The sequence below is a fragment of the Pseudomonas sp. Irchel s3h14 genome, assembly GCF_900187425.1.
GTDB lineage: Bacteria > Pseudomonadota > Gammaproteobacteria > Pseudomonadales > Pseudomonadaceae > Aquipseudomonas.
The window spans coordinates 56,815-112,293 of the sequence record NZ_FYDJ01000013.1 but is presented as its reverse complement, the minus strand read 5'-3'; the positions used below and the strand labels follow the sequence as shown (position 1 = coordinate 112,293).

The following is a 55,479-nucleotide window of genomic DNA, read 5'->3' as shown; positions in this document are numbered from 1 at the left end:
CCTCAGGTGACAGCTCTTCTCCAAGGCCGCTGGCCGTACTGCCCATGACAAAACTAAATCAACAGCTTTGGGAGTGCTCCATGATCAAGTCCTTGCTGAACTGCATCACTCATCCACTGGCGGTCACCGCCATCGCCGCGACGGTCGCCACCAGCGCCCAGGCCGGCACCCTCTCTATCGGCCACACCACGTGGGTCGGTTACGGCACGCTCTACCTGGCTCAGGACCTGGGCTATTTCAAGGAAAACGGTTTGACCGTCGAATTACCCGTCGTCGAAGAGGCCTCGATGTACATGGCCGCGCAAGCCTCGGGCGAGTTGTCGGGCTCGGCGTCGACCATCGACGAAGTGCTCAAGTACCGCCCGCAATTCTGTTTCAAGGCTGTAGCTGCACTGGATGACAGCCATGGTGGCGACGGTGTTTTGGTCGGCAAGGACGTCAAGAGTCTGCAGGAGCTGAAAGGCAAAGCCGTGGCGGTGAACGAAGGGTCGACTTCGCAGTTCTGGCTGTCTTACCTGCTGAAAAAACACGGCATGAAAATGAGCGACATCACTGTGCAAAACATGACAGCTGACGATGCCGCCACCGCCTTCATCGCCGGTCGCGTACCCGCCGCCGTGACCTGGGAACCGCACCTGTCGATGGTCCGCAGCAAGCAACAAGGCAAGGTGCTGATCGACAGCAGTAGCACGCCGGGAGTGATTGTCGACGTGGTCGCGCTCAACTGCACGGTCATCGAGAAGCAGCCGGAAGACGTCAAGGCATTGGTGGCCGGTCTGTACAAGGCGGTCCAGTACACCAAGGATCATCCGGAGCAAGCCTACAAAATCATGGCCAAAGGCGTCGGCGGTTATCTCGCCGATCCGAAGGAATTGGCCGCTGCCGCGCAAGGCGTGCGCTTCTACGATCAGGCCATGAGTGAAAAACTCCTCGGCTCGCCGGGCAAACCGGGCGACAGCGAACGGCTGATCAAACTGGCCAACGAGACCGCCAGTGAATTGCAGGGCAAACCCTACAACGTCAGCAATGACGACTTGATCGATAACCGCTTCGTCAGCCCGCTCTAGGAGGTTTGCATGTTCAAGCGCAATTCATGGCTGAGCCGCTGCATCACGCCCAAGACCGGCCTGCCGGTTTCAGTGATCTGGAGCGCGAGCGGTCTGGCCTGGGTGTTGTTGGTCGGCCTGTGGGCCGGGTTGTCTTACGGTGGCGTGGTGCCGGGCATGTTCTTGCCGACACCGGGCGCGGTGGTCGAGGCCGCCGTGCGCCTGAGCCGCGACGGCACACTCGGTCTGCATGTGTGGGCCAGCCTCGAAGTGGTGATGGTCGGTTTCATCGTGTCGTCGCTGGTGGCGGTGCCGTTGGGGCTGCTGATGGGCAGTTTTCGCATCGTTCAGGCGTTCCTTGAACCGATGGTGAACTTCATCCGTTACCTCCCGGTAACTTCGTTCGTACCGCTGTTCATTCTGTGGATCGGCATCGGTCTGGAGCAGCGGGTTTCGGTGATCATCTTCGGCGTGTTCTTCCAGCAACTGGTGATGATCGCGGACGTGTCCAAAGGCATCTCCAAAGACCTGATCAACGCCTCTTACACGTTGGGTTCGAACCGTCGCGATGCGGTGCTGCATGTGATCGCCCCGGCGTCGTTGCCGGGTGTGCTCGACACCTTGCGCGTAACCATGGGCTGGGCCTGGACTTACCTGGTGGTCGCCGAGCTGGTCGCGGCCTCCAGCGGTCTGGGTTACTTGAGCCTTAAAGCCATGCGCGGCTTTCAGGTGGATGTGATTTTCCTGGCCATCGCGATCATCGGCCTGCTGGGCCTGGTCACCGATCAACTATTCCGTTTTCTCCGTCTGAGGATCGCCGCATGGGCTCAGTAAGCGCCGTCAACCCTCGTTTCGTCACGCCACAGGCCGCCCCGGTGCACGCCGCGCCACGGCTGCAAGTGGACAAGGTCAGCCTTCGCTATCAAAAGCCCGACGGTGGCGTGTTTACCGCGCTGGATCAGGTGTCGTTCGAAGTGCCGGATCAGCAATTCGCCGTGCTGGTGGGGCCTTCGGGGTGCGGCAAGTCGAGTTTGCTGTACCTCACCGCCGGATTGAATGAGCCCACGGAAGGCGAGATCTACGTCGGTGGCCAACAAGTTCAGGGGCCGGGTGCGGATCGCGGCATGGTGTTCCAGAGCTACACGTTGTTTCCGTGGCTGACCGTGCGGCAGAACGTCGAGTTCGGTCTCAAACGTCGCGGTATGGCCGCCGCCAAGCGCAAGGAGATCGTCGATTACTACGTCAATGAAGTCGGCCTGACCGGGTTCGCCGACAACTACGCCAAGCAGCTGTCCGGCGGCATGATGCAGCGCGTCGCCATCGCTCGAGCGCTGGCCAACGATCCGCAAATCTTGCTGATGGACGAGCCATTTGGTGCACTCGACAGTCAGACGCGTCTGCAAATGCAGCAACTGTTGTTGCGGGTCTGGGGCAACAGCAAGAAGACCGTGTTGTTCGTGACCCACGATATCGACGAGGCGATTCTGCTGGGCGACCGGGTCTACGTGATGGGCGCTCGGCCGGGTCGGATCAAGCAGATTCTGGACGTGCCGATCGAACGCCCACGGACCCTGGACATGGTCATGGAGCGCTCGTTCATCGACATGAAACGCAAGATCTTCGGGCTATTGCACGATGAGCTGGAGGAGGAGCATTGATCCAGCCCTAAGGCGCTGCAGGCAAGAGGAAACGGGCGATCACCGGCAAGTGATCGGAGATCCGCAAGGTGTCGTCCTGCCTCACCGTCGCTTCGACCCGTTTGATCCGCGGACTGTAGAACAGGTAGTCGACAGTCCGGTCCGGGCCGTTCAAGCCCGGATCATTCGGGTAATGGGTCAGCCACCGCGCCCGGTCGATGCCGCTGGCTTCGTTGTTGGTCGGGATCATCGGGTATTTGTCCCACAGCACATGCAGCGCGCTGTCGGCGGAGTAGGGCGTGCGTTGCTCGTCGGGCAGGCGTCGAAATTGCCCCAGCGGCAACAGGTTGAAGTCCCCACCGATCAACCACGGCGTGCCGCGGCTTTCGAACTTGTCGAGGACTTTGACCGTGGCCGTCACCTGAGATTGCAGCGTTTCGTCTGGCGGGATAACGCGGTCCAGATGGGTGTTGAGCACCGCTATCTGACCGCCGCCGCTCAACGGCAGATACGTGACCAGCAAGGCGTTTTTCGGTTTGAACTGGCGGGTGATGAAATTGGCTGGTGCGACCGGTAATTGCAGGCGTTCGGCATGTTCGATCTGGTAGCGGCTGAGGGTGGCCAGCTGCCGGCCGACGCTGCCAAAGATGTGCGGCTCAGGTACGAAGTCGGCTTTCCAGTCGAAGGCGTGAGTGCTGCACGGATACAAGTCCGCGACCCGCTCCTGAAGCAGCTTGAACTGGTTTTGGTAAGCGCTGGTCTTGGCGCCTTCATCGAGCTCCTGCAACAGCACGACATCCGGTTGCTCGTCGCGGATCACCCGCGCCACTTCATCGAGGCTGAACGCCATGTCTTCGGACGTGGGTTTTTCGTCATTGCCGGCCGCCAGGTCATTCCAGAACACGTAGCGTTTTCCCGCCAGGTACTGGACGTTCCAGGTCATCACCTTCAGCGCCTGACCGGGCACCAGCGTCGGTGCCTGGGCGTTGCAACTGACCGGTAAGGCTTCCTTGGCTTCGGGGCGCCAGGTCAGGTTGTAGATCAGGGCAATCAGGCCGGTCACGATCAACAGGCCCAGCAGGGTGTAGCGCAGTAGACGGGTCATGGCTCGGCTTATAGCGTTACAAAAGTTGACCCCGAGCATAACCGAGCGTCGGGTTTAATCCCAAGAGTGAAACGGCCTGCGCATCAATTGGCCGAAACACGTTCCCTTTGTAGCAGCTGGCGAAGCCTGCGTTCGGCTGCGCAGCAGTCGTAAATTCGGTGCATACGGTTTTCCTGATGCACCGTGAGCAATGATTTTACGACTGCTTCGCAGCCGAACGCAGGCTTCGCCAGCTGCTACAAGGGGGTGGGTTGTCGGTCAGAGCGGGCCGTCAATTTTCTCGGGCACATCGTCGATCAGCATGAACAAGCGGAACAGCACAACGCTGACGAACAATTGCAGGAAGCTCTGAGCGCTGTCGATCAGCAGCGAAATCACCGGGTTCTGCGGTTCCGGGTAAACCGCCAGGGTTGCGCCCTTGAGCACCCACAACGGGCCCATCACACAGAGAATGCACACCAGAATGCGCAGGAAGTTGCCGCGGGTCAGGCGCAGGCTTTCCTTCATCGCCGCCAGCGGGGCGAAGCCGCGCAGCACCAGCAGGTACTCGCCAAACGCCAGGGTCACCATCAGCCAGATGCCCGGCAGGAAATACAGCGACAGGCCGATCAGGATCAGCAAGGTATTGAGCGCAGTGAGCAGGGCGAAGCGCGGCCACAGGTAGGCGGCCCTCGACAGCAGGTCACGGTTGCGCGGGGATTCACCCCGGCTGCGCGCATCGAGAAACAGGATCAGCGCGGCGGTGTACAGCGGATAAACCAGCAAGCCGACCATCACGCTGATACCGGGAAAGCTGTCCGGCTCGGTGGAGTGGTCGACCACTTGTTGCAGCAGCGCCTCGAAGATCACCAGCGGCAGGCACAGCCGCACGATCTGGCCCAGATTGCGCTTGAAGAAATACAGTGAGTCACGCAGCACATCTAACGAATTCATCAGTCGGTATCGCAGGTTGGAAGCAGTGGCCCACTTTAACCGATGAAGCGCTTTGGGGCGCAAACGTAAACGTTCGGTAAAGACCATTGAAACATCCTGTATCAGCCTCCATTACGGATGAGCACCTTATCCACAGTGGATTAGGGCGACGATATTCCCGGCAATCTACGAGGTCGCCATGAACAGCGAAGAACAAACCCTGATCGATGGACTGTTTTCCCGGCTGCAACAGGCCGAAACGGACTCAGCCCCGCGCGACGCCCAGGCCGAGGCGCGGATCAAGGAACACCTGACTCGCCAGCCCGCGGCGGGCTATTTCATGACCCAGGCGATTCTGGTGCAAGAGGCCGCCATCAAAAGCCTCGACGAACAGAACAAACAACTCGCCCAGCAAGTCCAGCAATTGCAGGCCGAACTGCAATCGGCCAAGGCTCAACCGGCGGCTGCGGCACCGAGCAGCGGTGGCTTCTTGTCGAGCATCTTCGGTGGCGGTTCCCGTGATCCGCAGCCAGCGCCGACCCAAAGCCCACCCCCATCGAGCGGTGGCGGCTGGCGTGAACCGGCGCGGCCGTCGTTCAACTCGCAGCCGCCACAACAGAACTTTGGTGCGGCGCCGCCTCAGCAGAATTACGCCCCGCAACAGCCGGCTGGCAGCAGTTTCCTCGGTGGTGCGCTGAAAACCGCCGCCGGTGTGGCCGGTGGTGTGATGCTGGCGCAAGGCATCAGCAGCCTGTTCCATCAAAATCAGCAGCCGGAAGTAGCTGAAGTCATCAAGGAAGAACCGGCTCAGGTCAACGATCAGAGCGGTGACAACGGCTCGGGCGAAGATCAGCGCGTGGCTGACAACTCCTATGATCAGGGCGGTTCTACCGACGCCGACTACAGCGATGACAGCTCATCGTTCTTCGGTGGCGACGACGATTCCTTCGTCTGATACGCCATTCGTCCGGAGCGCTGCGGCGCTCCGGGCCGATTATTCGCGGAACAATCCTTCAGGCTGGCATACTGGGCAACTTTTCGGGCCTGGTGCCTGATCCTGCCCGCGCTCCGGCGCGCCAACGAGGATGACCGGTGAAAAAAATCGCAGTGTTCGCCGATGTCCAGAACCTCTATTACACCGTGCGTCAGGCTTATGGTTGCCACTTCAACTATGCCGCGCTGTGGGCTGATATCAGCAAACAGGGCGATATCGTCGAGGCCTATGCCTACGCCATCGATCGCGGCGACAGCAAACAGCAGCAATTCCAGCAGATCCTGCGCAACCTCGGCTTCGTCGTGAAGCTCAAGCCCTACATCCAGCGCAGCGATGGCTCGGCCAAGGGTGACTGGGACGTGGGCATCACCCTCGACATCATGGACGCCGCCGATCATGTCGACGAAGTGGTGCTGGCCTCCGGTGACGGTGATTTCGACATGTTGCTGGAGCGCATCATCACCAAGCACGGGGTGCAAGCCGTGGCCTACGGCGTGCCGGGCCTGACGGCCAACTCGCTGATCCGCGCCGCCAGCCGCTACGTGCCGATCGAAGGCGCGTTGCTGCTCAAGAATTGATTTTTACGGAGTTGAAACAGGTTTGGAACGCATAGCAGTCATCGACTTTGAAACCACCGGGATCTCCCCGAGCAGCAGCTGCCGGGCCACGGAAATTGCCGTGGTGATCCTTGAACAGGGGCGCATCGTCGAGCGTTACCAAAGCCTGATGAATGCCGGCGTGCGCGTCCCGGCCTTCATCGAACAACTCACCGGCATCAGCAACGCCATGTTGCGCACCGCGCCATCGGCCGAGCAGGTGATGAACGAAGTCAACGAATTCGTCGGCATCACACCGCTGCTGGCCCACAACGCCGCGTTCGACCAGAAGTTCTGGGACTTTGAGCTCGGTCGCATCAAACGCACACGCTTGCAGAACTTTGCCTGCTCGCTGCTACTCGCCCGCCGTTTGATGCCCGCCGCGCCGAACCACAAACTCGGCACGCTTACCACGTTCGCCAACCTGCCTCACACCGGTAAAGCTCACCGGGCCATGGCCGATGCGGAAATGGCCGCCAACCTGACGGCGCATTTGGCTCAGGAGTTGCGGCAGAAGCATGGGTTGCGCGAGTTGTCCCATGATCTGCTGGTGAGCTTGCAGAAAGTGCCGGCGGCGAAGATCAATGAGCATCTCAAGCGCCATCGCGGTTTTTAAGATGATCGTTCCCACGCTCTGCGTGGGAATGCAGCCCGGGACGCTCCGCGTCCCAAAGCGGACGCAGAGCGTCCATTGAGGCATTCCCACGCGGAGCGTGGGAACGATCTAGTCAGGCCTTTCCTTCCAGTTGCCCTAGCGGCACGCGCTTTTCGATGGCGCTCGACAGCACAATCGACGTCTTGCTGAACCCGAACTTGGCGATACGGTTGATCAACTCTTCCAGCTCCGGCATCGAACCCACCGCCGCTTGCATGATCACGCACGGATCCCCCGTCACCCGATGGCATTCGGTCAGTTGTGGGATTTTGATCAGGTCGTCGTAGGCCTTCTGATTACCGTGCTGGTTCAAGCGCAGTTCGATGACGCACTGGATCGGCAAGCCAAGCTTTGCCATGTCGACTTTCGCCTGGTAACCCGTGATGACCCCGCAGGCTTCCAGTTTGGCCACGCGCTCGGCTACGGCCGGAGCGGACAGGTTCACTTTGCGCGCCAGGTCGGCGTAGGACGCACGACCGTTTTCCAACAGGGCGCTGAGGAGCATGCGGTCGTATTTATCCATCGTGGTACTCCTGAAAATGACTGACTTTCGAAAACACGGTTTATAGCGGTGATCTCCGTGTTTTGAAAAGTGTACCGGCGCTATAAACAGGTTTTGTAACTTATTTTACGCCGCTGGCCTTTCTAGAATAGCTGTTCACTTGTCTTGCCTACGAGCTGCCCCATGCCTGGCTTACGTCGTTTTCCCTTACCGTTGATCGCTGCCTTTTTCGCGTTGTACGTGATTTGGGGTTCGACTTACCTGGTGATCCGCATCGGCGTGGAGTATTGGCCGCCGTTGCTGCTCGCCGGTATCCGCTTCGTGATCGCCGGGACGTTGATGTACGCGTTCCTGCGTTGGCGCGGGGCGCCGGCACCGACCTGGGCGCAGTGGAAAGCCGCCGGGATCATCGGGATTTTGCTGCTGGCGTGCGGTAACGGCGGGGTGAGCGTGGCCGAACACATGGGTGTCGCCTCGGGTGTGGCTGCGTTGGCGGTGGCGACGGTGCCGCTGTTTACCTTGCTCTGCGGATATTTCTGGGGCGCGCGTAATACCCGTCTCGAATGGGCCGGGATTGTGCTCGGGTTGATCGGCATCGCCATGCTCAATCTCGGTTCCAACCTGCAATCGAGCCCGTTGGGTGCCGCGTTGCTGATATTCGCCGCAGCCTCCTGGGCATTCGGTTCGGTGTGGAGCAAACACTTGCCGCTGCCTCAGGGCGCGATGGCCAGTGCCGTGGAAATGCTGGTCGGCGGTGTAGCGCTGCTGATCGGCAGTGCGCTGAGTGGTGAGCATCTGGACGCCATGCCGCCGATCGAAGGCTGGGCGGCCCTGGCCTATCTGACCTTCTTTGGTTCGATCATCGCCTTCAACGCTTATATGTATCTGTTGAAAAACGTGCGTCCGGCGGCGGCCACCAGTTATGCCTACGTCAACCCGGCCGTGGCGGTGTTGCTGGGGATCGTGTTTGTCGGCGAGACCATCGGAATCGAAGAAGCGCTGGCCATGCTGGTGATCATCAGCGCCGTGGTGTTGATCGGGTTGCCGCAGTGGCGTCGAACTCCCGTTCAACCTGCCGTAGCGGTGCCGACAGAATCCCGTGTGAATTAGGGTAAACTGCGCGCCATTGCACACCCGCGCTGATTTTTCCTACGGTAATCCCATGACTTTCGCCTCCCTTGGCCTGATCGAACCCTTGCTGCGCTCTCTCGAGACGCTCGGCTACCAGACCCCGACGCCGGTTCAGGCGCAAGCCATTCCGGCGGTGCTGGCCGGTCGCGACCTGATGGCCGCCGCCCAGACCGGGACGGGCAAGACCGCCGGCTTCGCGCTGCCGCTCCTGCAATTGCTGGCCATGGAAGGGCCGAAAGTGGCGTCTAACTCGGTTCGCGCACTGATCCTGGTGCCGACCCGCGAATTGGCCGAACAGGTTCACGAAGCCGTGCGTCAGTACGCCGAGAACCTGCCGTTGAGCACTTACGCGGTGTACGGCGGCGTCAGCATCAACCCGCAAATGATGAAGCTGCGCAAGGGTGTTGACGTGCTGGTGGCGACGCCGGGTCGTTTGCTCGACCTGTATCGCCAGAAGGCCCTCAAGTTCAATCAGCTGCAAACCCTGATTCTGGACGAAGCCGATCGCATGCTTGATCTGGGTTTCTCCGAGGAACTGGGGAATATCTACCGCGTGCTGCCGAAGCAACGTCAGACGCTGTTGTTCTCCGCGACGTTCTCCGACGCGATCCGCTTGCTGGCTGGACAAATGCTCAACGATCCACTGAGCATCGAAGTCAGCCCGCGCAACGTGGCTGCCAACACCGTCAAGCAATGGGTGGTGACGGTGGACAAGAAGCGCAAGCCGGAGCTGTTCATCCATTTGCTGCGCAAGGGCAAGTGGAAGCAGGTGCTGGTGTTCGCCAAGACCCGTAATGGCGTGGACGCGCTGGTGGAAAAACTCCAGGGTCTGGGCGTCAATGCCGATGGCATCCACGGCGACAAACCTCAGGCAACCCGTCAGCGTGCGCTGGACCGTTTCAAGGCCAGTGAAGTGCAGATTCTTGTGGCCACCGACGTTGCGGCCCGTGGTCTGGATATCGAAGATTTGCCATTGGTGGTCAACTTCGACCTGCCGATCGTGGCGGAGGACTACATCCACCGGATCGGTCGTACCGGTCGCGCGGGTGCAACCGGGCAGGCGATTTCGCTGGTCTGCGCTGATGAAGTGAATCTGCTGTCGGCCATCGAGACGTTGACCCGTCAGACATTGCCTCGCCAGATGGAGCATGACTTCGAGCCTGAGCACCGGGTGCCGGATACCGATGCCAGCGGTCAGGTGGTCAAGAAGCCGAAAAAACCTAAGAAGCCGAAGACCTCCGGTGGCGGTAAACGCAATCTGGGCAAGTGGGTTGAGAGTGGGGATGCTTCGGCGCCGGAGCCTTCGATCAAGCCTGTGCGAAAAGTGCCGGTGTTTAATACTGGACCGCGTAAGAAGAAGCCTTGATCACCCAATGATCGTTCCCACGCTCCGCGTGGGAATGCCTCTTCGGACGCTCCGCGTTCGGCTTTGAAGGGACGCGGAGCGTCCCGGGCTGCATTCCCACGCAGAGCGTGGGAACGATCAGTCAACGATCAGCATCGTTGTTTCAACCACTCCACCATCCCCAACCCTGCCGCTCGCCCACTGGCGAAACACGCGGTCAGCAGATAGCCGCCGGTCGGCGCTTCCCAATCCAGCATTTCCCCCGCGCAGAACATGCCAGGCAGTTGCTTGAGCATCAAACGTTCATCCATCGATTCGAACATCACGCCACCGGCGCTGCTGATGGCCTCGTCCAGTGGGCGGGTTTTCACCAGTGTCAGTGGCAGCGCTTTGATCGCTTTGGCCAGCTGCGCCGGATCGGTGAAGCATTCGGCCGGAGTGAGTTCGCGCAGCAACGCCGCTTTCACGCCATCGATCCCGAGCTGACTGTGCAGGTGTTTAGCCATGGAGCGTGAACCGCGCGGTTTGCTCAGCGCAGCCTGAACTTTATCCACAGGCTTGCCCGGTAACAGGTCGAGGTGAATGGTTGCCGAGCCGTGCTGATTGATAGCTTCGCGGATCGGCGCCGACAAGGCGTAGATCAAACTGCCTTCAATCCCGGTTGCCGTGATCACACATTCTCCGAGCCGCGGCACGTCGTCATTGAGGCCAATGGCGATGTTTTTCAGCGGTGCGCCGGCGAATTTGCTGACCATCAACTCGCTCCAGGCCTGCACCTCAAAGCCGCAATTACTCGGTTGCAGCGGTGCGAGTCCTACGCCGCGTTGTTCCAGTGGCAGCATCCAGGCGCCGTCCGAGCCGAGGCGCGACCAGCTGCCGCCGCCGAGGGCCAGCAAGGTTGCGTCAGGTTTGACGGTTTTTTCGCCCTCGGGGCTGTCGATACGCAATCCACCGCTGTCATCCCAGCCGAGCCAGCGGTGACGGGTGTGGATAACGACGCCGCTGTCTCGCAGACGTTTGAGCCATGCGCGTAACAGGGGGGCGGCTTTCATGTCTGTAGGAAAGACTCGCCCGGAGCTGCCGACAAAGGTTTCGATGCCCAGGTCATGAATCCATTGGCACAGCGCATCAGCGCCAAATGACCGCAACAACGGCGCAATTTGCGGCGCGCGTTCGGCGTAGCGTGAGAGAAATGCCGGGTAGGCTTCGGAATGGGTGATGTTCATGCCACCCACGCCGGCCAGCAGGAATTTTCGCCCCACCGAAGGCATGCCGTCGTACAGGTCGACCTTGATCCCGGCCTGGCTCAGCACTTCGGCCGCCATCAAACCGGCGGGGCCGCCGCCGATGATGGCAACGTGAGAAGAGGAGGAGGGCGAGGGCTGGGTCATGGCGAGAGCTGCGGCGTGGCGGAATAAGCCGCGCATTCTACCAGCACAGATCCATGTGGGAGCGGGCTTGCTCGCGAAAGCGGTGTATCAGTCGACATCAATGTTGAATGTTAAATCGCTTTCGCGAGCAAGCCCGCTCCCACATTGGAACTGTGTCGTTTCAAATGGCTGATCAAAAAACAACCACCACTTTGCAGGCTATATGCAGCATGGCCTGTAGGGCCTTTCACTCAGGTTATCCACAGGCAGTTCCACAGGCATTGTGGGTAAAGACCCACACCTCAATGACAGCCTGATGACTGCCAGACCCGTTGCGCACTGTGATGCAGGATCCCATGACGGCGCGCCAACGCCTTGCGGTCCTTGCTGTAGCCGCCGCCTATCACCCCGACCACTGGAATATCCCGGCCCAGGCAATGACGCATCACGCTTTCATCGCGAGCGGCGACGCCTTCGTCTGTCAGCTTCAGATAGCCGAGCGCGTCATCTTTATGCACATCGACGCCGGCGTCGTACAACACCAGGTCAGGTTGGTAGAGCGGCAGCAAATAATTGAGCGCATCGTCCACCACCTTCAGGTAATCGGCATCGCCCATGCCCTTGGGCAGTGGAATGTCCCAGTCACTTTCGGCTTTGCGTGCAGGAAAGTTCTTCTCACAGTGCAGGGAAACGGTCACCGCTTCCGGGGTGTTGTGCAGAATCCGTGCAGTCCCGTCGCCCTGATGCACATCGCAGTCGAAGATCAGCACCCGATTCACCCGACCGCTTTCCAGCAGGAAATGGCTGATCACGGCCAGGTCGTTGAAGATGCAGAACCCGGCAGGATGGTCGTAATGCGCGTGATGGGTGCCTCCGGCCAAGTGACAGGCCAAACCATGTTCCAGCGCCTGCTCGGCCGCCAGCAGCGAGCCGCCGACCGCACGTACTGTGCGCCGGGCCAGCGCTTCGCTCCACGGCAGGCCGAGGCGCCGCTGGTCTTCGCGGGACAACTCACCGCCCATGTAGCGTTCGATATACGCAGGGTCATGTGCGAGCGCGAGAATCTCTGGCGGGCAGAGCTCGGGGCGCAGGAGGTCGGCGTCGCGAGTCAGTCCGCTGTCCACCAGGTGATCGCGCAGCAGGCGAAACTTGTCCATGGGGAAGCGGTGATCCGCCGGGAACTCGGGACTGTAGTCTTCGTGGTAGATCAGGGGCAGGGGCATGGCTGATTTATACAGGACGGTGGGTAGGAATGAGTGAAGGATCCTACCAGCGATGTAGACTTGCGGCATGGGAACGGGGGGCATGATGGAACCGATACTGGAACTCGAGAGCGCGCGACTGCTGTTGCGACAGTGGCGCGATGAGGATTTGCCGGAGTTTGCGGCGATGTGCGCCGATCCACAGGTGATGCGATATTTCCCGGCGCCTTTAAGTCGTCTGGAAAGTGCCTCGCTGATCGGACGGATTCGTGGCCATTTCGCCGAGCATGGCTTCGGTCTCTGGGCGCTGGAACGCAAGGACTCCGGGGCATTTATCGGTTTTACCGGGCTCGCAGAGGTCGGCTTCGACGCGCGTTTTACCCCGGCCACCGAAATCGGCTGGCGCCTGGCCCGAGAGCACTGGGGGCTTGGCTATGCCAGTGAAGCGGCGTGGACCGCTCTGCGCTGCGGGTTTGACCGGTTGACGCTGAAAGAGGTCGTGTCCTTCACCACCGAAACCAACACGCCGTCGCAGAAAGTCATGCAGGCTATCGGCATGCACCATGATTCAGCCGATGATTTCGACCACCCGATGCTCGCGGCCGATCATCCCCTGCGTCACCATGCGCTGTACCGCATCACCCGTGAACAATGGCTGCAAACCTTGCATGGATAAGCCGGCACGGACGTTTACAATGGCTCCCATGGGCCCTGGCCAGAAATTGAATCGACCGTCGCAGCCAAGACTGCGCGGCATGCGTTGTGTGAGGAGAGTCTGAATGAGCCAAGTGTTGGATGATCTGGTTGACCTGCTGACCCTGGAACCGATTGAAGAAAACCTGTTCCGTGGCCGCAGCCAGGACCTGGGTTTTCGTCAGCTGTTCGGTGGTCAGGTGATCGGTCAGTCCCTGTCGGCGGCCAGTCAGACGGTCGAAGAAGCGCGCCACGTGCATTCGATGCACGGCTATTTCCTGCGTCCGGGCGATTCTGCGTTGCCTGTGGTTTATCAGGTTGACCGGGTGCGCGACGGTGGCAGTTTCAGCACGCGCCGGGTGACGGCGATCCAGAAGGGCAACCCGATTTTCACCTGCAGTGCGTCGTTCCAGTACGACGAAGAAGGCTTCCAGCATCAGGCCGAGATGCCGGTTGTGGTCGGCCCGGAAAACCTGCCGTCGGAGCTGGAACTCACTCAGCAGCGCCAGCACCTGATCCCCGAGCACATGCGCGAAAAATTTCTGTGCCCGAAACCGATCGAGTTCCGACCGATCACCGAGAAAGATCCGTACAACCCGCAACCGTCCGATCCGATCAAATACGTCTGGTTTCGCGCCGACGGTGCCTTGGCCGATTCTCCGGCGCTGCATAAATACCTGCTGGCCTACGCCTCGGATTTCGGTCTGTTGACCACGTCGATGCAGCCCCATGGCAAATCGGTCTGGCAGAAAGACATGCAGGTCGCCAGCCTCGATCACGCGCTGTGGTTCCATCAGGATCTGCGTGCCGACGATTGGTTGCTGTATGCGATGGACAGCCCGTGGGCCGGCAATTCCCGTGGTTTCTCCCGTGGCAGCGTGTTCAATCGTGCCGGGCAACTGGTGGCGTCGGTCACTCAGGAAGGCCTGATTCGCCACCGCAAGGATTGGGCATGAGCCTGGCCGAGGTGCGGCACTGGGTGTTCGACATGGACGGCACCCTGACGGTGGCCGTGCATGACTTCGCGGCGATCCGCGTGGCGTTGGCGATTCCTGCCGAAGACGACATCCTGACCCACCTCGCCGCGCTGCCGGCTGATGAAGCCGCAGCCAAACATGCGTGGTTGCTGGAACACGAACGAGACTTGGCGCTGGGTTCGAAAGCGGCGCCGGGCGCGGTAGAGCTGGTGCGTGAGCTGGCCGGGCGCGGTTATCGCCTGGGCATTCTCACGCGCAATGCTCGCGAACTGGCGCACGTCACGCTGGAGGCGATCGGCCTGGCCGACTGCTTCGCGGTGGAGGATGTGCTGGGCCGTGATGAAGCACCACCAAAACCGCATCCCGGTGGTTTGTTGAAGTTGGCCCAGGCCTGGAATGTCCCGGCCAGTGAGATGGTGATGGTCGGTGACTACCGCTTTGATCTGGATTGCGGTCGGGCGGCAGGGGCGCGGACGGTGTTGGTGAACCTGCCGGATAATCCCTGGCCTGAGTTGGCGGATTGGCATGCCGCCGATTGCGTGGTGTTGCGGCAGATGCTTTCGGCTTGAGGGGTTGGTTGTCTGGTTAATCGCTTTCGCGAGCAAGCCCGCTCCCACATTGGAATACGGTCAAATGTGGGAGCGGCGGTGCGACGATTCGACTTGCTCGCGAAGGCGTCAGATCAGGCACCACAAAAACTCACTGACCGAACAACGCCTTCTGCCCCTGCGGCGAGTTAAACATCCCATCCTCGTCATGCCCGACCCCGGGTACTTCAATCAGTTGCTGACTCAAACCTTGAGGATGCAGCCGCTTCAGATAAGCAAAATAATTGCGCCCGCGAGCCAGTCGATTGGCTCCTTGAGCTTGGGCCTCACAGCTTTTATCCAGCGCCGGCTGCTTCGGGTCGGTGTCCTGCTGCCCGAGTAGGTAAACGACATCGCGTTTGACGTAGTTTTCCTTCAACTGCTTGGCGGTTTGCCCTTTGGCATAGGCGGGTAAATCCGCCAGTCCATATTTCCAGCGATTGAAATTCGGGCATCCGGCGTGGCTGAACGCCACTGGCCGTCGTTCATCGAAGTACGCATAAGACGACGGGTTGGCAATGACGTAACGCACCTGTATGTCGGCCGCCTTGAGCGCTGGCTGATCGTGGCCCAGCAACGCGTATCGCTGCACCACCTGAGCGCCGCCGGAGTGACCGGCGATGACAATCTGCTTCACGTCTGGAAACTGTTTCCGATCGCCGATTCGGGCGATGATTTCGTCGAGCGCCGCGTAGGAACTCATGGAAAACGGAGCGGTGGATGAACCGCCCGCCATCCAGTCATCGCCCTGCCAGCGCAATACGCTGTCAGCCACGGGATTGGTCGCGACGTCGGTGTCATTGAGAAATTGCGGGGCGAGCACCAAGGTGCTCGCGCTTTGCCCTGCCTGTTCGGCCGCGCGCACGGCGCTCTGGCGATAGGTACCGGCATTGCGCAATCGACCATGGATGATGATCAGCACACGTTCGATTTTCGTCGGCGCCGGGCCGATGCCCACCGCGATTTCACCTGAAGTCAACAGCAGGCGTCCGGTGCTGACCTCCTTGACCGCATGCTCGGCAGCCTGGGCGCTTGCGCAGGTGATCAGTAGAGCTAACAGCCACTTATTCATTTATAGGTTTTTCGCTGCAAAGGTATCGCACTGGCCGACCTGGCCTTGTGCGAATCCGGTTTTGAACCAGCGCACCCTTTGCGCCGACGTACCATGAGTAAATGAATCCGGGACCACGCGCCCCTGACCTTGCTGCTGCAAACGGTCATCGCCGATGGCATTGGCGGCGTTCAAGGCTTCTTCGATGTCACCGGGTTCCAGCCAGTTCAGCCGTTTCTGCGCATTGTTGGCCCAGACTCCGGCCAGGCAATCGGCCTGCAGTTCCTGGCGTACCAGCAAACCACCGTCGCCTTCCATCTGACGGCCCTGTTGGCGGGCGGTCTGAATCTTCGCGGAAACACCGAGCAAGGTCTGCACATGGTGTCCGATTTCGTGAGCGATCACGTAGGCCTGAGCGAAGTCGCCTGCGGCGGAAAAACGTTGGGACATTTCCTGGAAGAAACTCATGTCCAGGTAGACCTTCTGGTCCGCCGGGCAATAGAACGGACCGGTCGCCGATGTCGCCAGGCCACAGGCCGAGTTGACGCGGTTGCTGAACAGCACCAGGGTCGGTTCCTTATATTGACGACCGGCCTGCTGGAAAATCTGACCCCAGGTGTCTTCGGTATCGCCGAGGATCGAACGCACGAACTCGGCTCCTTCATCAGTGGCCGGCGGTGCCTTGCGGGTTTGAGTCGGGGCCGGTGCCGACTGCTCGCTCATCTGACCGGTCAGTTGCCCGAGGATTTGCAGCGGGTCCTGGCCGGTCATCCAGCCGATCCCGACGATCAAGATAATCGCCGTCAGGCTCAGGCCCTTGCCGCCACCGAAGCGCATCCCGCCACCGCCACCGCCGACATCATCTCCACGGGCATCGACCACGTTGTCGCTGCGTCGGCCTTTTTTCCATAGCATGTGGGAATCCTCTGATTGTCCGTGGGGATGAGTGTTGCTGCTGAGTGGGAGCGGCGCCAGTCCGGTCGTCCATCTTTTGTTGCGCACAGCAGCCTTCCCGGCAACCTGTGGTGGGTGGCCGGGAGTCTTCCAGACTCGTATTGAACACGGACAACCCATCTAATTCCTTCAGACGACGGGTTTTTATCGAGCAGGCGACCGCCTGCTTCGAGGGAATCACCGGTCGAACGCATCCCACACTGGCGAAAAGTCTGGATTGACCTGGCGTTCGCGTTTGGACAAACCGGCGATCAACGCACGGTCTTCGTCATCCAGATTGACCTCGAGCGCCGCCAGGTTGGCCAGTTGATTGGCCTGGCTGCTGGCTTTTGGAATGGCGGCCACGTTCGGTTGATCAAGCAGCCACTTGAGTGCCACTTGCGTTGGCAGGACTCCGTGTTTGGCGGCGATCTGCTGAATGTGCGGGATGTCCGAGACCTTGTTGCGGGCCAGTGGCGTGTAGGCCGTCAGCGCCAGGTCATGTTGACGGGCGTAGTCCAGCAGAGCGTTTTGTCCGAGCAGTACGTGGTACTCGACCTGGATGGCTGACAGCGGCGTACCCAGTTCCTCGACGACTTTGCGCAACAACGGCAGTGGAAAATTCGCCACACCGATGTTGCGCGCCAGTCCTTGTTCCTTGAACGACACCAGGGTCTCGATCGTGCGCGACAGGTCCCAGTCGCTGGTCGGCCAATGGATCATGAACAGGTCAACATAATCGCTGCGCAAGGCCTTGAGGCTGCGGTCCATGGAATGGCGCATGGCATCGGGTTGAAGCTGATCCCACCAGACTTTGGTGGTGACGTGGATTTGATCGCGAGGGGTAGGACTGTTCACCAGCGCTTGGCCGACGGCGTCTTCATTGTTGTAGGCCGCGGCGGTGTCGATGTGCCGATAACCCAATGCCAAGGCCTGTTCCACGGCGCGTGTGCATTCTTCGCCGAGCATCGGCCAGGTGCCGAGGCCGAGTTTGGGCATGTTCAAACCCTGTGCGTTAACGATGCGCTGCATAGTCGATCTCCTGTTCGTAAGCGGTAATTCCTGCGATATGTCTCGCGGCGATGTAGCCGAAGGTCAGCGCCGGGCCCAGATTGATGCCGCCGGCGGGGTAGTGGCCGCCCATGATGCTGGCCATGTCACCGCCCGCCGCGTACAGCCCGGCGATGGCCTCGCCCGATTCGCCGAGAACCTGGGCGTGTTGATTGACCTTGAGGCCGGCGAAGGTGCCGAAGCAGCCGGGCTGGACCTTCACGGCATAGAACGGACCTTGTTCGATCGGGGCGACGCATGGGTTGGGTTGCTGCAACGCATCACCCTGTTTGCGGTTGTAAGGCGTCGAACCGCGACCGAACAGCGGGTCTTCACCATGGCGCGCGTGCCGGTTGTATTCGGACACAGTGCTGCGCAGGCCGTTCGGGTCGATGCCACAGGCCTCGGCCAATTCCTCAATCGTGTTACCGGTTTTCAGATAGCCGCTGCGGAGAAAGGATGACAGCGGCAGCGGAAACGGCCGAGAGATACCCAAGCCATAACGCCGCTGAAAGCCATGCGTGCAGACCAGCCAGGAGGCGACTGCTTCGCCTTTCGGCGCGGCGGCGACCATGGCTGTCACATAGTCGTAGTAGCCGTTGGCTTCGTTGACGAAGCGCTGGCCGTTGCTCAACACGCCGATGATCCCCGGTTTGCCGCGCTCGATGATGTGCGGGAAGTGGCCGATGCTGCCGTCCTTGTGTGGCACTTGCGAAACCGGTGCCCAGGCGACGGGCGAGGCCAGATCGGTGTTCACCCGCGCGCCAGCGCTTTCGCCCAGTCGCAGGCCATCGCCGCAGACGCCGAGGGGTGGCAACGCCAAATGTTCATGCCCGGTTGGCGTACGAGGAAACAATGCCTTGCGCCGCTCGATGTCATTGGCAAAACCGCCGGCCGCCAGCACCACGGCCTTGCGCGTACGGATGCGGACCTTGCCTTTGGCGGTGTTGACCACCGCGCCTCGGACCTGATCGTTTTCGCGCAGCAGCTCGGTAACGGGCGCCGATTCCCAGAGCAATACGCCGAGGTCTTCGGCGGATTTTGCCAACCGAGCCACCAGCGCGACACCGTTGACCAGTTGCATCGCCCGACCATGAACAGTGAGGTCGAGCAGGTGCCGCGAAAAGCGCCGGGTCACATGCCAGGCCGCCGACAGCGAGCGCGTCAGATTGAGAAATGCCGAGAGGTCCGCGCCTGCCATGATTGGCATGCCCATGAACGACGTTTCCCGCAGGGTCTTGCGAAGACGCTTGAGTAGCTTGCCGACTTTTCGCCCGTCATAAGGCGCTGCGATGACCGAACGTCCTCTCGTGCCGGCGCCCGGTGTATCGCCATGGATATCGGCAATGGCGTTGCCGTCGGCAAACTGCAGCGAGGTGTGCTGCTCAAAGAACGCCACCATCCGCGGCCCGGCTTCGAGGAAAGCATCGATCATGGCCGGCTCGTAACGCTCGCCCAATTCGTGTTTCAGGTAAGTGCGCGGTTGCTCGACATCTTCGACGATCCCGGCGCGCCGGGCCAAGGGGTTGCACGGCACCCAGGCCCAGCCACCGGACCACGCCGTGGCGCCGCCGAACACCGGGTCCTTTTCGACCACGATGACTTTTAGGCCGTGCCACGCGGCTGTTACAGCAGTCGATAGCCCGGCCGCACCGGAGCCGACGATCAGCACGTCGCAATCGATATCCGGGAGATTTTTTGATTCGGCAGGCATCGTCTGAAGCTCCAGCGGTTCGTATTTTTTAGAATTTGATTCCAGAAAATATAGGAGCGTAATCGGGCTCGGCAACCTTTCGCCGGGTAAAGCGGGCGGTAATCGGACAGGGGGTTCCGGATTTCGCATTCGGTCGGTTGTCTTCTAGAATCGGACAAATTTTGTGTGGAACCTCCCATGGCCGGCAGTCAGATCGAACGTGTATTCAGCGTGCTTGAAAGCCTCACCAGTGACCCTCGTGGCCTGCCGATGCAGACGCTGGCGGAGCAACTGGATATTCCCAAAAGCGCGACTCACCGGTTACTCGCCGAGCTGATTCGGCTGGGTTACGTGCGACAGAATCCGGAGAACCTGCGGTATCACCTGTCGACCAAACTGGTGGCCATGGGTTTCCGATACTTGTCGGGCAGCGGCGCGGATATTGTGCAGCCGGTGCTTGATCGCCTCGCTCAGGAAACCGGCGAGCTGGTGCGGCTTGGGGTGATTGAAGGTGAGCGGCAAATCTGGATCGCCAAATCCCAGGGCGCCCGTTCCGGCCTGCGCTACGACCCGGACATGGGCCGCGATGCGCCCTTGTTTTACACCGCGTCGGGGCATGCGTGGCTGGCATGCATGAGCGATGCCGAGGCGCTGTCCCTGGTTGAACGGCAGGGTGGCGAACGGCCGAAGGATCTCGGGCCGAATGCACCGCGTTCCAACATCGAACTGCTGGAACGCCTGCGTATGGCGCGGGAGCAGGGTTATGCCTGGGTCGAGGAAAGTTCGGCGGTGGGCACCTCGGCGATTGCTGCGGTGGTGCGACATCCGAGTGATGGTCGAGTTATCGGTGTGCTGAGCATCGCCGGGCCCAGCGCGCGGATGCCGGGGGCGCGACTGCATGAGTTGGCGCCGCTGTTGTTGACGTTTACCGAGGAGCTGTCCGCTGCCAGTCTGGCTTCAGAATTGTTCAGCTGACCACTTCCCCTGTAGGAGCAAAGCTTGCTCGCGATGAACGATGACGCGGTCTGTCTGAAACACTGCGGTGTCTGCATCGCGAGCAAGCTTTGCTCCTACAGAAGCCGTGCGTTGTTCGCACACTTTTTCGGTTTGCTTGTGTAAGAATCTGGAACCAGGTTCTAAATTATTGGAATTCGCTCTTCCAACAATAATCACAAGAGGACCGCACGATGAGTTCACCCCTGCGTATTGCCCTGATCGGGGCTGGCAACATGGGCCAGCAGCACTACCAGCATCTGAAGTCGCTGACGGAGGCGACCTTGTGCGCAGTGGCCGATCCGGGCCCGCAAGCAGCGGGCCTGGCGGCGGAATGGGGCGTGGCGTATTTCGCTGATCACCGTCAGATGTTGGAGCAGGTCAAGCCAGACGCGGTGATCGTCGCCAACCCGAATACGCTGCACGTCAGCACCGCACTCGATTGCCTCGCTGTCGGCGTGTCGGTCCTGCTGGAAAAACCGGTGGGCGTGCACAGGGATGAAGTCCGCGAGTTGATCGCCGCTTCGAAAGCCACGGGCGTTCCGGTGCTGGTCGGTCATCATCGCCGGCACAACCCACTGATCGTCCGCGCCCATGAACTGGTGCAAAGCGGCGCGTTGGGCCGGCTGACGACGGTGACCGCGCTCTGGCAGTTGCGCAAACCCGACAGCTATTTCGAGACGCCCTGGCGCCGTGAACCCGGCGCGGGAATGCTGCTGACCAACCTGATTCACGACCTCGATTTGCTTCGGCATTTGTGTGGCGAAGTGCGGCAGGTTCAGGCGATCACCAGCAATGCGGTGCGCGGGTTTGCCAACGAAGATTGCGCGGCGGTGTTGCTGCAATTCGACAGCGGCGCGCTGGGTAGCCTGACCGGTTCGGATGCGGTCGCGGCACCCTGGAGCTGGGAGCTGGATTCCGGGGAAAACCCGGTGTACCCACGTCAGGCCGATCAGCCGTGTTATCTGCTGGCCGGGACCGGTGGTGCGTTGAGCATTCCGCAGCTCAAGCGTTGGCACTACGCCGACACCGATGGGGGATGGCATCAACCGTTGCTGCCGGTGCAGGAAAACTTCAGCGCCGATGAAGCGCTGCGTTTGCAGTTGCAGCATTTCGTACGCGTGGCGCGTCGGGAAGTCGAGCCGTTGGTGAGCGTCGCCGATGCCGCCCGCACGTTGGCGCTGATTGAAGCGATTCGCGAGGCTGCCGAAACCGGCCGTGCCTGCGCACCGACCTTGATCGAGGGTTGAACATGAACAGGAACGATCGGGTCTTTTCCCTGGCCAGCCTGACGGTGCTGGAATTGTCACCACCGGAGATGGTCGAAGTGGCAGCACAGGCTGGTTACAGTCATGTCGGATTACGGTTGGAGCCTGCGACGCCTGAAGAACACCACTTTGCGCTGGTCGCCGATATCGGGTTACGGCGCAGGACGTTGGCGCAACTGCGCGATACCGGCATTCGTGTGTTGGATGTCGAAATCCTGCGTCTTAAACCGGAAACCGTCGTCGCCGATTTCGAGAAGATTCTGGCGGTCGGTGCCGAATTCGGTGCCAGTGAATTGCTGGTGGCCGGTAACGATTCTGACGAACAGCGGCTCACCGATAACTTCGCTCGGCTGTGTGATCTGGCGGCACCTTACGGGCTTCATCCGCATTTGGAATTCATGCCGTGGACCGATGCGCGCAATCTCGAACAGGCGGTGCGCATCGTCGAAAACGCGGGGCGTGAAAACGGCGCGGTGTTGGTGGATGCGTTTCACTTCGACCGTTCGGGTTCACGGCTGGAAGCTCTGGCCACAGTTGCCCCGTCACGGTTACGGTATGCCCAGCTGTGCGACGTTGCCGGGCCACGGCCGACGGACATGGCGGAGGTTCTGCGCCAGGCCCGTAACGAGCGGCGTTTCCCGGGCGATGGCGATTGTGATCTGGCGGGGTTGCTGCAGTGTTTACCGGCCGATATTCCGTTGAGCCTGGAGATCCCCACCGTGAAGTTGCTTGAGCAGGGCGTGAGCGGGTTGCAGCGAGCGCGGATGGCGTTGAGTAAAACCCATGAGTTGTTAGCTCGGCTGTAAGGGATGCTTTTAAATTGTTGCTGCAAAACACAAGGGATACCGAATGACCGTCAGCACTCCGCTCTCCGGCGTAAACCAACCCTTCAAAGGGATTCTGCTGATCGTCGTTGCGACCTTCCTGTTTTCCAGTCACGACGCCTTGTCGAAATACCTCTCGGGCTTCTACCCGATCGTCATGGTGGTTTGGGCCCGGTATGTGGTTCACACCTTACTGATGGCCGGGATTTTTCTACCGCAATCCGGGCTGGGTGTCCTACGAACCAAACGGCCGTTACTTCAGCTGTTGCGGGCGTTGTGCCTGTTGGGCACCAGTCTGTTTTTCACCACCGGATTGCAGTACATCCCCTTGGCCGAAGCCACGGCGGTCAACTTTCTCGCGCCGGTTCTGGTGACTGCGCTGTCGGTGCCACTGCTGCGCGAGCACGTCACGCGTGGTCAGTGGATTGCGGTGATTTGCGGATTCATCGGCGTGTTGATCATCGTCCATCCCGGTGGAGAACTCTTTACCCCGGCGGTGTTGCTGCCGCTCTGCTCGGCGCTGTTTTTCTGCTTCTATCAGTTGCTCACCCGCAAGCTCAGTGAAATCGACAGCCCGACCACCAGCAACTTCTTCGCCGGCCTGTGCAACACCCTGGTGATGAGCGCGCTGGTGCCATTCTTCTGGCAAGTCCCCAGCCTGGGCCATGGATTCATGATGGTGGCGCTGGGCGCCTGCGGGATGACGGCTCACCTGTTTCTGACGCAAGCCTTCCGCCACGCCGCCCCTGCGTTGTTGGCGCCGTTCGGTTATTGCCAGATTGTCTTTGCCGGTTTGCTGGGCTGGTTGCTGTTTTCTCACACGCCGACCCTGACCACCGTGGTCGGAATCGCGGTGATTTGTTGCAGCGGGTTGGCAGCAGCCTGGCAGCAGAGTCGTCGGTGAGAGCAGCAGGGCAGGCCTGGAATCAGGCCTGCCGGGGGAGGGGGTTTACGGGGTGACGGTCGGAATCTTGCGCGGTGCCATGAAGTACATCCAGATCAGCGCGATGAAGTACATCGCCGGAATCATGGTGAACAGCACGGTGTAGTTGTTGTTGGTGATCGTCAGAATGTGGCCGACCAACTGGGTCATGAACATCCCGCCGATGGCCGCACACATGCCACCGAAGCCGAACACGGTACTCATCATGTGTTTAGGCGTGTAGTCCATCACCAGGCTCCAGATGTTCGCGGTCCAGGCCTGGTGCGCACCGATGGCCAGGGAGATGGCGAACACGGCGACCCACAGGTTGCTTGAGCCGGCAGCCATGATCACGCCGATGATGCAACAGGCGAACAGGAACATGGACATCAGTCGCGCCTTGATCGGGTTGACCCCTCGGCCGATCAGGAACGAGGACAGGATCCCGCCGCCGACGCTGCCGAAATCGGCAGTGAGGTAGATGATGATCAGCGGGATACCCATCTGGGTCACGTTGATTCCCAGGTTGTATTGCTGATTGAGGAACGGCGGCAGCCAGTAGAGGTAGAACCAGAACACCGGCGCGGTGATCGAGTAAGCCAGGGCGAAGGCCCAGGTGCCACGCATGCGCAGGATTTTCGAGAACGGTACGCGGGATTGTTCCGGCTCTACTTCCTTCTGGATGTAATCCAGTTCCGATTGTTTAACGCTCGGGTGATCTTCCGGGTTGAAGTACTTCAAGCCCCAGAACAGCAACCAGATCCCGCCCAGTGACGCCATGCACAGGAACGCGGCCTGCCAGCCCCAGACATGCAGGATCAGCGGCAACAACATAGGGGTGAACATCGCACCGACGTTGGTCCCGGCGTTGAAGATGCCGGTGGCCACGGCGCGTTCGCCGGCCGGGAACCACAGCCGGGTGGTCTTCACGCACGCCGGGTAGTTGGCGGCTTCCGTCAGACCCAGAATGAATCGGCAGACCATGAAGCCGACGGCCGACGTGGCCAGGCCATGGGCGCCGGTCGCCAGGCTCCAGAGCAGCACGGCGAAGAAGAACACGCGCTTGACGCCGACCCGGTCGATCAACCGGCCTTGCAGCACGAAACCGATGGCGTAGCCGACCTGGAACCAGAAGTTGATGTTGGCGTAGTCCATCGCCGTCCAGCTCATTTCCTTGGCGAGGATAGGCTGCATGACGCCCAGTGCGGCGCGGTCAATGTAGTTCAGGGTGGTGGCGAAGAACACCAGCGCCAGCATGCCCCAACGGGTTTTGCCGACCGCCATGGCGCCGCGGATCTTGTCGCCGATGCCGCCAGTGGCAGGAGTCATGGAGGAACGCTCCACGGGAGAGCTTTGAGAAGGAGTCATGTAGGCCACCGATTATTTTTATGTGGTGTTCTGGGTCTTTGGTAACCGGGTCCTGTTGTTCACGGCCGGACCCGATGTGGTGTTGATGTTGCGCAGTGGACGAAAAATCGTCAATTCGCCAAGGGCCATTGTGTTCGATAATCGCACGCAAAACTAACCGGGTAGTACACTTTGAATTGCTGTGCGGGGTCTTGCAGCCAATAATTCACTTCAACAAAAACGCGGTCCCTGTAGGAGCACGGCTTGCCGGCGATGGCGCCCTTGAGATCGCCATCGCCGGCAAGCCGTGCTCCTACACGAAGCGTGCGATGTCGATAACAAGATTGTCTCCACCACCGGGAGTCGAAATATGCAGCGTTCCATTGCCACCGTGTCCTTGAGCGGTACCCTGCCGGAAAAACTTGAAGCCATCGCCGCCGCCGGTTTCGACGGGGTGGAAATTTTCGAGAATGACCTTCTCTACTACGACGGCAGTCCGCGGGAAATTAAACAGATGTGCGCCGATCTCGGGATCGCGATCACGCTGTTTCAACCCTTCCGGGATTTCGAGGGCTGCCGCCGCGACCGCCTGCCGCGCAACCTGGAGCGGGCCGAGCGCAAGTTCGACCTGATGCAGGAGCTGGGCACGGATCTGGTGCTGGTGTGCAGCAACGCCTCGGCCGACGCCATCGGTGACGAACAGATTCTGATCGACGACTTGCGCCTGCTGGCCGAACACGCCGGTGCCCGTGGTTTGCGGATCGGCTACGAAGCGCTGGCCTGGGGTCGCCACGTGAACACTTATCAACAGGTGTGGAACATCGTCCGTCAGGCCGATCACCCAAACCTCGGCGTATTGCTGGACAGCTTCCACACGCTGTCGCTCAAGGGTGATCCGAGCGCGATTGCCGAGATTCCCGGCGACAAGATTTTCTTCGTGCAAATGGCCGACGCGCCGATCCTGGCCATGGATGTGCTGGAGTGGAGCCGGCATTTCCGCTGTTTCCCCGGCCAGGGCGAATTCGATCTGCCGGGTTTCCTCGCGCCGATCATCAAGAGCGGTTACACCGGGCCGTTGTCGCTGGAGATCTTCAACGACGGCTTCCGCGCCGCGCCGCCACGGGCCAATGCCGCCGACGGTTTGCGCTCGTTGCTGTACCTGGAAGAGAAAACCCGCGAACGTCTGGCGCAGGAAGCCACGCCACCGGCCGCTGTCGACATTCTGTTCGAGACGCCCAAGGCCAGCGAGTACAACGGCATCGAGTTTCTTGAGTTCGCCGTGGACGAAAGCCTTGGCGCCAAGCTGTCCCATTGGCTGGAGCGGCTGGGTTTCGTCAAAGCCGGCCAGCATCGTTCCAAGAGCGTGAGCCTGCTGCGTCAGGGTGATATCAACCTGATCCTCAACTCCGAGCCTTACTCGTTCGCCCACAGTTTTTTCGAAGCTCACGGCCCATCGCTGTGCGCCACCGCCGTGCGGGTCAAGGACAGCGCCAGTGCGCTGGCCCGGGCCGTGGCCTATAAAGGTCAGCCGTATCGCGGGCTGGTTGGCCCCAATGAACTGGAGCTCGCCGCGGTGCGCGCGCCGGATGGCAGTCTGATTTATCTGGTGGACCAGGACGCCGACGTCTACGGCACCGACTTCAATCTGCAACCCGCCGCCGTGGCCAGCGGCGGCCTCAAGCGCATCGACCACATGGCCATGGCGCTGCCGGCCGACAGCCTCGACAGTTGGGTGCTGTTCTATAAAAGCCTGCTGGATTTCGAAGCCGACGATGAAGTGGTGCTGCCTGACCCGTACGGTCTGGTAAAGAGTCGGGCGCTTCGCAGCCGGGACAGTTCGATCCGCTTGCCGCTGAACATTTCCGAGAACCGCAACACCGCGATCTCACACGCGCTGTCGAGTTATCGCGGCTCCGGCGTGCATCACATCGCCTTCGATTGCGACGACATCTTTGCCGAAGTCAGCCGGGCCAAGGAGGCGGGCGTACCGCTGCTGGATATCCCGCTCAATTACTACGATGACCTCGCCGCGCGGTTCGATTTCGACGACGAGTTCCTCAGCGAACTGGCCTATTACAACGTGCTCTACGACCGCGATGCCCAGGGTGGCGAGCTGTTCCATGTGTATACCGAGCCGTTTGAAGGACGGTTCTTCTTTGAAATTATCCAGCGCAAGAACGGTTACGCAGGTTACGGTGCAGCCAACGTCGCGGTGCGACTGGCGGCCATGGCCAAATCCCGCAGTGGCGCCGTACGTCAGGCAAAGTTGTAGGAAAATCGTAAACACGGGTACAAACCGCTGCCGCGCGGCTTCCTTCACTGTGCGGCGCGGCCCATAATCGCCAACCTGTGCAGTGATGGCCGTGAGCCCGCAATGACGATAACTTCAGAACTCTCCGCAGCGCCCGACGAGCCGATTGTCGAGCCGCGCAAGAGTCGCAAGAACAACCCGGAAAAGACCCGCGAGAACATCCTTCAAGAGGCAATTGTCGAGTTCGTCCAGCAGGGGCTTTCCGGCGCTCGCGTCGATGCGATCGCCGAGCGCATCCACACCTCCAAACGCATGATCTATTACTACTTCGGCAGTAAGGAACAGCTCTACATCGAGGTGCTGGAGAAACTCTACGGCGATATTCGCAGCACCGAAAACCGTCTGCACCTGACCGAACTGGCGCCGGTGGAAGCGATTCGGCGGCTGGTGGAATTCACTTTCGACCACCATGATCACAACGTCGATTTTGTGCGTATCGTCAGCATCGAGAACATTCACAACGCTGAATACGTGAAGCGCTCCGATGCGATCAAGGCGATGAACAACACCATCCTCGATTCACTGGGCGAGATTTTGCGTCGCGGTGCTGAGGACGGTGTGTTCCGCGCGGGGCTCGAGCCGTTGGATGTGCATCTGCTGATCAGCTCGTTCTGCTTCTATCGCGTGTCGAACCGCCATACCTTCGGTGAGATCTTTCAGATCGACTTGCCGGACGAAAGCATCAAGCAGCGTCATCGCGAGATGATTTGCGAGTCGGTTTTGCGCTATCTGCAGGCCTGATGTGGGGTGAGGGGATTGCCCCCTCGCCACATTCGTTCAGCCATTCATGCTCTGAAAATGTTCCAGCATCCGCTGCGCATCCGGCACCACGCCGCTGAACAACTCAAACGCCTTCACCGCCTGAAACACGGCCATGTTGCCGCCATCCAGCGTGCGGCAACCCAACGCGCGGGCGTTGCGCAGCAGTTCGGTTTCCAGCGGGAAGTAAACAATCTCCGCCACCCACAATTCACCTCGAAGCAGCTCCACCGGCACTGGCATGCCCGGCAGTTTTTTCATGCCCATGGGGGTGGTGTTTACCAGACCGTCAGCCTGAGCCAGGGTGCTCGGCAAGTCATGGCCCGCCACAGCCCGGCCGACGCCGAAATGTTGATTGAGATTGTCCGCCAGACTCTGGGCACGGCTGATCTCCACGTCGAAAATGTTCAGCAGCTGTACGCCTTCACTCAATAGGGCATGGGCCACTGCCGCGCCAGCGCCACCGGCGCCCATTTGCACGACGCGCTCAAGGGCAACACCCTTCAAGCCACGACGAAAACCCTCGGCGAACCCCAGGCAATCGGTGTTGTGGCCGATGCGTTTGCCGTCCTTCAGCACGACCGTGTTCACCGCCCCAATGCCTCGGGCCTCTGGTGACAACTCGTCGAGCAGCGGGATGATCGTCTGCTTGCACGGAAAGGTGATGTTCAGGCCAGTGAAGTTCATCCGCTCGGCGGCTATCAACAGGTCGGACAGGGCGCCGCTGTCGAGTTTCAACGGGTCCAGATCGATCAGGCGATAGAGGTAACGCAAGCCCTGGGCATCACCTTCATGCTCGTGCAATGCCGGTGTGCGAGAAGCCTGGATGCCGGCGCCGATCAGTCCGGCCAGTACAGCGTTGGTCTGAGTCACGGCGTTCACCCCTTCAAACGTTGGCTGAAATGCTCCAGTGCCAGGCGATAGCCGTGGCTGCCGAAACCGGCCATCACCGCCGTGGCAATGGCCGACACAAAAGAGTGGTGGCGGAAGGGCTCGCGGGCATGGACGTTGGACAGGTGGACTTCGATCACCGGCAATTCGCTGGCGACCAACGCATCGCGGATCGCGACCGAGGTGTGGGTCCAGGCGGCCGGGTTGATGACGATCCCGGCGCAACGGCCGCGTGCGGCGTGAATCCAGTCGAGCAGTTCGCCTTCATGATTGGTCTGGCGAAACTCAACCGCCAGGCCGAACTCTTCGGCGGCACGACCGCACAAGGCTGAGATGTCAGCCAGGGTTTCGTGGCCGTAAGTCGCCGGTTCACGGGTGCCGAGCAGGTTCAGATTCGGGCCGTTGAGCACCAGAACGATAGGGGGCATCGGGGTATCTCCACTTATTATTTTTGGCATTGGCCGAGGGTTTCAGCCTGTGGAGATAAATTGTACTAGCTGGTTAATTTGGTCAATTGATGAGGCGGTTCTCAGGGTTAATGTGTGCGGTGATCGGACAGTTTCGGCTTTTCAGCGGGGCAGATGCTCCACCAGAAAATCGATGAACGCCCTTAAGCGCAGCGGCATATGGCGAGTTTGCGGGTAGAGCAGAGTGAACGGTCGCGAGCGTCCGCCATAAGGCTTGAGCACTTCCACCAGCGAGCCATCGGCCAGTTCGTTTTCGACGATGAAACGATAGGTCTGAAACAGTCCCGCCCCGTGTTTGGCCAAGGTCACGCCGCCCAGTACGTCGTCGGAGCAACTGAGATTGCCCTCGGCCAGAATCTCCCGGTGCACGCCATTGTCGTTGAACAGCCAGGCAATCCGCCTACCGCTGCTGGGCAATTCGTACTGGATGCACTCGTGTTGTTTGAGATCGTCCAGCGTTTGTGGAATGCCCGCGTGCTTCAGGTAGTCAGGACTGGCAATCATCACCAGCGCGGCGTCTTCCAACTGTCGGGCGATCAGACCGGAATCCGGAATCGCCCGCACGCGGATCGCCATGTCATAACCTTCACCGACGAAATCGATGTTGCGATTGCTGATATGCGACTCGACCTTCACCGCCGGAAAGCGAGCCCGAAATGCCGGCAACAACGGCAAAATCCGGTGATGGGCGTAGGTGGTGGGAATGCTGATGCGCAAGGTGCCGGAAGGCTGTTGCTGCTGGCCCATGACCTCACGTTGGGCCTCAACCAGTTGCGCCAGCGCCTGACGACATTCCTCGTAATACCGCCGACCACTGTCGGTCAGTTTGACGCTGCGGGTGGTGCGGGCGAACAACCGCACGCCCAGGCGTTCCTCCATGCGCGACACCGAGCGGCTCACGGCTGCCGGCGTCACGCCAGCCACCAGCGCGGCGGCGGTAAAGCTGCCAGCCTCGGCAGCCAGACAAAACAGTTCGATGCTGCCCAGCTGAAGATCGTCGAATTGTCGCTGCATGATTGATTACACCGGGGATCAAATGAAGGACTGAATTTCGCCACTGTAGATGAAATTGCCGAGGCGGAGGTTTACTTGGCCCGTGCCGATTTCACCATCATTTTTGTGGAGGCGGTGAAAGGATTGCTTACCAATTTGCGCCGTCATCCGCCGTCCTGATGAAGGCCTTGGCGCTAGGCTCAATGGCGGATGGCTGATCGAATGCTCAGCGCCAGTTATCGGATTTTCCAGGGAATGTCGGGTCTTCGGGCTCATTAACCTAACGGATGGGTTAGCATGAGATTATTCAGCTACAAAGGGTTTTCAATGGTGATCATGTTGCGCGATGAGCACTGCCCGCCGCATGCACATGTGGATGCCGGAACCTGGAGTGCGCGCTTCAAATTCAGCTTCTGGCACAACAGTGTCGAGCTGTGGGACGTGGTTCCTCATTCTCGCAGGCCACCTGTGGCGGTGCTGGAAGGGTTGCGTCACGCGCTCGGACAACCCGCTCATTTGCGCCGCGCTCGGTGTATCTGGTGGGACAAGCTGCACACGGTCTGCCTCGATCATCAGATATGGGACTGGCAAACCAGCGAAGTCGTGGTGGTAAAAAGGGTCGCCAGTACGACCTGCATGATTGGCTCGGCTTGCTATGAGCCCGAGACGAACAAGACCCTACTGGCGCTGATGGGCGTTCCGGGGGGCGTGGAGATCGAACTATGAAAACGATAACAGCAAAAATGTTGGTGGATCGGCCCGTAACCGAAGCCGTGCTGGATGAAGCCATCCAGCGTGGCCAAGTGCGCCACAAAGGCGGTCTGCGGGCGACTTCGGTGACTTTTGTGGAACCGTGCCTGGCGGTCAATTTCATTGATGGCAGTGGCGTGCTGTTGCCCGTGCAGCACTATCCGGAGTTCGATGATTTCGACGTCGAGGATTTCGCAGACCTGAAAGTCGGCTTTTCCGGGACAGCCCTTTGCCACGAGGGCAAGGATCTGCAGGTCTCCATCGCCGGGATGGTTTCGGCCAGCAAGCCGCTGATGGACATGGCCGCGTCGGTCATCGCCTCACGCAATGGTCGCCAAAGCAGTGCCGCCAAGGCTGAGGCCGCGCGGGCCAATGGCCGTAAGGGCGGGCGCCCGCGCAAGACAGATATCACCCTTTAAGCACGCACAAAAAAGCCGTCGTGATGACGGCTGATTTGTATCTGGCGCTGGCAATTACCGGCGGGTCAACAACACCCCGGATTCCATGTGGTGGGTCCACGGGAACTGGTCGAACATTGCGCATCGGGTGATGCGATGGGTGTCGTGCAACTGGGCGATGTTGGCCGCCAGGGTTTCCGGGTTGCAGGAGATGTAGAGGATGTTGTCGAAGCGACGGGTCAGCTCGCAGGTGTCCGGATCCATACCGGCGCGAGGTGGATCGACGAAGACGCTACCGAACTCGTAGCTCTTCAGATCGATACCGTGCAGACGACGGAAAGGACGAACTTCGTTCAGGGCTTCGGTCAGCTCCTCGGCGGACAAACGCACCAGGGTGACGTTATCCACAGCGTTTTCGCTGAGATTGCTCAATGCGGCATTGACCGACGCCTTGCTGATTTCGGTGGCCAGCACTTTGCGCACGCGCGTCGCGAGCGGCAAGGTGAAGTTGCCGTTGCCGCAATACAGCTCCAGCAAATCGTCGGAGCGATCGCCGAGTGAGTCGTAAGCCCAGTTGAGCATCTTCTGGTTCACGGTGCCGTTGGGCTGGGTGAACGCGCCTTCCGGCTGGCGATAGCTGAAGGTGCGACCGCCGACGTCCATCTGCTCGACCACGTAATCGTGACCGATCACTTCGCGTTTGCCCTTGGAGCGGCCGATGATGCTGACATTCAGGTCAGCTGCCAGTTTCGACGCTGCCGCGTGCCAGTGCTCGTCCAGCGGGCGGTGATAGCACAGCGTGATCATCGCATCGCCGGCCAGGGTCGTCAGGAACTCCACCTGGAACAGCTTGTGGCTCAGGGCTGCACTGGCTTGCCACGCCGCCTTCAGCTGCGGCATCAACTCGTTGATGCGCAGGCTGGCGATCGGGAATTCTTCGATCAGGATCGGCGTGCGTTTGTCTTCCAGGGAAAACATCGCGTAGTGACGCTCGCCGGCTTCGCGCCACAAGCGGAATTCGGCGCGCAGGCGGAAGTTTTTCAGCGGCGAGTCGAATACCGCAGGTTCTGGCGCACCGAACGGGGCCAACAGGTCACGCAGGCGCGTGACCTTCTCTTCGAGCTGAACGGCGTATGCCTGGGAATCAAAAGTCATGCGTTGAACCAACCCAACTTGATCACGAACAGAATCGACAGAATCACCAGTGCCGAGTTCAGCTCACGGCCGCGACCGGACAGCAACTTGATTGCGGTCCAGGAGATGAAACCGAAGGCGATGCCGTTGGCGATGGAATAAGTGAATGGCATGGCCAGAGCAGTGACCACGACCGGTGCGGCGACGGTGATGTCGTCCCAGTCTATTTCCGCCAGGCCGGATGTCATCAGTACTGCGACGAACAGCAGTGCAGGCGCGGTCGCAAAGGCTGGAACGCTGGCCGCCAATGGCGAGAAAAACAGCGCCAACAGGAACAGAATCGCCACGACAACGGCGGTCAGGCCGGTGCGGCCACCAGCACTCACGCCGGCTGCGGATTCGATGTAGCTGGTGGTGGTCGACGTGCCCAGCAGCGAACCGGCCATGGCCGCGGTACTGTCGGCGATCAGGGCGCGACCCATTTTCGGCATGTGGCCGTCCTTGCCCATCAGGCCCGCGCGCTTGGCGACGCCGATCAGGGTGCCGGAGTTGTCGAACAGATCGACGAACAGGAAGGCGAAGATCACGCTGACCAGACCGATGTCCAGGGCGCCCATGATGTCCAGTTGCAGGAAGGTCGGGGCCAGGGACGGTGGCATCGACATTACGCCGCCGAACGGGGTGAAGCCCATCACGATCGAAACGATGGTCACCGTCAGAATGCCGATCAGTACCGCGCCGCGCACTTTAAGCGCTTCGAGCGCCACAATCAGGGCAAAGCCGAGGGTCGCGAGGATTGGGGCCGGTTGTTTCAAATCGCCGAGGCCAACCATGGTGGCCGGGTTGCTCACCACGATGCCCGCGTTATGCAGGGCGATCAGGGCCAGGAACAGGCCGATACCAGCGGCAATCGCCGAGCGTAGCGCCAGTGGGATGCTGTTGATGATCCATTCGCGAATGCGGAAGATCGACAGCAGGAAAAACATCACCGCCGAGATGAACACCGCGCCCAGCGCTACTTGCCAGGTGTGGCCCATGTTCAGGACCACGGTGTAAGTGAAGAAGGCGTTCAGGCCCATGCCCGGTGCGAGGGCGATCGGGTAGTTGGCGATCAGGCCCATGGTCGCAGAGCCGATGGCGGCTGCCAGACAGGTGGCGACAAACACCGCACCCTTGTCCATGCCGGTCTCGCCGAGGATGCTCGGGTTGACGAACAGAATGTAGGCCATGGCCAAAAAGGTCGTGAAGCCCGCCAGAATCTCGGTCCGCACGTTGGTGTTATGTGCCTTGAGTTGAAACAGCCTTTCCAGCATGTCTGCTCCCCGTGGCGCGCCAGGCGCCGTGAATGTATCGACCTCAACAGCAAAGCACAGACCGCTGCTGGCGCCTGGTAATTTTCTGTGGGTCGGAAAAAGCCGCGCATCATACCAGCAGCGTGGGGCTATGGCTGCTTATGGCTGCGATCGTCGTCGATGTTTTGCGGTAAAGCCAAGTGCGCCATACTGCGCGCTGGTTTTGGGGGGTACTTATGTATTGCATGAATAAACGTCTGATTGCCGTATTCGCAATGGCGATCGCCTTGTTCCTGGGGGCACACACCGCTTCGGCTGCATCGGCGGCGCCGTTGAGTCAGGTGAAGGTTCTCAAGGTCGAGTCGCCGGGCTGCGGCTTTGAAGACATCGCGCAGGGGCAAGAGCAAACCCGCTGCAATCATAGCGGACCGAACATCAAGGTCTACGTGTTGGAAGTCGGTTATGGTCGTAGCGCGCATGTCGGGCTGGACGGTTTTGAGGTGAACGGCACCCGGACTCCGGTCTGTGCTTTTGATAATGGCAACCTGACTGAGTGCACCGTCGGGAAAAAAACCGTCGGCTATCTGTATGTCTTCGATCTGGCGGGTAAACAGGAAGGCACGTTCACCTTCAGCAACACGTCGATCAACGCGCCCGGCAATACGCTGTCGACGCAGCTTTACATCAAGTAACGGCGGGCTCGAACAAGGGGCAGGAAAGCTGACTACGCTTTAAAGATCATCCTGTGGACTGCGCCCATGACCTTTAGAGCTCTGATTACCCTCGCCGAGGGCATCGATGACCTGCAAGCAGTGACCCTGATCGATGTGCTGCGCCGTGCCAAGATTGAAGTGGTGGTGGCCAGCATCGAGGGACGGCGCATGCTCACCTGCGCGCGCGGCACCCGAGTGACGTCCGATGCGATGCTGGTGGACGTGCTGGCCCAGGCTTTCGACCTGATTGTCCTGCCCGGTGGTGCTGTGGGGGCGCAACATCTGGCAGCGCATCAACCCCTGCAACAATTGATCAAGGATCAGGCGGCAGCCGGGCGCCTGTTCGCCGGCATCGCCGAGGCCCCGGCGCTGGCGCTGCAAGCCTTTGGCGTACTGCGCCAGCGGCGCATGACTTGTCTGCCCTCGGCCAGCCATCAACTGTTGGGGTGCAACTTCGTCGATCAACCGGTGGTGGTCGATGGCAACTGCATCACTGCCCAAGGTTCAGGGGCGGCATTGCAATTCGCCCTGACGCTGGTGGAACAACTCTGCGGCAAAGCCACGCGAGCGGCGGTGGCGGGGGAGTTGGTGGTTTAGAGAGTGTCAGGCGTGGACGGCAATGGGTTCGATGACCGGTTGCTCACGCTGCTCCGCTTGCCAAAGATCGTAGTCGGTCTGAATACCTAGCCACATTCTGGCCTTGCCAATTCCGGCCCGCTCCAGGCGTACCGCCAAATCAGGACTGATCGGCGCGTGGCCATGCAGCACTCGCGATAGATGCGGGCGCGCAAATCGCAGGTGCCGGGCCAGCTCTGTGACACTGATGCCAAGTTCAGGCAATACATCCATCAAAAGGGTTTCGCCAGGGTGTGGCGGGTTGTGCATGGGCATGTCCTGCCTCCTGTCAGTGGTAGTCCAGATAGTCGACCAGTTCGATGTCTGAACCGATAAAACGAAAAATAACTCGCCAGTTCCCCGAAACGCTCAGTGACCAATATTCGGTCAACTCTCCCTTGAGTGGGTGTAATCGCCATCCCGGAAGGTCCAGGTCTCCAGGTAGCGTTGCGCGGTCCATGAACTGAAGCATTCGAGACAGACGCTTCGCATGGTCTGCGCGGATCCCACGAGTCGAACCTGTTTCATAGAAGCCGCGAAGGCCTTTGTGCTGAAAGGATTTGATCATGGGACAAGTGTAAGGCGATACATTACACCGGCTGCACTATCTATGTATTGCACTCGCTCGGCAAAAGTGTGATCTGCAACTGCTTCAAGCCTTCACTTCCTCCACCGGCACATGCATGCGGTCGCGGTTAGCCAGGGTCGGGAACAGTTTGATCCACGCCCCAGTCACCACCAACGTACCAATACCGCCCATGACCACCGCTGGCACGGTGCCGAACCAGTGGGCGGTCAAGCCGGATTCAAACTCGCCCAACTGGTTCGAAGCGCCGATGAACAAACCGTTCACGGCACTGACCCGGCCGCGCATTTCATCCGGGGTTTCCAGTTGCACGAAGGAGGCGCGGATCACCATGCTGATCATGTCCGCCGCGCCCAACACCACCAACACCGCCAGGGAAAACCAGAACGAGGTCGACAGGCCGAACGCAATGGTCGCGACACCGAATACACCCACTGCGGTGAACATGACCCGTCCGACTTTGCGTTCTACGGCAAATCTCGCCAGGTACAGCGACATCAGCAGCGCACCGACTGCCGGCGCTGAACGGAGCAGGCCCAGTCCCCAGGGGCCGGTCAGCAGAATGTCCTTGGCGAACACCGGCAGCAACGCCGTCGCGCCACCGAGCAATACCGCAAACAGATCCAGAGAAATCGCCCCGAGAATGTCCGGACGACTGCGAATGAAACGGATGCCCGCCAGCAGCGAATCCAGGGTTGCCTTGCCCTTGTTCAGCGGTGTCTGCCGTGCAGGCAGGTTGAGCATCAGCATGCAGGCGATGATGTAGAGGATCACCGTCGGGCCATACACCCAGACGCTGCCGAAGGCGTAAAGCAACCCACCGAGGGCCGGGGCAACGATAGTCGCCGATTGCTGTGCGGATTGGGCGGCGGCGACGGCGCGGGGAAACAGCGCGCTGGGCACGATACTCGGCAACAAGGCCTGAGTGGTCGGCATCTCGAAGGAGCGGGCGGCACCGAGCAGGAACGCGAGGATGAAGATCATCTCCCGGGTGACATTGTCGGTCGCGCTGCCGATGGCCAGCGACAGGGCGATCAACGCTTGCAGGGTCTGACAGATTGCCGCGACCTTGCGTCGGTCATAACGGTCCGCGACATGCCCGGTGTGCAGCATGAACAGCACCCGCGGGGCGAACTCCACCAGACCAACCAAACCCAGGTCGAGCACATTGCCGGTCAATTGGTACAGGTTCCAGCCAATGGCCACCGTGAGCATCTGAAAACCGCTGGCGGTAAACACCCGAGCCAGCCAAAACGCGATAAATGGGCGGTGATGACGTAACAGCAAGGGCGCTTGGCTGGGCATCTGAGGGCCGGTCTTGAGCGAGGGGAGGGGCGAGATTATCACCAAGCTGTAACCAAAAGTTGCAGGGCTGGGAAATTTCGTTAGCTAGACACCGATATGCTTGGTCCGCATCGGTGAGGCAACCTGTCACGCGGCAAAAGACCACACCGTCCATCGTCAAAAATGGGACTACTCTTTTAACGTTGCTTGATCCAGATCAAGACCGCTCGTGGAATTGATCCGGCGGCCAGATGGCCAGACTCCCTACGTTGTGATGTTTGTAAAAAAAGAACGAATTCAAATTCGCCACACTCCATATCCGTGGGGGCAGTGGGTGTAGGCCGCAAGCCTTCAGCCGGTATTACCTGACAGAGGAAGACTTATGTTCGGTTTGGAGGCACTTGATCTCGCCCGGATTCAGTTCGCGTTCACCATTTCGTTTCACATTCTATTTCCCGCCATCACCATTGGCCTGGCGAGTTACCTGGCGGTGCTCGAAGGCCTGTGGCTGAAAACCCATAACGACACGTACCGCGATCTGTACCACTTCTGGTCGAAGATCTTTGCGGTCAACTTCGGCATGGGCGTGGTCTCCGGGCTGGTCATGGCGTATCAGTTCGGCACCAACTGGAGCCGTTTCTCGGACTTTGCCGGCTCGGTGACCGGGCCGCTGCTGACGTACGAAGTACTCACCGCTTTCTTCCTCGAAGCCGGTTTTCTCGGTGTCATGCTGTTCGGCTGGAACAAGGTCGGGCGCAATCTGCACTTCTTCGCCACGGTCATGGTCGCCATCGGCACCTTGATCTCGACCTTCTGGATTCTCGCTTCCAACAGCTGGATGCAGACTCCGCAAGGCTACGAAATCGTCAATGGCCAAGTCATTCCGGTGGACTGGCTGGCAGTGATCTTCAACCCGTCGTTCCCTTACCGTCTGTTACACATGTCGACGGCGGCGTTTGTCGCGACTGCTTTCTTCGTCGGTTCCTCGGCGGCCTGGCATTTGCTGCGTGGCAAGGACAACCCGGCGATCCGCACCATGCTCTCGATGGCCATGTGGATGGCCTTGATCGTGGCGCCGATTCAAGCGGTCATCGGTGACTTCCACGGCCTCAACACGCTCAAGCATCAGCCGGCGAAAATCGCCGCGATCGAAGGTCACTGGGAAAATCATGGCGATGAGCCGACCCCGCTGATCCTGTTCGGCTGGCCGGACATGAAAGAAGAGCGGACCAAATTCGCGGTGGAGATCCCGTATCTGGGCAGCCTGATCCTCACGCACTCGCTGGACAAACAGGTTCCGGCACTCAAGGAATTCCCGCCTGAAGATCGACCGAATTCGACCATCGTGTTCTGGTCGTTCCGGATCATGGTCGGGCTCGGCTTCCTGATGATCTTCACCGGTTTGTGGAGCCTGTGGCTGCGCAAACGCGACAAGCTGTATACCTCGCGGCCGTTCCTGTACCTGGCGTTGTGGATGGGGCCGTCCGGCCTGATCGCGATCCTCGCCGGTTGGTTTACCACTGAAATCGGCCGTCAGCCGTGGGTGATCTACGGCCTGATGCGCACGGCAGATGCGTCCTCCAATCACAGCTTCATGCAAATGAGCATCACGTTGATCATGTTCGTCGTGGTCTATTTCGCGCTGTTCGGTGCCGGTCTGGGCTACATGATGCGCCTGGTGCGCAAAGGGCCGAAGATCGACGAAGGCAAGGAAACCAATGAGGGTGGTCCTGGCCAGAAACGCACGCCGGCCCGTCCGCTGTCTGCCGCCGATGACAACGGTGACGGCGACCACAGCCCCAGCCTGACCAAGGAGATTTGACTCATGGGTATTGATCTTCCGCTGATCTGGGCCGTGATCATCATCTTCGGCATCATGATGTACGTGGTCATGGACGGCTTCGACCTGGGGATCGGGATTCTCTTCCCGTTCATTCCGGGCAAGACCGATCGTGACGTCATGATGAACACCGTCGCGCCGGTCTGGGACGGTAACGAAACCTGGCTGGTGCTGGGCGGTGCAGCGTTGTTCGGTGCCTTTCCGCTGGCCTATTCGGTGGTGCTCTCGGCGTTGTACTTGCCGTTGATTTTTATGCTGATCGGGCTGATCTTCCGTGGCGTGGCCTTCGAGTTCCGCTTCAAGGCCAGGGACGACAAGCGCCATCTCTGGGACAAGGCGTTCATCGGTGGCTCGATCGCCGCCACCTTTTTCCAGGGCGTTGCGTTGGGTGCGTTCATTGATGGGTTGCCGGTGGTCAATCGCCAATTCGCCGGTGGCTCACTGGATTGGTTGACGCCGTTCACCCTGTTCTGCGGCCTGGCGCTGGTGGTGGCTTATGCGCTGCTCGGTTGCACCTGGCTGATCATGAAGACCGAAGGCAAGTTGCAGGAGCAGATGCATGACCTGGCTCGACCGCTGGCTTTCGTGGTGTTGGCAGTGATCGGTATCGTCAGCATCTGGACCCCGCTGGCCCACGCCGAGATTGCCGCTCGCTGGTTCACCCTGCCGAACCTGTTCTGGTTCCTGCCGGTGCCGATTCTGGTGCTGGTGACCATGTACGGTCTGATCCGTGCGGTGGCTCGCAATGCGCACTACACGCCATTCCTGCTGACCCTGGTACTGATCTTCCTCGGCTACAGCGGTCTGGGCATCAGCCTGTGGCCGAACATCGTGCCGCCGTCGATCTCGATCTGGGACGCCGCCGCTCCGCCGCAAAGCCAGGGCTTCATGCTGGTGGGCACGTTGTTCATCATCCCGTTCATCCTGGGTTACACCTTCTGGAGCTACTACGTGTTCCGCGGCAAGGTCACCCACGAAGATGGCTATCACTAGAACGCGCGACAGTGGCGCAGGGCTGATACCTGTGCCATTTCTTCAGAGGAGATTGCGATGATGGCGGGTAAACATTCCTTGCAGGAAATCGAAGCAGCAGAGAAAAAGCCGCTCTGGCAGCGACTCGGCTGGTTGGCGATGATCTGGGCCGGCAGCGTGGTGGCGCTGTTCATCGTGGCCAGCCTGATGCGCATGTTCATGAATGCCGCGGGCCTGACGACCCACTGATTTTTTGCACCTGATCCCATCCCGTTGCCTTGCGGCACGGATTTACAACCCTCCTTTGCTGGAGGGTTTTTTTTGCCTTGGATTATTTGCGGGCTTTAAGGATCACGAACTTGGGTGTGGCCGCCACTTGCTCGACGCCGCGGAACAACCGCGCGAGCTTGCTGTGATACCCCAGATGACGATTGCCGACGATGTACAACGCGCCGCCGACGACCAGAGCCTCTCGGGCCTGCTGGAACATGCGCCAGGCCAGGAAGTCGCCGACGACTTGTTGTTGGTGAAACGGAGGGTTGCACAACACCACGTCCAGAGACTGAGGCTCCTGACCCGCCAAACCATCACCGGCACGTACAACCACTTCCCGATCACCGAGCGCCGCGCGCCAGTTTTCGGCTGCCGATTGCACGGCCATGTACGACTCGTCCACGAGCGTGTAGTGGGCTTCGGGGTTTTGCAGGGCGCTGGCGATGGCCAAAACCCCGTTGCCACAACCGAGGTCGGCAACCCGCGCTGAGCCGAGGCTCTTTGGCAGGTGCGGCAAAAACGCTCGCGTGCCGATGTCCAACCCCTCGCGGCAGAACACATTGGCGTGATTCAGCAGTTCGATCTCAGGGGCGTCGAGTCGATAACGGGTCGGGTAGGGGGACACGACAGGCGCTTTGACTTCAGCGGTCGCGATCAATAGCCGAGCCTTCTTCACCGCCAGCGAAGCTTGCACCGGGCCGATGTAGCGTTCCAGCAGATCGCCCGCGGCGCGGGGCAAATGCTTGATCATCGCCGCAGCAATCACCTGAGCCCCCGGCGCCAGTTGACCCTGCAAGCGAATCAATTGTTCTTCCAGCAAGGCGAGGGTTTTCGGGACCCGGATCAGTACCCGGTCGAAAGGGCCTGAAAAGGCTTCACTGGCCGGTACGCTTGGCACCGCATCAAATGCCTGGCCGTTACGGATCAGATTTTTTTCCAGCCCCTGAAAGGCCAGAAACGAGTCGCCGCTGCTGGTCACTTGAACTTTGCCCGCCAGGCTGGCGGCCAATGCGCCAAAGCTGTCGTTGAGCACCAAAACCCGAGTGTCGGCCGAGGGCTGTTGGTCAGCCAGATGGGTGAGCAGGTATTCGTCTGCGGCATCAAACGCCTGCAGCGGTTCGTTCTGCTGTTCGGGCTGGCGGATCAGGTCGAGTCGGGCGAAGGGTGTTTCGAGCAAGGGCATGAGGCGGGGCTCTGGGTTATCAACGGGGTCATCAACAGGTGTCCCGCGGCCCAGGGGCGTTGTAGCGGGCGAGACCGTCCGAGTGTACTGCGTCGTGAAGGTTCACACGTCAACACTCAAGAAGGACCGCAAATGGTACGTTTTTTTCTTTTGGATTACTTGCAGGTTTTTTGGGTCAGCGTATCGCACTGCTGTTGAGAAAGCCGTCCTTGGTGGCGGCGATGACTGCAGAAATTTTGTTATTGACCCCCAGTTTCAGAATTGCGCTTTGCACATGGAAATTGACCGTGCGTGCGCTGAGGTTGAGTATCATGGCACTCTCATACGCAGTCTTGCCATCAGCCGCCAGTTTTAATACATCGATTTCGCGGGGGGACAAATGCGGCACGGATGGCTTGGTCGATTTCCTGGGCAGTGTCTGTGCGATCAGCGCATGCAGATGGCGTCCCATGAACACCGAAAAACCGAGATTTTCATACAGCTCAAACGCAGTGATCGGGCAATGGCTTCTGGCCAGGCTCAGAATGCTGCAAACACCACTGTCCTCGTCATGGACCGATTGTGACCAGCCGTGCTGCAATCCTTGTTTCTCAAGCGCATCCCACAAGCACGGGGTCTTGGAAAAAAGCTCTTCGCTCCAAAGGACAGGCAATCTGGAGTGATTGCAGTGAGCTACTACCGGGTCTATTGCGTTGAAATTTTTTTGTTCATATTCAATGTTCCAGTCGGTAGGGTAGTTGTTGAGCAGGACTGTATTAAAGTGGTCAGTTTTTATTGGGTATGTTGTTGAAAAGGCGAAAAATTTAAAGCCTATATTTTTCGCGAAACCCAGTGAAATCCGGTAGGCAATATCAATCTCCGTTGTTCGCGATAATTGGTTGAGTTGTGATTCCTTCCACCTCTCCATTGTGTATCTCCATGTGTGATATTACTTGGGGGTGCCTTTTTGGATCCAATAATCTGGCACGTGCCGAGTGTAGGATGTTTCCTATGTTCGTGTGAGACTTTTTGGCTTTATTTGCGATTTTTAAGCAAGTATCTGGTTCTAACGTTAAGGAGTACTGGCGTAGATAACAAAAATGTCAGTCTTACTATGATCAGGCTTGAATGTGTGTGTTAACCGGCTGGTTAATGTTAAGTCGTACTATTAAGCTAATGCGAATGAGGCCCTGGCTAAAGCCACTACAAATCACCGGTGTTTAAGCCCTCCGCTTTGCGGGACACTGTGGCTATCTGTTGAATGGAGCACCCCATGACCGCCAGTGCAGAAAAATTCACTCGCCAGACCTTGCTCGACGTCCAGTCGCTGACCCCCAGTCTGTTCACCTTGCGGACCACCCGGGATCCGGGTTTTCGTTTTCGCGCAGGTCAATTCGCCCGGCTGGGCGTTACCAAGGCTGACGGCAGCACCGTATGGCGCGCCTATTCCATGGTGTCGTCGCCCTATGACGAGTTCCTCGAATTCTTTTCCATTGTGGTGCCAGGGGGGGAGTTCACCAGTGAGCTGAGCCGGCTGGGCGTCGGCGATACGCTGCTGGTCGAGCGTCAGGCCTTTGGTTACCTGACGCTGGATCGCTTTGTCGACGGCCGTGATCTCTGGTTGTTATCCACAGGCACCGGCCTGGCGCCGTTTCTGTCGATCCTGCAGGACTTCGAGGTCTGGGATAAATTCGAACGAATCATCCTGGTCTACAGTGTGCGCGAAGCCCGGGAACTGGCTTATCAGGACCTCGTCAGCGGGTTGGCCCAGCGCGACTATTTAGCGGAGTTTGCGCACAAGCTGCAGTTCATTACCACGGTCACGCGCGAGCAGCATCATGGCGCTCTGAGCGGCCGGATCACTGCGCTGATCGAAAATGGCGAGCTGGAGCGGGCGGCAGGCCTGGCGCTGACGGCCGAGCACTCGAGGGTCATGCTCTGCGGCAATCCGCAGATGATCGATGACACGCGCAAATTGCTCAAACAGCGCCACATGCACTTGAGCCTCAGTCGCCGACCCGGGCAAGTGGCGGTGGAAAACTACTGGTAAAAAAAACGGCGCCTCAAGGGTGCCGTTTCTTGTTTGACTAACGCGTTCAGGGCTGATTGTTCTGAGCCTTGAGCAGATCGCGGATCTCTTCCAGCAACTCTTCTTCCTTGGTCGGAACCGGCGGCAGCGTTGGCGCAACGGCCTCTTCGCGTTTCATGCGGTTGATGGCTTTGACGCCCATGAAGATCGCGAAGGCGACGATGATGAAGTCAATCAGGCTCTGGATGAATTTGCCGTACGCCAGCACTACCGCCGGAATATCGCCGTTGGCTGCTTTGAGCGTAACGGCCAGGTCACTGAAGTCCACCCCCCCGATCAGCAGGCCAATGGGTGGCATCACCACGTCGCCGACAAACGATGAAACGATCTTGCCGAAGGCGGCGCCGATGATGATACCGACGGCCATGTCGACCACGTTACCTTTGACCGCGAAGGCCTTGAACTCACTTATCACGCCCATAGGTTATTTCCTTGTTACAGATGAGGTTGGTGAGAGCAGTGTAAATCAGCATGATGCTTCCTGCTCGAAACAACTGCTTACAGAGCTTGCCGGCTACATTGCCATCACTCTGCTCGGGCAGCCGGGACTAAGGGGATCCAGCGCGCTCGCTGAACATTTTATCCGTCGATCACTCGTCTCAGCCGAGCGAGGAGGTGCAGGATTAAACTATAGAAAGTAGGGGCATTCGCGCAAGGCAACGTGCGGTACATGAAGTTTTTATATGAATGGTTTGCAGGGTATAAAGACTCGCGCCTCAAACAAATTACCTGTGATAAATATTAGAAGGCCATTATATTGCCGTTGGCTTGGTTGTTCCTATTATAAGGTTGGCTTAATAGTTGGGTTGTACGTTCAGGTTTTAAATGGCTAAGATTTGTACAGGTTCCGATTTTTGTTTTATTGGGTAAGACGAGTATTTGGTTGGATATGTCGGGGCGGGAAGTTGTACAAGTTTTTATAATTAGTAATGCGGTGGTTATATTCCAGGGGCTGTACAAGTTGCTACCGAAAATCCGCTGGGTAACTTCGCCGCGCTGATCCGCACCAGCTGAGCTATCATCGCGGTTTTTGCCGGGAGTTCAGATGGCCAAGGCCAAGCGCATGTACGGCTGCACCGAGTGCGGCTCAACCTTCCCCAAGTGGGCTGGCCAGTGCGGTGAGTGCGGGGCCTGGAACACCCTGACCGAAACCATGGTGGAGAGCGGTGGCGCCGCAGCCCCCAGCGGTCGCACCGGCTGGACTGGCCAACAGGCGCAGATCAAGACCCTGGCAGAAGTCAGCGTCGAAGAAATCCCGCGTTTTTCCACAGCCTCCAGTGAGCTCGATCGAGTGCTGGGCGGCGGTCTGGTGGACGGTTCGGTGGTGTTGATCGGCGGTGATCCCGGCATCGGCAAATCGACCATTCTGCTGCAAACCTTGTGCAACCTCGCCAAAGTCATGCCGGCACTTTACGTCACCGGCGAAGAATCCCAGCAGCAAGTGGCCATGCGCGCTCGCCGTCTCGGCTTGCCTCAGGATCAACTGCGGGTGATGACCGAAACCTGCATCGAGACCATCATCGCCACGGCTCGACAGGAAAAGCCCAAGGTGATGGTGATCGACTCCATCCAGACGATCTTCACCGAGCAACTGCAATCGGCACCGGGCGGTGTGTCCCAGGTCAGGGAAAGCGCGGCGTTGTTGGTGCGCTATGCCAAGCAGAGCGGCACGGCCATTTTCCTGGTCGGTCACGTGACGAAAGAAGGTGCATTGGCCGGGCCGCGAGTGCTGGAACACATGGTCGACACGGTTCTGTATTTCGAAGGCGAATCCGATGGGCGTTTGCGTTTGCTGCGAGCGGTGAAAAACCGTTTCGGCGCCGTCAACGAACTGGGCGTGTTCGGAATGACCGACAAGGGCTTGAAAGAAGTCTCCAACCCTTCGGCGATTTTTCTCACCCGTGCGCAGGAAGAAGTGCCGGGCAGTGTGGTCATGGCGACGTGGGAAGGGACGCGGCCGATGCTGGTGGAAGTCCAGGCACTGGTGGATGACAGCCATCTGGCCAATCCACGTCGGGTAACGCTGGGTCTGGATCAGAATCGTCTGGCGATGTTGTTGGCGGTGCTGCACCGTCACGGCGGCATTCCGACCCACGATCAGGATGTGTTTCTCAACGTGGTTGGCGGGGTGAAGGTGTTGGAAACGGCCTCCGATCTGGCGCTGATGGCAGCGGTCATGTCCAGTTTGCGCAACCGGCCACTGCCTCATGATCTGCTGGTATTCGGCGAAGTCGGGCTTTCTGGCGAAGTACGCCCGGTACCGAGTGGCCAGGAGCGCTTGAAAGAGGCCGCCAAGCACGGCTTCAAGCGCGCCATCGTGCCCAAGGGCAATGCGCCGAAAGAGGCGCCGCCGGGGTTACAGATTATCGCCGTGACGCGTCTGGAACAGGCGTTGGACGCGCTGTTCGAGTAGCTGCGGGGGCGACACAATCCCTGTGGGAGCGAGCCTGCTCGCGAAAGCGGTATGCCAGTCGACTTAAATGTTGAATGTCAGACCGCATTCGCGAGCAGGCTCGCTCCCACATTGGAATAGTGTTGGTCTGTCAGACTTCGATCAAGGCGCCCAATTCGCGCTCCAGTTCCTGCGGGTCGCCAAGGTTGAGTTCAACCAATCGCCGCAAGCGTTCGATGGATTCCAGGCTGATATGTCGGCAGACGAACCCGAGCTGACCATGATCATCGTGGGTCAGTTGCACATCCATCTTGATGGCGACGTCCTCGTTGAGATGAACATCGACCAGAAAATGCCACTCCCGATTCCCCAGCCACGGTTCGGGCTTTTCGATCAACAGTCCCTTAAGGGACAGGTCGATCAACTTCACCGGCCAAATGTATTCCCCCTGGCTAAGCTCGGTTCGGGCATCGAACGCAATACGTTTGAAGCGGCGGCGATCGGCAGTGTGCTCGCTCATGGCGCAATCCTCGTAAATGTTCGCTGACTATAGACCCGCATTGTCAAAGGCTGCCATCAAAGTGATGGCTCAACCCATGTCGGGGGATGGCCTTTGCGGCCGTTAGCGCTAAACTCGGGATGGCTGTCTTTCTTGTCCACCCTGGCTGGAATCATAAAATGAAAAATAATAATAGCCTGCTACGCCACCTACCCTGGCTGCTGCTGGCAATCGTAGGGGCGTGCGCCCTTGGTGTAGTGGCATTGCGCCGAGGCGAGGCGATCAACGCCTTGTGGATTGTGGTCGCCGCTGTGGCCATCTATCTGGTTGCGTATCGTTACTACAGTCTGTTCATCGCTAACAACGTGATGCAACTCGACCCGCGACGGGCCACCCCCGCCGTGCTCAATAATGACGGTCTGGACTACGTGCCGACCAACAAACACATCCTCTTCGGTCACCACTTCGCAGCCATCGCTGGCGCGGGGCCGCTGGTCGGTCCGGTCCTGGCGGCGCAGATGGGCTACCTGCCCGGTACGCTGTGGCTGATTGCCGGCGTGGTGCTGGCCGGTGCCGTTCAGGACTTCATGGTCCTGTTCATGTCCACTCGCCGCAACGGCCGTTCTCTCGGCGACATGGTCCGTGAAGAAATGGGCCGCATCCCCGGGACCATCGCGCTGTTTGGCTGCTTCCTGATCATGATCATCATCCTCGCGGTGCTGGCGCTGATCGTTGTGAAAGCCCTGGCCGAAAGCCCGTGGGGTATTTTCACGGTGATGGCGACCATCCCGATCGCGATGTTCATGGGCATTTACATGCGCTACATCCGTCCGGGCCGCATCGGTGAAATCTCCGTTGTCGGTGTGCTGTTGCTGCTCGGTTCGATCTGGCTCGGCGGGCAGATTGCCGCTGATCCGGTCTGGGCCAAGGCGTTCAGCTTCACTGGCGTGCAGATTACGTGGATGCTGGTCGGTTACGGTTTCGTGGCCGCCTCGTTACCGGTCTGGCTGATTCTGGCGCCGCGCGACTACCTGTCGACGTTCCTGAAAATCGGCACCATCGTGGCGTTGGCGATCGGCATCCTGATCACCATGCCTGAGCTGAAAATGCCGGCACTCACCCAGTTTATCGACGGCACCGGGCCGGTGTGGAAGGGCGGTCTGTTCCCGTTCCTGTTCATCACCATCGCCTGTGGCGCGGTCTCCGGTTTCCACGCGCTGATCTCCTCCGGCACCACGCCGAAACTGCTGGATAACGAAGTCAACGCCCGTTACATCGGTTACGGCGGCATGCTGATGGAATCCTTCGTGGCCATCATGGCGATGGTGGCGGCTTCGGTGATCGAGCCAGGTGTGTATTTCGCCATGAACAGCCCGGCGGCAGTCGTCGGCAGTGACGTGGTGGCTGTGGCTCAAACCGTCAGCAGTTGGGGCTTTGCAATTACCCCGGAAGCGTTGCAAGCGGTGGCCAAGGACATCGGTGAAACCACCATCCTGGCCCGTGCCGGCGGTGCGCCGACCCTAGCGGTCGGTATTGCGCAGATCCTGCACAGTGTCCTGCCAGGTGAAAACACCATGGCGTTCTGGTACCACTTCGCGATTCTGTTCGAAGCGCTGTTCATCCTGACCGCCGTCGATGCCGGTACCCGTGCCGGGCGTTTCATGCTGCAGGACTTGCTCGGTTCCTTCGTGCCAGCGCTGAAACGCACTGAATCCTGGACCGCCAACCTGATCGCAACCGCCGGTTGCGTGGCGATGTGGGGTTGGTTGCTGTACCAGGGCGTGATCGATCCGCTGGGTGGCATCAACACCTTGTGGCCGCTGTTCGGTATCTCCAACCAGATGCTCGCCGGTATCGCGCTGATGCTGGCGACCGTTGTGCTGATCAAAATGAAACGCCAGCGCTACGTCTGGGTGACCATGCTGCCCGCCGTGTGGCTACTGATCTGTACCACCACCGCCGGCTTCATCAAGCTGTTCGACGCCAACCCGGCGATCGGCTTCCTGTCGCTGGCCAAGAAATACAGCGATGCGCTGGCCAACGGTCAGATCCTCGCCCCGGCCAAGGACATTACGCAGATGCAACACGTGATCTTCAACGCCTACACCAACGCAACGCTGACCGCGCTGTTCCTGTTCGTGGTATTCAGTATCCTGTTCTATGCGCTCAAGGTCGGTATTTCCGCTTGGGGCAGCAAACAACGTACGGATAAAGAAGCGCCATTCCAGGCTCTGCCGGATGCGTAATCGAGGATTGCAGCATGTTCAATGACCTGAGTCGCCTCGGTAAATACCTCGGTCAGGCTGCGCGCCTGATGGTCGGGATGCCCGACTACGACAATTACGTCGAGCATATGCAAACCAAACACCCGGACAAGCCGGTGATGACTTACGAGATGTTCTTCAGGGAACGCCAAGAGGCTCGTTACGGTGGCAAGGGTGGGCCGAAGTGCTGTTGAAGCACGAGGCTTAGGTAACACACCACTGTAGGAGCACGGCTTGCCGGCGATAGCGATCTTGAAGACGCCATCGCTGGCAAGCCAGGCTCCTACAGTTTTTTCAGTGTATGGGAGACCTTCTTTTGCTACCCCCTATCCCGGTAACAATCCTCAGTGGCTTTCTTGGCGCGGGAAAAACCACGCTGTTGCGCTACCTGCTCAAAGCCGAACACGGCCTGAAAATCGCCGTGATCGAGAACGAATTCAGCGACGCCGGTATCGACACCCAACTGTTGGGCGACGAACCGGTGCAAGTGATGACGCTGTCCAACGGCTGCGTCTGCTGCACCATCCACACTGACCTGACCAAGGCTTTGTACCTGCTGCTCGAACGCCTGGACAGCGGCGAAATCGCCTTCGACCGTCTGGTGATCGAATGCACCGGCCTGGCCGACCCGGCACCTGTGGCCCAAACCTTTTTCATCGATGAAGAGCTGCGCGAGCGCTACATCCTCGACGGCATCATCACCCTGGTCGATGCGGCGCACGCTGACACTCACCTGACTCAAACCATCGCCCAGGCGCAGATCGGTTTTGCCGACCGGTTACTGGTGAGCAAACGCGATCTGGTGGACGAGACGACCTTTACCGCGCTGAGCGAGCGCCTGACCCGCATCAACCGTCGCGCACCGATCCGCGTGGTCGAGCACGGCAAGATTGACCTGGCCGAACTGCTCGACGTGCGCGGTTTTAATCTCAATGCCGACCTGGGTGGCGGCGTCAGCCTGCGCCCGGTGAGCAAAGCGCCGTCCATCGACCGCATTTCCAGCCTGGTGCTGCGCACCGACAAGCCGCTGGATATCGACAAGCTCAGCGAGTTCATGAACGAACTGCTGGAGGACCATGGCAAGCAATTGCTGCGCTACAAAGGCGTGTTGAACATCCTTGGCGAGCCGCGGCGCATGGTGTTTCAGGGTGTGTTGAAGTTATACGGATTCGATTGGGACACGGAGTGGGCTGACGATGAAACGCGTGAAAGCGTGATCGTGTTCATTGCCGATGATTTGCCGGAAGAGAAGATTCGTGAGGGGTTTGCGCGGGTGGCGGCGGAGTAAAGACATAAATCTTCAGTGAGTATCAGGCCCTCTTCGCGAGCAAGCCCGCTCCCACATTTGGAATGCATTCCCCTGTGGGAGCGGGCTTGCTCGCGAAGGCGATCTAACCAGCAACACGATTCGGGCGGAATATCGGTTGTGAGTTCAGCAATACCGCCTCCAAATGATCCAGGTGTTGGCTGATTAAAGTCTCGGCCGTTACCGCATCCCTCCCCTCAACCGCATCCACAAGCGATTCGTGCGCCTGCCACACGCAATAACCCTCCGCCTGCGCATCAAATTGCGCAATCGCCAGTGAAGTCAGCGGCACCAGACTGCCAAGAAAATGCGCCAACGGTGCATTCCCCGCCATTTCGGCCAACTGCAAATGAAACTCCCCGGACAACCGAATCGCCGGGCCACGCTGATCGCGCTCCAGACACCGGCGCTCACTATCGATCAAGTCGCGCAGACGATTGAGGTCTTGCGGGCGAGGCTGCTGACAGGCCAGCCGTACCAGCGTGAGCTCGGTCAGTCGCCGGGCGTGAAGCGTCTGCCGAGTCTGCTCGACATCTGCCGCGGCGACCCGGGGACGATGGTGGGTGCGAAGGATGATGATCTGCTGATGTGACAGCTGCGTCAGTACCTGGCGGATGCTGCTGCGGCTGACCCCGAACATGTCTCCCAGGCTTTCTTCGGTGAAGCGACTGCCGGGGACGATGCGCTGTTCGAGAATGGCATCGAATATCCGTGAGTAGAGATCATCCGCCGACGGCTTCCCGGTGTCCGTTCGGGAAAAGGGCAGGGCAGTGAATATCTGTGGTGAGGCGAAGCTGTTCATGGCCTGTCTCCAGTTCGAAGCGGACTCAACTGACGAGGTTGTCGTCCGGTATATTCAATTCGATGCCCATCCGCTGGCCTTCCCGAAGGATGTGCCGACGCATTTCGGCGCTGGCCTGGGCGCTGTTTTTGCTGCGAATAGCGCGCACCACGGCTTCGTTCTCCTCAAGGCGCTCAGCCAAATGCTCCGGGGAGTTGCGCAGCACGTCGGCGCTTTGCTTGAGGGCGTTGCTGGTCTGTTGCACCACACTCTGGAAAATCGGGTTCGAGGTCAGCGTGAACAGCTCTTCGTGGAACGCGATGTAGGCGTTCACCCCGGCTTCGCTGTCGTTGGCTTCCAGCGCTTCGCGCATGTCCATCAGGGTCAGGCGCAGTTGCCCGACTTCCTTGCTGCTGATCGACTGCGCCACCAGGCCGACAATGAACGGCTCGAGGGTGTAGCGCAGTTGCAGCACGTCTTCCAGGCTCGCACCGGCGACTGCGCTGTCGTGGCTTTGGCTGTCGCTGAGATTGGCCTCCAGCACCACCACGCCTTTACCCGGCATGGAGCGCACCAGCCCGAGGGTTTCCAGCACGATGACGGCTTCGCGCAGGCTCGGGCGGCTGATGCCCAGTTGTTCGGCCAGCTCACGCTGCCCCGGCAGCATCTCGCCGGAGCGCCACTGACCACGGGCCAAAGCGGCCCGGAGTTTCTCTACGACTGAATTGACGACGGTTGACGAGGTGATCACTGTTCGCTCCATGAGCATCCAAAACGATTGATGACCGTGCCTGCCCGTGGGCAGACACGGCGATTATTCAGAACTCCTGCTGATGCGCAGGGCCGACAGGCTTTCTCGGCTGGAAGGTATAACCCACCTGGCCAGAAAGTACTTTGTTCGCCCGTTGAATATCGATGTCCTTTTCCCAGCGCGCGATGGCCACGGTGGCGACGCAGTTGCCGATCAGGTTGGTCAGCGCCCGGCCGATGCCCATGAACCAGTCCACTGCCAACACCAGCACCAGGCCGACCACCGGAATCGCCGGGATCGCCGTCAGTGTCGCCGCGAGAATCACCAGCGCCGAGCCAGGAATCCCGTGGGCACCTTTGGAAGTGATCAACGACACCAGCAGAATCGTCAGCAGGTCGGTCATGGCCAGCGGCGTGCCGGTGGCATTGGCGATGAACACAATGGCCAGGGTCAAGTAGATCGAGAAACCGTCCAGGTTGAACGAGTAACCGGTAGGAATGACCAGCCCGACCGTCGAACTGCCGATGCCCAGATGCTCAAGCTTGCGCATGATTTGTGGCAGCACGGCGTCGGAGGAGGCGGTGCCCATGACGATCAGCAGTTCTTCGCGCAGGTACTTGAGCAATGGCCACATCTTCAGGCCCGAAAGGCGCATCACCAGGCCGAGAATCAATGTCACAAACGCCACGCAGGTCAGGTAAAACAGGCCAACCAGGCTGCCCAGGTGCTGCAGCGAATCCAGGCCATATTTGCTGGTGGTGAAAGCGATGGCGCCGAACACGCCGATCGGCGCCAAACGCACGATCATGCCCATGATGCGGAAGATCACGTGGCTCAGCTCATTGATCAGCCGGGAAATACCCGATGCTGCTTCGCCCACCAGGTTCAGCGCACTGCCGAACAGCACCGAAAACAGCAGGACTTGCAGAATGTTGTTCTCCGCGAAGGCGCCGATTACCGAGGTCGGGATCAGGTTCATCAGGAACTGGGAGGTGGTTTGCATGTGCTGACCGCGCTGGGCGATGTCGCCCATGTCGGCAGCGGAAAGCTGATCCAGATGAATGTTCGCGCCGCTGCCGATGCCGGTGGTGAAAGCGAACACCAGACCAATCACCAGGGCGATGGTGGTCAGGATTTCGAAGTAGATCACCGATTTCAGGCCGATGCGTCCGACCTTCTTCAGGTCGCCGGCACCGCTGATGCCGCTGACCACTACGCAGAACACGATCAGACCGATAAGCATCTTGATCAGTTTGATGAAGCCATCGCCGAGCGGTTTGAGCTGGGCGGAGTATTCAGGAAGGGTCAGCCCGCAGACGATGCCGAGCACCAGTCCGAGAACCACTTGGAGGAAGATTGAACGCGAGCACCATCTGAGCATGGGAGGAATCCTGGTCGGTGTCCTGGCTGCCGTGCGCTTCGCGCATCAGATTCAGGACTTAATTATTGTGGTCTTACCGGTATGTCCAGTGCAGGCGCAGTCTAGGCGCTGTTTTTGGGTGATCGCAAGTATATTTTGAAAAATTGGCATGACCGGTCTTACCAGTTGGACGCAATGCCCCGACCTTGAGCCTTTTCGCGGTTTGAAAAAATTGCGGACGAAAAAAAACCGGCCATCACTGGCCGGTTTTTCATTGCTGCGGTTTAGCGGGCTGATTAGGCGCCGTATACCGGCAGCTTCTTGCAGATGGCCTTGACCTTCTCACGAACGGCGTCGATCACCGCTTCGTTGGAAAGGTCCGCCAGGATGTCGCAGATCCAGCCGGCCAGCTCTTTGCACTCTGCTTCCTTGAAGCCACGAGTGGTCACAGCCGGAGTACCGAAGCGCAGGCCGGAGGTGACGAACGGGGAGCGTGGATCGTTTGGCACAGAGTTCTTGTTCACGGTGATGAACGCTTTGCCCAGAGCGGCGTCTGCGTCTTTACCGGAGATTTCCTGCTTGATCAGCGACAGCAGGAACAGGTGGTTCTGAGTACCGCCCGACACCACGTCGTAACCGCGCTCGATGAACACGCCGGCCATGGCCTGGGCGTTTTTCACCACTTGTTGCTGGTAGGTCTTGAACTCAGGTTGCAGCGCTTCCTTGAAGCAGATCGCTTTAGCGGCGATCACGTGCTCCAGCGGGCCACCCTGGGCACCCGGGAATACTGCGGAGTTCAGTTTCTTCTCGATGTCGGCGTTGGCGCGAGCCAGGATCAGGCCGCCACGTGGACCGCGCAGGGTCTTGTGCGTGGTGGTGGTCACGACGTCAGCGAAAGGCACCGGGTTCGGGTAGACGCCAGCGGCGACCAGACCGGCCACGTGGGCCATGTCGACGAACAGGTAAGCGCCGACTTTGTCAGCGATCTCACGGAAGCGCGGGAAGTCGAGGATCTGCGAGTAGGCAGAGAAACCGGCCACGATCATTTTCGGCTTGTGTTCAACCGCCAGACGCTCGACTTCGTCGTAGTCGATCAGGCCGTTGCCGTCGATACCGTACTGAACGGCGTTGTACAGCTTGCCGGAGGAAGAAACGCTGGCACCGTGGGTCAGGTGACCACCGTGCGCCAGGCTCATGCCCAGGATGGTGTCGCCCGCTTGCAGCAGAGCCAGGTAAACGGCGCTGTTGGCTTGCGAACCGGCGTGCGGCTGAACGTTGGCGTAATCGGCGCCGAACAGTTCTTTTGCACGGTCGATGGCCAGTTGCTCGACCACGTCGACGAACTCGCAACCACCGTAGTAGCGCTTGCCCGGGTAGCCTTCGGCGTACTTGTTGGTCAGTACCGAGCCTTGAGCTTCCATGACCGCAGGGCTGGTGTAGTTTTCCGAAGCGATCAGCTCGATGTGTTCTTCCTGGCGCTGAGCTTCTTGCTCCATGGCGGCAAAGAGATCGGCGTCGTACTTGGCAATAGTCAAATCACGGCTGAACATGGCGGTCCTCAAGGATCGGGGCAGAAAAGGGGGGCATTCTAACCCAATGGGTTTTAGATGGCATATGAAAGGACATCATGTCGCAGACAAGTGGGCTTCATGACGGGATCAGCGGTGATCGTGCCAGCGGGTGATAGGTGATCGTTCCCACGCTCTGCGTGGGAATGCCTCACTGGACGCTCTGCGTCCGCTTCGGCATGTGACGCGGAGCGTCACTGGCTGCATTCCCACGCAGAGCGTGGGAACGATCAACCTCAGTCAAACATGAACAGCGCTTCATTGCTGAACTGCGCTTCAAACCGGTTCGCCGGCATCGGCCGGCCGAACAGATACCCCTGAACCTCGTCGCAACCATGCTCACGCAGGAAGTCGAGTTGCTCGTGGGTTTCCACGCCCTCGGCGATAACCGCCAGATTGAGGCTGTGGGCCATGGCGATGATCGCGCGGGCGATCTGCGCATCCTGCTCACCCGACGGCAGGCCGTCGACGAAGGTGCGGTCGATTTTCAGCACGTCGATCGGGAATTGCTTGAGGTAGTTGAGCGATGAGTAACCGGTGCCGAAGTCGTCGACCGCGATGCTCAGGCCGAGATTTTTCAGCCCGGCGAGAATCTGCATCGCTTCGCTGACTTCGCGCATCAGAATACTTTCGGTCAGTTCCAGCTCCAGGCATGCCGGCGGCAGGCCGGTTTCCTTGAGGATGGTGGCGATCCGCGTCCCGAGTTGGCCGTCGGAGAATTGCCGGGCCGAAATGTTCACCGACACCTTCGGCACCCGGACCTTGGCCTGATGCCAGGTCTTGAGTTGACGGCAGGCCTCGCTGATCACCCAGTCGCCGACATCCACCACCAGGCCGAGCTCTTCGAGCACCGGAATGAAGTCTCCCGGCGGTACCAGACCGCGTCGCGGATGGCGCCAGCGCAGCAAGGCTTCAGCGCCGGTCAGGCGTTTGCCATCGCCGCTGAACTGCGGTTGGTAGTAGAGGACGAATTCGTTCTGCTCCAGGGCGTGACGCAAGTCGCTTTCCAGTTCCAGACGCTCCAGGGCGCTGGCGTTCATGTCGGCCTGATAGAACTGGAAGTTGTTCTTGCCACGCTCCTTGGCGTGATACATCGCGGTGTCGGCGTTTTTCATCAGCTGGCTGAGTTCGTTACCGTCCTGAGGGCTCAGGGCGATGCCGATACTGGCGGTGACGAAGAACTCTCGGCCTTCAAG

General features: G+C 59.6%; 56 protein-coding genes (1 of these 56 only partly in view). 29 read left to right on the top strand and 27 right to left on the bottom strand.

The features are described from left to right. Nucleotides 1–80 precede the first annotated feature (80 nt). From CKW16_RS22375 to CKW16_RS22365, 3 genes are read left to right on the top strand one after another with little or no spacing between them, the layout of a single operon-like run. Nucleotides 81–1,067, top strand: coding sequence for an ABC transporter substrate-binding protein (locus tag CKW16_RS22375; protein WP_095130712.1), 987 nt, complete (start codon nt 81–83; stop codon nt 1,065–1,067). Between the two features lie 9 nt (nt 1,068–1,076). Continuing rightward, the gene (locus CKW16_RS22370; protein ID WP_008149230.1) at nt 1,077–1,880 is read left to right on the top strand and encodes an ABC transporter permease; all 804 of its coding nucleotides are present in this window, start codon (nt 1,077–1,079) and stop codon (nt 1,878–1,880) included. Then, on the top strand, nt 1,868–2,704 hold the full coding sequence (locus tag CKW16_RS22365) for an ABC transporter ATP-binding protein (RefSeq protein WP_095130710.1): 837 nt from the start codon (nt 1,868–1,870) through the stop codon (nt 2,702–2,704). Before CKW16_RS22370 ends, CKW16_RS22365 begins: the two co-directional genes overlap by 13 nt. Nucleotides 2,705–2,711: 7 nt before the next feature. On the opposite strand, the gene CKW16_RS22360 is transcribed toward CKW16_RS22365, so the two are convergent. Together CKW16_RS22360 and CKW16_RS22355 are read right to left on the bottom strand one after the other, a co-directional pair. Continuing rightward, a complete protein-coding gene (locus tag CKW16_RS22360) occupies nt 2,712–3,788 on the bottom strand; it encodes an endonuclease/exonuclease/phosphatase family protein (protein ID WP_095130708.1) in 1,077 nt (358 codons plus the stop codon). A 258-nt stretch (nt 3,789–4,046) separates the two neighbouring features. Further along, entirely contained in the window at nt 4,047–4,721 is a 675-nt protein-coding gene (locus CKW16_RS22355) for a YciC family protein (protein ID WP_095130809.1), read from the bottom strand. 178 nt (nt 4,722–4,899) lie between these two features. Here CKW16_RS22355 and CKW16_RS22350 point away from each other — a divergent pair, with 178 nt between their 5' ends. The 3 genes from CKW16_RS22350 (at nt 4,900) to CKW16_RS22340 (ending at nt 6,906) form a co-directional block, all read left to right on the top strand. Beyond that, nucleotides 4,900–5,655, top strand: a complete 756-nt coding sequence (locus tag CKW16_RS22350; RefSeq protein WP_095130706.1) for a DUF2076 domain-containing protein — start codon at nt 4,900–4,902, stop codon at nt 5,653–5,655. A 137-nt stretch (nt 5,656–5,792) separates the two neighbouring features. After that, on the top strand, nt 5,793–6,272 hold the full coding sequence (locus tag CKW16_RS22345; protein WP_046048735.1) for an NYN domain-containing protein: 480 nt from the start codon (nt 5,793–5,795) through the stop codon (nt 6,270–6,272). A 22-nt stretch (nt 6,273–6,294) separates the two neighbouring features. Beyond that, nucleotides 6,295–6,906 carry a PolC-type DNA polymerase III gene (locus CKW16_RS22340; protein ID WP_046048736.1) on the top strand — a complete coding sequence of 204 codons (612 nt, stop codon included), beginning with the start codon at nt 6,295–6,297 and terminating at the stop codon, nt 6,904–6,906. Nucleotides 6,907–7,018: 112 nt separating this feature from the next. Here the strand turns inward: CKW16_RS22340 and CKW16_RS22335 are convergent, their stop codons facing one another. Beyond that, nucleotides 7,019–7,468, bottom strand: coding sequence for an Lrp/AsnC family transcriptional regulator (locus CKW16_RS22335; protein ID WP_095130704.1), 450 nt, complete (start codon nt 7,466–7,468; stop codon nt 7,019–7,021). 162 nt (nt 7,469–7,630) lie between these two features. On the opposite strand from CKW16_RS22335, the gene yedA reads away from it, so the two are divergent. Beyond that, nucleotides 7,631–8,557 carry a drug/metabolite exporter YedA gene (gene yedA / locus CKW16_RS22330; RefSeq protein ID WP_095130702.1) on the top strand — a complete coding sequence of 309 codons (927 nt, stop codon included), beginning with the start codon at nt 7,631–7,633 and terminating at the stop codon, nt 8,555–8,557. 52 nt (nt 8,558–8,609) lie between these two features. Next, complete coding sequence (locus CKW16_RS22325) at nt 8,610–9,944, top strand: DEAD/DEAH box helicase (protein ID WP_074871125.1); 1,335 nt, start codon at nt 8,610–8,612, stop codon at nt 9,942–9,944. Between the two features lie 128 nt (nt 9,945–10,072). Here CKW16_RS22325 and CKW16_RS22320 read toward each other — a convergent pair whose 3' ends face one another. Both CKW16_RS22320 and CKW16_RS22315 read right to left on the bottom strand, forming a co-directional pair. After that, entirely contained in the window at nt 10,073–11,314 is a 1,242-nt protein-coding gene (locus CKW16_RS22320; RefSeq protein WP_176471589.1) for a TIGR03862 family flavoprotein, read from the bottom strand. A gap of 281 nt (nt 11,315–11,595) precedes the next feature. Beyond that, nucleotides 11,596–12,516 (bottom strand): histone deacetylase, encoded by a 921-nt coding sequence (locus CKW16_RS22315; RefSeq protein ID WP_056744622.1) that lies wholly within the window; start codon nt 12,514–12,516, stop codon nt 11,596–11,598. An 85-nt stretch (nt 12,517–12,601) separates the two neighbouring features. Between CKW16_RS22315 and CKW16_RS22310 the strand changes: the two genes are divergently transcribed. The 3 genes from CKW16_RS22310 to CKW16_RS22300 all read left to right on the top strand — a co-directional run bounded on the left by CKW16_RS22310 (nt 12,602) and on the right by CKW16_RS22300 (nt 14,734). Continuing rightward, nucleotides 12,602–13,171, top strand: a complete 570-nt coding sequence (locus tag CKW16_RS22310) for a GNAT family N-acetyltransferase (RefSeq protein WP_095130807.1) — start codon at nt 12,602–12,604, stop codon at nt 13,169–13,171. A gap of 103 nt (nt 13,172–13,274) precedes the next feature. Then, entirely contained in the window at nt 13,275–14,144 is an 870-nt protein-coding gene (gene tesB / locus CKW16_RS22305; protein ID WP_095130698.1) for an acyl-CoA thioesterase II, read from the top strand. Then, the gene (locus CKW16_RS22300) at nt 14,141–14,734 is read left to right on the top strand and encodes an HAD family hydrolase (RefSeq protein ID WP_095130696.1); all 594 of its coding nucleotides are present in this window, start codon (nt 14,141–14,143) and stop codon (nt 14,732–14,734) included. The genes tesB and CKW16_RS22300 overlap by 4 nt, the downstream gene beginning before the upstream one ends. A 130-nt stretch (nt 14,735–14,864) precedes the next feature. Here CKW16_RS22300 and CKW16_RS22295 read toward each other — a convergent pair whose 3' ends face one another. The 4 genes from CKW16_RS22295 to CKW16_RS22280 form a co-directional block, all read right to left on the bottom strand. Continuing rightward, a complete protein-coding gene (locus tag CKW16_RS22295) occupies nt 14,865–15,824 on the bottom strand; it encodes an alpha/beta hydrolase (protein ID WP_095130694.1) in 960 nt (319 codons plus the stop codon). After that, nucleotides 15,825–16,718: a neutral zinc metallopeptidase gene (locus CKW16_RS22290; RefSeq protein WP_095130692.1), complete on the bottom strand. Its 894-nt coding sequence runs from the start codon at nt 16,716–16,718 to the stop codon at nt 15,825–15,827. A 216-nt stretch (nt 16,719–16,934) separates the two neighbouring features. Next, the gene (locus CKW16_RS22285) at nt 16,935–17,768 is read right to left on the bottom strand and encodes an aldo/keto reductase (protein ID WP_095130690.1); all 834 of its coding nucleotides are present in this window, start codon (nt 17,766–17,768) and stop codon (nt 16,935–16,937) included. Beyond that, nucleotides 17,752–19,500: an FAD-dependent oxidoreductase gene (locus CKW16_RS22280; RefSeq protein WP_095130687.1), complete on the bottom strand. Its 1,749-nt coding sequence runs from the start codon at nt 19,498–19,500 to the stop codon at nt 17,752–17,754. The genes CKW16_RS22285 and CKW16_RS22280 overlap by 17 nt, the downstream gene beginning before the upstream one ends. 177 nt (nt 19,501–19,677) lie before the next feature. Here CKW16_RS22280 and CKW16_RS22275 point away from each other — a divergent pair, with 177 nt between their 5' ends. From CKW16_RS22275 to CKW16_RS22260, 4 genes are all read left to right on the top strand, one after another. Next, nucleotides 19,678–20,454, top strand: coding sequence for an IclR family transcriptional regulator (locus CKW16_RS22275; RefSeq protein ID WP_046048747.1), 777 nt, complete (start codon nt 19,678–19,680; stop codon nt 20,452–20,454). Between the two features lie 212 nt (nt 20,455–20,666). Further along, nucleotides 20,667–21,722, top strand: coding sequence for a Gfo/Idh/MocA family protein (locus CKW16_RS22270; RefSeq protein WP_095130685.1), 1,056 nt, complete (start codon nt 20,667–20,669; stop codon nt 21,720–21,722). 2 nt (nt 21,723–21,724) lie between these two features. Continuing rightward, complete coding sequence (locus CKW16_RS22265) at nt 21,725–22,546, top strand: sugar phosphate isomerase/epimerase (RefSeq protein WP_095130683.1); 822 nt, start codon at nt 21,725–21,727, stop codon at nt 22,544–22,546. A gap of 43 nt (nt 22,547–22,589) precedes the next feature. Further along, nucleotides 22,590–23,468, top strand: a complete 879-nt coding sequence (locus tag CKW16_RS22260) for a DMT family transporter (protein WP_046048748.1) — start codon at nt 22,590–22,592, stop codon at nt 23,466–23,468. Between the two features lie 45 nt (nt 23,469–23,513). Here the strand turns inward: CKW16_RS22260 and CKW16_RS22255 are convergent, their stop codons facing one another. Further along, nucleotides 23,514–24,815, bottom strand: coding sequence for an MFS transporter (locus CKW16_RS22255; RefSeq protein WP_256580536.1), 1,302 nt, complete (start codon nt 24,813–24,815; stop codon nt 23,514–23,516). Nucleotides 24,816–25,203: 388 nt separating this feature from the next. On the opposite strand from CKW16_RS22255, the gene quiC reads away from it, so the two are divergent. Further along, entirely contained in the window at nt 25,204–27,105 is a 1,902-nt protein-coding gene (gene quiC, locus CKW16_RS22250) for a 3-dehydroshikimate dehydratase QuiC (protein WP_095130679.1), read from the top strand. 102 nt (nt 27,106–27,207) lie between these two features. Further along, nucleotides 27,208–27,885, top strand: a complete 678-nt coding sequence (locus tag CKW16_RS22245) for a TetR/AcrR family transcriptional regulator (protein WP_095130678.1) — start codon at nt 27,208–27,210, stop codon at nt 27,883–27,885. A gap of 36 nt (nt 27,886–27,921) precedes the next feature. On the opposite strand, the gene CKW16_RS22240 is transcribed toward CKW16_RS22245, so the two are convergent. From CKW16_RS22240 to CKW16_RS22230, 3 genes are all read right to left on the bottom strand, one after another. Next, nucleotides 27,922–28,776, bottom strand: a complete 855-nt coding sequence (locus tag CKW16_RS22240) for a shikimate dehydrogenase (protein ID WP_046048826.1) — start codon at nt 28,774–28,776, stop codon at nt 27,922–27,924. A gap of 5 nt (nt 28,777–28,781) precedes the next feature. Continuing rightward, nucleotides 28,782–29,222 (bottom strand): type II 3-dehydroquinate dehydratase, encoded by a 441-nt coding sequence (aroQ, locus tag CKW16_RS22235; protein WP_008084592.1) that lies wholly within the window; start codon nt 29,220–29,222, stop codon nt 28,782–28,784. 141 nt (nt 29,223–29,363) lie between these two features. Beyond that, complete coding sequence (locus CKW16_RS22230) at nt 29,364–30,275, bottom strand: LysR family transcriptional regulator (RefSeq protein ID WP_095130673.1); 912 nt, start codon at nt 30,273–30,275, stop codon at nt 29,364–29,366. A gap of 276 nt (nt 30,276–30,551) precedes the next feature. Between CKW16_RS22230 and CKW16_RS22225 the strand changes: the two genes are divergently transcribed. Beyond that, nucleotides 30,552–30,980 carry a DUF4160 domain-containing protein gene (locus CKW16_RS22225; RefSeq protein WP_095130671.1) on the top strand — a complete coding sequence of 143 codons (429 nt, stop codon included), beginning with the start codon at nt 30,552–30,554 and terminating at the stop codon, nt 30,978–30,980. Beyond that, nucleotides 30,977–31,423, top strand: coding sequence for a DUF2442 domain-containing protein (locus tag CKW16_RS22220; RefSeq protein WP_056744646.1), 447 nt, complete (start codon nt 30,977–30,979; stop codon nt 31,421–31,423). Before CKW16_RS22225 ends, CKW16_RS22220 begins: the two co-directional genes overlap by 4 nt. 54 nt (nt 31,424–31,477) lie before the next feature. Here the strand turns inward: CKW16_RS22220 and trmA are convergent, their stop codons facing one another. Continuing rightward, on the bottom strand, nt 31,478–32,557 hold the full coding sequence (trmA, locus tag CKW16_RS22215; RefSeq protein ID WP_095130669.1) for a tRNA (uridine(54)-C5)-methyltransferase TrmA: 1,080 nt from the start codon (nt 32,555–32,557) through the stop codon (nt 31,478–31,480). After that, nucleotides 32,554–33,849, bottom strand: a complete 1,296-nt coding sequence (locus tag CKW16_RS22210) for an NCS2 family permease (protein ID WP_095130667.1) — start codon at nt 33,847–33,849, stop codon at nt 32,554–32,556. The genes trmA and CKW16_RS22210 overlap by 4 nt, the downstream gene beginning before the upstream one ends. Nucleotides 33,850–34,064: 215 nt before the next feature. On the opposite strand from CKW16_RS22210, the gene CKW16_RS22205 reads away from it, so the two are divergent. Next, nucleotides 34,065–34,520 (top strand): DUF4879 domain-containing protein, encoded by a 456-nt coding sequence (locus CKW16_RS22205; RefSeq protein WP_095130665.1) that lies wholly within the window; start codon nt 34,065–34,067, stop codon nt 34,518–34,520. A 66-nt stretch (nt 34,521–34,586) separates the two neighbouring features. Further along, the gene (locus tag CKW16_RS22200) at nt 34,587–35,138 is read left to right on the top strand and encodes a DJ-1 family glyoxalase III (protein WP_095130663.1); all 552 of its coding nucleotides are present in this window, start codon (nt 34,587–34,589) and stop codon (nt 35,136–35,138) included. A gap of 6 nt (nt 35,139–35,144) precedes the next feature. Here CKW16_RS22200 and CKW16_RS22195 read toward each other — a convergent pair whose 3' ends face one another. The 3 genes from CKW16_RS22195 to CKW16_RS22185 form a co-directional block, all read right to left on the bottom strand. Next, entirely contained in the window at nt 35,145–35,432 is a 288-nt protein-coding gene (locus CKW16_RS22195) for a HigA family addiction module antitoxin (RefSeq protein ID WP_095130661.1), read from the bottom strand. 13 nt (nt 35,433–35,445) lie between these two features. Continuing rightward, nucleotides 35,446–35,724: a type II toxin-antitoxin system RelE/ParE family toxin gene (locus CKW16_RS22190; protein ID WP_082555882.1), complete on the bottom strand. Its 279-nt coding sequence runs from the start codon at nt 35,722–35,724 to the stop codon at nt 35,446–35,448. Nucleotides 35,725–35,808: 84 nt separating this feature from the next. Beyond that, nucleotides 35,809–37,047, bottom strand: coding sequence for an MFS transporter (locus CKW16_RS22185; RefSeq protein ID WP_095130659.1), 1,239 nt, complete (start codon nt 37,045–37,047; stop codon nt 35,809–35,811). 361 nt (nt 37,048–37,408) lie between these two features. Between CKW16_RS22185 and CKW16_RS22180 the strand changes: the two genes are divergently transcribed. From CKW16_RS22180 to CKW16_RS22170, 3 genes are read left to right on the top strand one after another with little or no spacing between them, the layout of a single operon-like run. After that, nucleotides 37,409–38,848, top strand: coding sequence for a cytochrome ubiquinol oxidase subunit I (locus CKW16_RS22180; RefSeq protein ID WP_095130657.1), 1,440 nt, complete (start codon nt 37,409–37,411; stop codon nt 38,846–38,848). Nucleotides 38,849–38,851: 3 nt separating this feature from the next. Then, nucleotides 38,852–39,859 (top strand): cytochrome d ubiquinol oxidase subunit II, encoded by a 1,008-nt coding sequence (gene cydB, locus CKW16_RS22175; RefSeq protein ID WP_095130655.1) that lies wholly within the window; start codon nt 38,852–38,854, stop codon nt 39,857–39,859. A 60-nt stretch (nt 39,860–39,919) separates the two neighbouring features. Next, the gene (locus CKW16_RS22170) at nt 39,920–40,087 is read left to right on the top strand and encodes a DUF2474 domain-containing protein (protein WP_095130805.1); all 168 of its coding nucleotides are present in this window, start codon (nt 39,920–39,922) and stop codon (nt 40,085–40,087) included. An 82-nt stretch (nt 40,088–40,169) separates the two neighbouring features. On the opposite strand, the gene CKW16_RS22165 is transcribed toward CKW16_RS22170, so the two are convergent. Together CKW16_RS22165 and CKW16_RS22160 are read right to left on the bottom strand one after the other, a co-directional pair. Further along, nucleotides 40,170–41,294 carry a methyltransferase gene (locus CKW16_RS22165; protein ID WP_095130653.1) on the bottom strand — a complete coding sequence of 375 codons (1,125 nt, stop codon included), beginning with the start codon at nt 41,292–41,294 and terminating at the stop codon, nt 40,170–40,172. Nucleotides 41,295–41,469: 175 nt separating this feature from the next. Further along, nucleotides 41,470–42,201, bottom strand: coding sequence for a LuxR family transcriptional regulator (locus tag CKW16_RS22160; RefSeq protein ID WP_095130651.1), 732 nt, complete (start codon nt 42,199–42,201; stop codon nt 41,470–41,472). A 345-nt stretch (nt 42,202–42,546) separates the two neighbouring features. Between CKW16_RS22160 and CKW16_RS22155 the strand changes: the two genes are divergently transcribed. Beyond that, complete coding sequence (locus CKW16_RS22155) at nt 42,547–43,323, top strand: ferredoxin--NADP reductase (RefSeq protein ID WP_095130649.1); 777 nt, start codon at nt 42,547–42,549, stop codon at nt 43,321–43,323. 46 nt (nt 43,324–43,369) lie between these two features. Here the strand turns inward: CKW16_RS22155 and mscL are convergent, their stop codons facing one another. Beyond that, entirely contained in the window at nt 43,370–43,783 is a 414-nt protein-coding gene (gene mscL, locus CKW16_RS22150) for a large-conductance mechanosensitive channel protein MscL (protein ID WP_095130647.1), read from the bottom strand. 624 nt (nt 43,784–44,407) lie between these two features. Here mscL and radA point away from each other — a divergent pair. Continuing rightward, nucleotides 44,408–45,775 (top strand): DNA repair protein RadA, encoded by a 1,368-nt coding sequence (gene radA, locus CKW16_RS22145; protein WP_008149143.1) that lies wholly within the window; start codon nt 44,408–44,410, stop codon nt 45,773–45,775. A gap of 130 nt (nt 45,776–45,905) precedes the next feature. Here the strand turns inward: radA and CKW16_RS22140 are convergent, their stop codons facing one another. Beyond that, nucleotides 45,906–46,274: a PilZ domain-containing protein gene (locus CKW16_RS22140; protein WP_095130645.1), complete on the bottom strand. Its 369-nt coding sequence runs from the start codon at nt 46,272–46,274 to the stop codon at nt 45,906–45,908. A gap of 158 nt (nt 46,275–46,432) precedes the next feature. Here CKW16_RS22140 and CKW16_RS22135 point away from each other — a divergent pair, with 158 nt between their 5' ends. From CKW16_RS22135 to yjiA, 3 genes are all read left to right on the top strand, one after another. Beyond that, entirely contained in the window at nt 46,433–48,499 is a 2,067-nt protein-coding gene (locus CKW16_RS22135; RefSeq protein WP_095130643.1) for a carbon starvation CstA family protein, read from the top strand. Nucleotides 48,500–48,513: 14 nt separating this feature from the next. Then, on the top strand, nt 48,514–48,711 hold the full coding sequence (locus CKW16_RS22130) for a YbdD/YjiX family protein (protein ID WP_008154232.1): 198 nt from the start codon (nt 48,514–48,516) through the stop codon (nt 48,709–48,711). A gap of 122 nt (nt 48,712–48,833) precedes the next feature. Next, the gene (gene yjiA / locus CKW16_RS22125; RefSeq protein ID WP_095130641.1) at nt 48,834–49,805 is read left to right on the top strand and encodes a GTPase; all 972 of its coding nucleotides are present in this window, start codon (nt 48,834–48,836) and stop codon (nt 49,803–49,805) included. Nucleotides 49,806–49,908: 103 nt separating this feature from the next. On the opposite strand, the gene CKW16_RS22120 is transcribed toward yjiA, so the two are convergent. The 5 genes from CKW16_RS22120 to CKW16_RS22100 all read right to left on the bottom strand — a co-directional run. Next, nucleotides 49,909–50,625 (bottom strand): GntR family transcriptional regulator, encoded by a 717-nt coding sequence (locus CKW16_RS22120; protein WP_095130639.1) that lies wholly within the window; start codon nt 50,623–50,625, stop codon nt 49,909–49,911. Nucleotides 50,626–50,650: 25 nt separating this feature from the next. Continuing rightward, nucleotides 50,651–51,355, bottom strand: coding sequence for a FadR/GntR family transcriptional regulator (locus tag CKW16_RS22115; RefSeq protein WP_008154237.1), 705 nt, complete (start codon nt 51,353–51,355; stop codon nt 50,651–50,653). A 67-nt stretch (nt 51,356–51,422) separates the two neighbouring features. Continuing rightward, nucleotides 51,423–52,736 (bottom strand): C4-dicarboxylate transporter DctA, encoded by a 1,314-nt coding sequence (locus tag CKW16_RS22110; protein WP_008154240.1) that lies wholly within the window; start codon nt 52,734–52,736, stop codon nt 51,423–51,425. Nucleotides 52,737–53,011: 275 nt separating this feature from the next. Next, nucleotides 53,012–54,265 carry a serine hydroxymethyltransferase gene (gene glyA, locus CKW16_RS22105; protein ID WP_046048774.1) on the bottom strand — a complete coding sequence of 418 codons (1,254 nt, stop codon included), beginning with the start codon at nt 54,263–54,265 and terminating at the stop codon, nt 53,012–53,014. Between the two features lie 254 nt (nt 54,266–54,519). Beyond that, nucleotides 54,520–55,479, bottom strand: the end of a protein-coding gene (locus CKW16_RS22100; RefSeq protein ID WP_095130637.1) for a bifunctional diguanylate cyclase/phosphodiesterase. It continues 2,889 nt past the right edge of the window; only the last 960 of its 3,849 coding nucleotides appear in the window; its start codon lies off the right edge, out of view; it ends in the stop codon at nt 54,520–54,522.

What these genes read in the sequence shown, in the direction of transcription:
- CKW16_RS22265 (WP_095130683.1), top strand. Translation starts at nt 21,725, where the DNA reads ATGAACAGGAACGATCGGGTCTTTTCCCTGGCCAGCCTGACGGTGCTG.
- CKW16_RS22185 (WP_095130659.1), bottom strand. Translation starts at nt 37,047, where the DNA reads ATGCCCAGCCAAGCGCCCTTGCTGTTACGTCATCACCGCCCATTTATC.
- CKW16_RS22245 (WP_095130678.1), top strand. Translation starts at nt 27,208, where the DNA reads ATGACGATAACTTCAGAACTCTCCGCAGCGCCCGACGAGCCGATTGTC.
- tesB (WP_095130698.1), top strand. Translation starts at nt 13,275, where the DNA reads ATGAGCCAAGTGTTGGATGATCTGGTTGACCTGCTGACCCTGGAACCG.
- CKW16_RS22120 (WP_095130639.1), bottom strand. Translation starts at nt 50,625, where the DNA reads ATGAACAGCTTCGCCTCACCACAGATATTCACTGCCCTGCCCTTTTCC.
- CKW16_RS22200 (WP_095130663.1), top strand. Translation starts at nt 34,587, where the DNA reads ATGACCTTTAGAGCTCTGATTACCCTCGCCGAGGGCATCGATGACCTG.
- CKW16_RS22195 (WP_095130661.1), bottom strand. Translation starts at nt 35,432, where the DNA reads ATGCCCATGCACAACCCGCCACACCCTGGCGAAACCCTTTTGATGGAT.
- quiC (WP_095130679.1), top strand. Translation starts at nt 25,204, where the DNA reads ATGCAGCGTTCCATTGCCACCGTGTCCTTGAGCGGTACCCTGCCGGAA.
- CKW16_RS22225 (WP_095130671.1), top strand. Translation starts at nt 30,552, where the DNA reads ATGAGATTATTCAGCTACAAAGGGTTTTCAATGGTGATCATGTTGCGC.
- CKW16_RS22260 (WP_046048748.1), top strand. Translation starts at nt 22,590, where the DNA reads ATGACCGTCAGCACTCCGCTCTCCGGCGTAAACCAACCCTTCAAAGGG.
- CKW16_RS22210 (WP_095130667.1), bottom strand. Translation starts at nt 33,849, where the DNA reads ATGCTGGAAAGGCTGTTTCAACTCAAGGCACATAACACCAACGTGCGG.
- trmA (WP_095130669.1), bottom strand. Translation starts at nt 32,557, where the DNA reads ATGACTTTTGATTCCCAGGCATACGCCGTTCAGCTCGAAGAGAAGGTC.
- cydB (WP_095130655.1), top strand. Translation starts at nt 38,852, where the DNA reads ATGGGTATTGATCTTCCGCTGATCTGGGCCGTGATCATCATCTTCGGC.
- CKW16_RS22350 (WP_095130706.1), top strand. Translation starts at nt 4,900, where the DNA reads ATGAACAGCGAAGAACAAACCCTGATCGATGGACTGTTTTCCCGGCTG.
- CKW16_RS22255 (WP_256580536.1), bottom strand. Translation starts at nt 24,815, where the DNA reads ATGACTCCTGCCACTGGCGGCATCGGCGACAAGATCCGCGGCGCCATG.
- mscL (WP_095130647.1), bottom strand. Translation starts at nt 43,783, where the DNA reads ATGGGCGTGATAAGTGAGTTCAAGGCCTTCGCGGTCAAAGGTAACGTG.
- CKW16_RS22220 (WP_056744646.1), top strand. Translation starts at nt 30,977, where the DNA reads ATGAAAACGATAACAGCAAAAATGTTGGTGGATCGGCCCGTAACCGAA.
- CKW16_RS22310 (WP_095130807.1), top strand. Translation starts at nt 12,602, where the DNA reads ATGGAACCGATACTGGAACTCGAGAGCGCGCGACTGCTGTTGCGACAG.
- CKW16_RS22285 (WP_095130690.1), bottom strand. Translation starts at nt 17,768, where the DNA reads ATGCAGCGCATCGTTAACGCACAGGGTTTGAACATGCCCAAACTCGGC.
- CKW16_RS22280 (WP_095130687.1), bottom strand. Translation starts at nt 19,500, where the DNA reads ATGCCTGCCGAATCAAAAAATCTCCCGGATATCGATTGCGACGTGCTG.
- CKW16_RS22355 (WP_095130809.1), bottom strand. Translation starts at nt 4,721, where the DNA reads ATGAATTCGTTAGATGTGCTGCGTGACTCACTGTATTTCTTCAAGCGC.
- CKW16_RS22325 (WP_074871125.1), top strand. Translation starts at nt 8,610, where the DNA reads ATGACTTTCGCCTCCCTTGGCCTGATCGAACCCTTGCTGCGCTCTCTC.
- CKW16_RS22275 (WP_046048747.1), top strand. Translation starts at nt 19,678, where the DNA reads ATGGCCGGCAGTCAGATCGAACGTGTATTCAGCGTGCTTGAAAGCCTC.
- CKW16_RS22160 (WP_095130651.1), bottom strand. Translation starts at nt 42,201, where the DNA reads ATGGAGAGGTGGAAGGAATCACAACTCAACCAATTATCGCGAACAACG.
- CKW16_RS22295 (WP_095130694.1), bottom strand. Translation starts at nt 15,824, where the DNA reads ATGAATAAGTGGCTGTTAGCTCTACTGATCACCTGCGCAAGCGCCCAG.
- CKW16_RS22370 (WP_008149230.1), top strand. Translation starts at nt 1,077, where the DNA reads ATGTTCAAGCGCAATTCATGGCTGAGCCGCTGCATCACGCCCAAGACC.
- yedA (WP_095130702.1), top strand. Translation starts at nt 7,631, where the DNA reads ATGCCTGGCTTACGTCGTTTTCCCTTACCGTTGATCGCTGCCTTTTTC.
- CKW16_RS22155 (WP_095130649.1), top strand. Translation starts at nt 42,547, where the DNA reads ATGACCGCCAGTGCAGAAAAATTCACTCGCCAGACCTTGCTCGACGTC.
- CKW16_RS22190 (WP_082555882.1), bottom strand. Translation starts at nt 35,724, where the DNA reads ATGATCAAATCCTTTCAGCACAAAGGCCTTCGCGGCTTCTATGAAACA.
- CKW16_RS22320 (WP_176471589.1), bottom strand. Translation starts at nt 11,314, where the DNA reads ATGACCCAGCCCTCGCCCTCCTCCTCTTCTCACGTTGCCATCATCGGC.
- glyA (WP_046048774.1), bottom strand. Translation starts at nt 54,265, where the DNA reads ATGTTCAGCCGTGATTTGACTATTGCCAAGTACGACGCCGATCTCTTT.
- CKW16_RS22270 (WP_095130685.1), top strand. Translation starts at nt 20,667, where the DNA reads ATGAGTTCACCCCTGCGTATTGCCCTGATCGGGGCTGGCAACATGGGC.
- CKW16_RS22290 (WP_095130692.1), bottom strand. Translation starts at nt 16,718, where the DNA reads ATGCTATGGAAAAAAGGCCGACGCAGCGACAACGTGGTCGATGCCCGT.
- CKW16_RS22375 (WP_095130712.1), top strand. Translation starts at nt 81, where the DNA reads ATGATCAAGTCCTTGCTGAACTGCATCACTCATCCACTGGCGGTCACC.
- CKW16_RS22230 (WP_095130673.1), bottom strand. Translation starts at nt 30,275, where the DNA reads ATGCAGCGACAATTCGACGATCTTCAGCTGGGCAGCATCGAACTGTTT.
- aroQ (WP_008084592.1), bottom strand. Translation starts at nt 29,222, where the DNA reads ATGCCCCCTATCGTTCTGGTGCTCAACGGCCCGAATCTGAACCTGCTC.
- CKW16_RS22140 (WP_095130645.1), bottom strand. Translation starts at nt 46,274, where the DNA reads ATGAGCGAGCACACTGCCGATCGCCGCCGCTTCAAACGTATTGCGTTC.
- CKW16_RS22165 (WP_095130653.1), bottom strand. Translation starts at nt 41,294, where the DNA reads ATGCCCTTGCTCGAAACACCCTTCGCCCGACTCGACCTGATCCGCCAG.
- CKW16_RS22300 (WP_095130696.1), top strand. Translation starts at nt 14,141, where the DNA reads ATGAGCCTGGCCGAGGTGCGGCACTGGGTGTTCGACATGGACGGCACC.
- CKW16_RS22110 (WP_008154240.1), bottom strand. Translation starts at nt 52,736, where the DNA reads ATGCTCAGATGGTGCTCGCGTTCAATCTTCCTCCAAGTGGTTCTCGGA.
- CKW16_RS22130 (WP_008154232.1), top strand. Translation starts at nt 48,514, where the DNA reads ATGTTCAATGACCTGAGTCGCCTCGGTAAATACCTCGGTCAGGCTGCG.
- CKW16_RS22205 (WP_095130665.1), top strand. Translation starts at nt 34,065, where the DNA reads ATGTATTGCATGAATAAACGTCTGATTGCCGTATTCGCAATGGCGATC.
- CKW16_RS22170 (WP_095130805.1), top strand. Translation starts at nt 39,920, where the DNA reads ATGGCGGGTAAACATTCCTTGCAGGAAATCGAAGCAGCAGAGAAAAAG.
- radA (WP_008149143.1), top strand. Translation starts at nt 44,408, where the DNA reads ATGGCCAAGGCCAAGCGCATGTACGGCTGCACCGAGTGCGGCTCAACC.
- CKW16_RS22360 (WP_095130708.1), bottom strand. Translation starts at nt 3,788, where the DNA reads ATGACCCGTCTACTGCGCTACACCCTGCTGGGCCTGTTGATCGTGACC.
- CKW16_RS22365 (WP_095130710.1), top strand. Translation starts at nt 1,868, where the DNA reads ATGGGCTCAGTAAGCGCCGTCAACCCTCGTTTCGTCACGCCACAGGCC.
- CKW16_RS22180 (WP_095130657.1), top strand. Translation starts at nt 37,409, where the DNA reads ATGTTCGGTTTGGAGGCACTTGATCTCGCCCGGATTCAGTTCGCGTTC.
- CKW16_RS22315 (WP_056744622.1), bottom strand. Translation starts at nt 12,516, where the DNA reads ATGCCCCTGCCCCTGATCTACCACGAAGACTACAGTCCCGAGTTCCCG.
- CKW16_RS22335 (WP_095130704.1), bottom strand. Translation starts at nt 7,468, where the DNA reads ATGGATAAATACGACCGCATGCTCCTCAGCGCCCTGTTGGAAAACGGT.
- CKW16_RS22135 (WP_095130643.1), top strand. Translation starts at nt 46,433, where the DNA reads ATGAAAAATAATAATAGCCTGCTACGCCACCTACCCTGGCTGCTGCTG.